Origin of the sequence: Streptomyces sp. Ag82_O1-12, assembly GCF_900182715.1 — a bacterium.
In the GTDB taxonomy this organism is placed as follows: domain Bacteria; phylum Actinomycetota; class Actinomycetes; order Streptomycetales; family Streptomycetaceae; genus Streptomyces; species Streptomyces massasporeus.
Genome location: NZ_FXUW01000001.1, coordinates 1 through 56050 on the forward strand (window position 1 = coordinate 1; position 56050 = coordinate 56050).

A 56050-nucleotide genomic window follows, 5' to 3' on the forward strand; every position below is an offset into this window, starting at 1 on the left:
GACAAACGCTGCCAGTGAACATGCACAAAGCCAGCGCCTTGATCGAAGGGCTCATCCGAGCCTTCGCCCTTGCCAACAGCCGCTCGGATCTCATGCGTCGTGACCCAGAGGGTCAGGAGCCCGGTTCCGTCTGATCAGAGTCTTGCAGCGCCTCGCCGTGGGCCATGCCGTCAGTCCTGCTGGGGTAGGTGGGAGGGGTCACTCGATTGCGCCGAGTTCGGTGCCGCATCCGCCCCCTGACGCGCAGTATGGGGTACGACGACGTGGTCACTCGCGGGGCGTTCAAGCATGGGAGTGGCGCTCGCGTCGTACGCCAGGGTGGAGATCACGTCGGCGTAGCCCCGGTCGATCGCCTGCCGTTTCGCGGAGGCGGCCGGCCAGCTGGAGAGCGAACTGGACTCGATCCCCGCCGGGCGCTGGGCGTCGACCCCATCCGGTCGGCCTCCAGGTAGAGAGCGGTCAACGGCGTGCGCAGCCGGTGCGAGAGGGCGGCGACCAGCTCGCGTTCCATGGCGAGCAGGTCGAGGACGCTTCGCGGGGACCGGTCCGCCCCATGGTTGCTAGGTTCGGCTCCATGCTGTGGCAGTGGTTGACGACGCCTGTTGCAGGAGGCCTGAGCACTGTGCGGTTCCTGCTCGGCGGATGGCCGGGTTCCCGGCTCTCGTAGGAGCAGCCGATGATTGAGGTGTGGCATGAACTGCTCGACACGTTCGTGTGGCCAGCCTGGTGGTGGTCCTGATCCCAGCGCCCGTCGGATTGATGACGGCCTTCGTTGCTGGTTTTGGCACGTGCAGCCAGGAAATGGACAGCATGGATATGAGCCCCCAAAGCGCTCCGCCCACCTGGCGTCTGAGCTGGTTAGTCCCTTGAAGCGAGCAGGCGACAGAGAAGGGACTGAGTCATGACAGGGGGTGCCGTCACGTGGATCGTTTTAGGTCTCATTGTCGGGATGTTGCTTCTATGGGAACTTTGGGCGTGGTTGTGTCGGGTATGTGACCCGGATGAGTCCACGGAGAGACCTCGAAGGGAAACCGTGACAGCGCCGCATCCTGCATATACGCTCTCCTGCGCTTACTGCGGCTACGCGTGGCCACTCACGGATCCAGCATCCGAAACGCTGAAATGCCCTAACCCTGCGTGCGGTCGAACGCATCAGGGAATCCGGCACCCCGACCCGTGGGGCCGGCCATACCGGTAGGACACACCATCCAGGCCCCGGCGCGTACACCGATCGAGAACAGGCACCGAGAGGGCGTTTACACCACTTTTAGTGCGTTTTTAGCTGGTGTGCGGTCTGGCAATTATGAGGCCAGCGAGCCTGTAGGTGCTGGCGGGTCCTGAGGCGTGATGGCCCCGTGGCCTTGCCCTCACTCCTCCTGTTCCGTCCCGGGATGCGCCGTCATACGCCGTTCGCCTCGCGCGCCTGGTGCCCACTCCTGGGCCAGGCCGACAGCTGGCCGGTACTCCAGAATCATGGCTGAGCGTCGTCGCTATCCGAGTGATCTGTCCGATGCCGCCGGGAGTTGGTCGAGTCAGTCCTGACCGCATGGCGGGCCGAACGCCGCGGCCGCGGGCTGGACATCGGCCGACCGCCCAACCATGACCTGTGCAGCCTCCTGGACGCAGTCGTCTACGTGAACCGCACCGGGATCCCCTGGCGCTACCTCCCCCACGACTACCCGCACTGGAATACGGTCTACGCCCACTTCGCCCGCTGGCAGGAAAAAGTCGTATTCGACCAGCTCAACAGCCTGCTGAGACGTCAAGTGCGCCATAGGAAGGCCGAGAGGAGGAACCGGGTGCGTGCGGCATCGACTCCCAGAGCATCAAGACCTCCACCAATGTCCCCGCCGCCGGCCAGGGCATCGACGTCGGCAAGATGATCGTGGGCCGCAAGCGGAGCATCGTGATCGACACGGTCGGCCTGCTCCTCGAGGTCCTGGTCACCGCAGCCGGCGTGCAGGACTCGATCGCCGGCCAGGCCCTCATCGAGAAGGTCGCCGCCAAGCACCCTGCCGTCCGCAAGACCTGGGTCGACGGCGGCTACCGCCAACACCTCGTTGAGCGCGCCGCGCCCCTCGGCATCGACATGCACGTCGTCCGACGCGACCCCGCCACCAGGGAATTTGCCGCCCTGCCTCTCCGTTGGACCATCGAGCGCACGCCCGGTTGGGCGCGGCACCTAGAACCCGACGAATTAGGACACCAAGGGACTAAACATTGAAAGGAAACGCCCTCTTATCCCCTGCTGGCGAGTAGCCCGTGGTGCGGCGGTTGAGGGTGTTGGCGGGGCCGTGGAGAGGGTCTGCGAGGGCTGTGGTGAATGGCCGCGGCCGGACGTCCGGCCGCGCGCGGTGTTCTGTTTGGCAGCGTGTCGTTCCAGGCAATGGCGGCTGCGGCGTCGTCTGGCGGCGGTCCGCGGTATCGAACTCGGAGATTCCTCTAGCTGCTTCCAATGATAGGCATTAATGACTAACGTCACGTCATGTCGATTTGGGTCAACTAGGCCCTGCCTTGCAGGAGTTCACATGTTACGCAAGATCGCCTTACTGGTCCTAACAAAGCCTTTGGACGTGTCGGTGGGTGATCAGGCAGACGGCAAGCCCGAGGAAGGCCTCGTGGATGTCGTCGCGTCGTTCCCAGCGGATGCGCAGGCGGCGGAAGCCGTGCAGCCAGGAGATCGTCCGCTCGACGACCCACCGGAAGGTCCCCAGGCCGGTGCCGTGAGGCTGGCCCCGTTCGGCGATCACCGGCCGGATGCCCCGCTCGCGAAGGAGCCGGCGGTACTTGTCGTGGTCGTAGCCGCGGTCGGCGAAGAGCATGTCCGGGCGGCGTCGGGGCCGGCCGACGACTCCCGCGACCGCTGGGATCTTGTCGAGCAGAGGCAGGAGCTGGGTGACGTCGTTGCGGTTGCCGCCGGTCAGCGACACCGCGAGCGGGATGCCCTGGCCGTCGGTGAGGATGTGGTGCTTGCTGCCCGGCCGTGCACGGTCGACCGGGCTGGGTCCGCTTTTGGGCCCCGCCGAGCCGCTCTGACATGCGAGGAGTCGATCACCGCCCGCGACCAGTCCAGCTGGTTCTTCGACCGCAGCTTGTTCAGCAGCAGCTGGTGCAGCTGGTCCCAGACACCGCCTCGTTCCAGGCCGCCAGGCGCCGCCAGCAGGTCATGCCCGAGCCGAAGCCCAGCTCCTGGGGCAAGTACTCCCACTGAATGCCGGTGTGCAGGACGAACAGGATGCCGCACAGTGCCTGCCGGTCAGGCACCCGCGGCCGTCCCTCGACCTGCTTCGGCGGTGGCTCGGGCAGCAACGGCTCGATCAACGACCACAGTTCGTCCGACACGATCCACGGCCGCGACTGACGCTTCCCCATGCCCGCATCAACGAGCGATCAGGCCGACAGTCACATGATCACGCCCTTTTGTTAGAGCCAGTTAGGCCGTTTCTGATGGCTCTTGGTGGGCTGGGTGGATCTCGTGGCCAGCCGGGCAGGACGCCTTTATGGTGCGGCGACACGAGCTCGCGGATGCGCAGTGGCGGAAGGTCGAGCCTCTCCTGCCTGGCAACGGCAGGCCGGGTGGGCAGTGGGCGGATCACCGCAGGGTGATCAACGGGGTGCTGTTCCGGGCCCGGACCGGGGTGCCATGGCCTGACCTGCCGGAACGGTACGGCCCCTGGCAGACCGTCTACGAGCGGCATCGCCGCTGGTCGGCCGACGGCACCTGGACGGCCATCCTCCGGGAGTTACAGATCGAGGCGGATGCCGGCGACCCGGACGGAACGCTCGCCCACCAGGCGGAGCGTCAGAAGGGGGCCGTGAACATCGACTCCACGTCCTGCCGTGCACATAAGCACGCGGCCGGGGCGCCCCGAAAGCCTCCCCCCGACCACCCGCAAAAGGGGCGGAACACGTGAGGAAGCAGTGGGGCGCGAGGCGTTGGGGCTCACGGGGCGGGCTGACCAGCAAGGTCCATCTGCTCTCCGACGACCGGGCCCGCCCGCTGCACTGGCTGACCTCGCCCGGTCAGCGGGGTGACAGCCCGATGTTCGCCCCGGTGCTGGACGGCTTACGCATCCGGCGCCGCGGTACGGGCCGCCCGCGCAGCCGGCCGGACCCGGTGCGCGGCGACAAGGCGTACTCCAGCCGGGACAACCGCGCCTACCCGCGGCGACGCGGGATCAAGGCCACCATCGCGCAGCCAGACGACCAGCGGGCCCACCGCAAGCGCCGGGGACAGGCTGGTGGCCGGCCCCCGGCCTTCGACAAGGCCCAGTACCGCCGTCGCAGCGCGGTCGAGCGGTGCGTGAACAAGTGGAAGCAGTTCCGCGCCGTGGCCACCCGTTACGACAAGCGCGACTACATCTTCAACGGCACCCTGAACGTCACCGTGATCGTCATCTGGCTCCGCGACACCGTCCAAGAGCCATCAGAAACGGCCTAGCCCCAGACCTCCTTGGCGAGGCGGGCCTGGGACATGGTGCCGTTGTCGAGCTCGAAGAGGCGCACCTCGCTGGTCTTCGTCGGCAGGGCCAGGACGGCGTCGGTGTTGAAGCTCAGGCCGGTCTCCTTGATGGCGTGGTTGACCTCCACCTGCCAGTCGGTCAGATGGTCCCGGCGCCGAAGGCGAGAATCACGTCCGTCACCGCGACGCCGTGCGGACCGACCCCGGCGCGAACGGCCTTCGCTCCGGTGCCGGCCTTCGGACGGCGAGGCAGCTCGTTGCCGTCGGCCAGAGCCTTCTGCCCCGCCGGGGTCAGGTTCCAGATCGGGTGCCGACCGGCCTTGCCGTTCGCGAGCTCGGCCGCGAAGGTGCTTTACGGCTCGGGTAGCGGATTGCCCGGGCCCTCCACGGGCGGCGATGGCCAACCGGGGCTTCCTGGGCGGCCGCGAGTTCGACTCGAGTGGGTTGGTCCATGTTCAGGGCATGCCGGGTGCGGCTCGGTGCGTGGTGGTCATTGGGTCGACTCACAAACCATGGAGGCATCATGGCGGCACCGGCGGGGCCCGCAGCGGCCAAGACATCGTTGTCCAGGCTGCCCTCCCTCACCGGGATGCGATTCATCGCCGCCTTCATGGTGCTGATCTGCCACATAGGAATCGTCCTGGTACCCAGCGTGCAGAAGCCCTGGCTCAACTGGACCGAGCCGTACGTGTATGCGTTGGGGCCCACCGGTGTGGTCTTCTTCTTCGTCCTCAGCGGGTTCGTGCTGACCTGGTCGGCGCGGCGAGGTGACACCAGCCGGCTCTTCTGGCGCCGACGCCTTGTGAAGGTCTATCCGAACCACCTGCTCACGCTGGCCGTCGCGGTGGTCCTGATGCTCGTCACGAACCACGCGGTGACTGCGGCCAACACTGTGCCCACCCTCTTCCTCGTGCAAAGCTGGATTCCCGACCAGGAAGTTGTGCTGAACTACACGTCCAACGCCCCCACCTGGTCGCTCGCTTGCGAGCTGTTGTTCTATCTGGCCTTCCCCGTGCTGCTCCCCCTGCTGCGCAAGATCCGTGTCGAGCGGTTGTGGCTGTGGCTCGGCGCCGTCGCACTACTGATCTGCACGTTGCCGTTCGTCGCGCTGTTGCTGCCGGATGAGCCGGTGATGACGAACACCGACGTGCCGTGGTGGCCGCTGTGGTTCACCTACTACTTTCCCGTCAGCAGGATGCTGGAATTCATGCTGGGAATGCTGACGGCGCAGATCGTGCTCAGCGGGCGCTGGATCGGGTTGCCGCTCGTCCCGGCGATGCTGCTGGCGGGAGCGAGTTTCGTCGTCACCGCCGGGTTTCTGCCGGAGATGTACAGTCAGGCATCCGCGATCGCGTTCTTCCTCGCTCTCCTCATCGCCGCGGGCGCCACGGCCGATGTGCGCGGCCGGCCTTCCTTCTTCCGCAGGCGCGCCATGATTTTCCTCGGAGAAATCTCCTTCGCTCTGTACATGGTGCACTGGCTGGTCATCTTGTACGGCCCGATGCAGATGGCCAAAGCCGGCGGCTGGTCGGGTCACTCGACGCTCTCCCAAGCTCTGCTCGAGGCAAGCCTGACCGTGGTGATCACCCTGCTCCTGGCGTGGTTGCTCTACCGGCTGGTCGAACGTCCCGCTGTGCGCCGCTGGAGTCGGCCGGCCATGCGCGGCAGGTCTTCTGTGGCAGCCGACGTGGGGGCAGGCCCCGCAGCGGAGGTGCACGGCGATCGCTGAGAGTCGCGATCCGGTTCGCCGGAAGCCCCAGTTGGTGTGAAGGGTGCTCTGACTGCCGCAGTCGCTGAGAGGTACATCCTCTGCCGGTCACGCCGGCGACGGCGCCGGCAGCACCGAGCTCGCATCAACCCATTACCGCCGCCGTGGCCACCGAGGACCGCTACTTAGCTGCACCATCGTCACTGCGCTGAAGGAGAGGCGGGGACGGAGATGACGGCCGCGTTCCCGGAGATCCGGGCGGCGGCCCTTGCTCAGTTGCCGGCGGACACCGCGCTGGACGGCGAGCTGGTGGTATGGGAGCGGAACCGGCTGGCGTTCGAGCGGCTCGCCCGCCGGGGGTGACGCCATGGTGGAGGCCATGGCGGGCACGGCCCGGCACGCGGTCGTCACGATCACCCGGCTCCGCAATACGTGAACCGAGTTCCCCGTCAGTCATCCTCGAGTCGGCATCCGCCTCCTCACTCCAGGGGACTTCGCCACCATCGCCGTCGACCGCCTGCCCGAAGGCTGACGGCGGATCGGGGGTCACCACTGGGTGGTGGCCGGCACCTACGTGGGTGTCGGCCATCATCGCGTTAGGCGACCAAGGAGAGCCAGTTCGTCGCCGGGGGCCAGCGGTGCGGCAGCATGCTCTGCGGGATGCCGATCAGGTCCGCGCACCGCTCCTCGACGGCGTTCAGGGCCTCGGTGGGCGTCAGGTCGTCCAGGTGCAAGGCCCGCACGCAGGCGAAGACGGCCCTCTTGGCCGGATCGCGATCGTGCCAGTCGAGACGCCCGGTCAGACCGTTGAGTGCTGCCCGATCCAGCCAGTGGCGGCCACCACCTCGCGCGCGATGTCTGCGACAGTCCGCCCGTCGGTCGTGACCCTCACCGCGTCCGCAGGAGTCCGCTGGTCCAGCAACCGCGCCTTACGGGTGCTGCTCTCCCCCTCCGTCTCCAGCTCCGAGCCGAGTTCCCGGCGTTCCAGCCGTGCACGCGTAGTGGCGTCGGTGGCCGTGAGCAGCACCCTCACGATCCGCGCCCGGCCGCCCATGGCCCGCTCGAACATGCCGGTCGCCTCGGGCACCACGCTCAGCGTGTTCGTGTAGATCAGACGCCGGTAGCCTCGCCGGGCGTAGTTCGGCCACACGGCAGTCAGGTTGCTCTCAGTGATCTCCGCACGGTGCGGATCTCCCTCCGGCGGTGCCACGCCTTCCGCGGGCCGGCAACACAGTCCGGATTCGGCAACCGCGGCAAGAACGTCTGGTGCGAACTGCTCGGTAGGGTCGGGGTGTGAGTCGAGACGCGCGTTGGCTGTGGTGCGGGTCGGCCGGGCTCGTGCTCGGGGTGCTCGGTACATCGGTGGTTGCCGTCGGCACGAGCAGCGGCGCGGGCCGGCGGTCGGCCGCGGCTGCGGTGCTGGTGGTCGCGCAGTGCGTTGCTCTGCGGTGGCTGCTGCGCGGGCCCCTCGCCGTCCTGGGCGTCGGCGTGGTGACGGGTGTCGCCGTGTGGGCGCTGTTTCCCGCCGTGACGTTGACGGGGGCGCTGCTCGCGGCGCAGGTCGCGTTGTGCGTGCTGTCGGCCACGCGGTCAAGGCGGGTGTCGGTGGCGGCGCTGGCGGGGATGTGCGCCCTGGCCCCGCTGGGGTTCTACGAAGGTGGGCCTGCGGTCGTCGCGGTCTGTCTGCTGGCGGTGCTGCTGGCGTGGACCGTGGGCCAGTGGCGCAGGGCACAGCGCGCGCGGACGGCGGCGGAGACGCGCCGTGCGGTGGCGGAAGAACGGGCCCGTATCGCGCGGGAGGTGCACGACGTGGTGGCTCACACCTTGTCGGTGATGGTCATTCAGGCGGGCGCCGCGGACGACGTGTTCGACGATCGTCCCGAGCAGGCCCGGCAGGCGTTGCGGGCGATCGACACTGCGGGGCGGTCGGCGCTGGACGAACTACGGTTGCTGCTACGGGCGTTCGGACCGGAGGAGGAGAATCCGGCGGAGGAGGATCCGGAGGAGGGGAATCCGGCGGAGGAGGATCCGGTCGCCGGGGAGCGGGCCCCGCGGCCCGGGCTGGCGCGGCTGGATGACCTTGCCGACGCCGTACGTGCGGCGGGCATGACGGTGCGTCTCGACCGCGAGGGCGTTCCGGCCGGTGGTCTGCCGGCGGCCGTGGACCTGGCGGCGTACCGCATCGCCCAGGAGGCCGTGACCAACGCGCTGCGGCACGCCGTCGGCGCCGACGAGGTGCGTGTGTCGGTGACGGCCGACGGGGAACGGATCCGGATCACCGTGGCCGACAACGGGCGTACACCGCCCGCCCGGTCCGCCAAGGCGGGCGCGGGGCGGGGGCTGATGGGGATGAGGGAACGGGCCCGCATGCTGGGCGGGAGCCTGCGGGCGGGTCCGGCCGCCGGGGGCGGGTTCGCGGTGGAGGCGGACCTGCCGATGGAGTACGCGTCGTGACCCTTCGTGTGGTGGTGGCCGACGACCAGGCCCTGGTGCGTACCGGCTTCCGGATGATCATCGACGCGCGGGACGACCTGGAGGTGGCCGGCGAGGGGGCCGACGGCCGGGAGGCCGTGCGGCTGACGCGTGAGCTGCGGCCGGACGTGGTGCTGATGGACGTACGGATGCCCGTGCTGGACGGCATCGAGGCGACCCGGGAGATCGTGGCCTGCGGCAGCCCGGCCCGCGTGCTCGTGCTGACCACCTGGGATCTGGACGCGCACGTGGTCGCGGCGCTGCGCGCCGGGGCCAGCGGGTTCCTGTTGAAGGACATCCGGCCCGCCGAACTCGTGGACGCGATCCGTCTCACGGCCCGCGGAGACTCCCTGCTGGCGCCCTCGGTGACACGCCGTGTCCTGGACCGTTTCCTGCGCACCGCACCCGACCTGCAACCGCCGCCGAGCCTGGAGCGCCTGTCCGGCCGCGAGCGGGAGGTGCTCACCCTGATCGGGCAGGCCCTGTCGAACGCGGAGATCGCCCAGCGGCTGGGCCTGTCGGAGTCCACCGTCAAGAACCACGTCACCGGTGTACTGCGCAAGCTCGGCCTGCGAGACCGGGTACAGGCCGTGGTGGCCGCCTACGATCACGGACTCGTCCGGCCGAGAAACCCTTGAGAGCGGCTTGAGGGACCGCGGGGACCGCTCCTCCTTGAGGAGGAGAAACCGTGCCGCTCCTCCTCTGTTCCCAGAGCGGATCCGTTCGCGCGGCCGATCAACGGCGCGCTGCCGGGCCGTAGCGTCATCGGTATGACCGAATCGCTCCACCACCGCATGTACTTGCTCGCCTACGACGAGGAGGCCCGGGGGCCCTACGACCGCTCCCGGACCGGGCTGCTGGTCCGAGCCGCCGCCCTGGTCGAACTCGCCCTGCGCGGACGGCTGGTGGAGACCGGCGGCGGCAGCGTGGCGGTGGCCGCAACGGGATCGACGGGGGATCCCGTTCTGGACGAGATGCTGCGGGAGGCTCCCGGGCACGGCTGGAAACAGCTGGTCCGACGGCACAGTGGGGGGACCCTGACGGCCGTGGAGGACCGGCTGGCCGCGCTGGGACTCCTCACCGTCGGGTCGTCCCGGCTCCGCCTGGGCGGCCGGCGCGTGACCGTGTCGGACCCGGCCACGCTCCGAGCGGTGCGCGAGCGGGTGTCGGCCGTCCTGCACGGCGACGCGCCCGTCCACGAGATCCCCGTCGCCGACGCCGCCCTGGCGGCACTGGCGGCGGCCGGCAAGGACCGGTCGGTCGTCTCGCGGCAGGACGCCCGAGAGCTGCGGGACCGCATCAACGCCTGCACCAGCCGCCTCGGCACCCTCGCCCCTGGCCTGGAGAAGGCCGTACGCGGACTGTCCATGACCATGATCGCCGCCCAGGGCGGGATGGGCGGCAGCTGACCGAGAACACGGGAAGCCGGGAGCCGGGAACCCGGGAGCCGGGGTCCGGGGGCTGGAGTCCGAGGGCCGGGGACCGGGGACCGAGAAGCGGGGACCGGAGTCCGAGAAGCGGGGGCTCCATGAAACGGGGGAAGGTAATGAAACGGGGGAAACACATGAACACGCGCCGTGTCCTGACCACCCTGGCCTGCGCGCTGACCGCCGTGCTCGCCACGGCCGCCAGGCCCGCACTGCCGACGCAGCAGGCCGATCGCGCCGGGCCCGCCCTCGGGACGGTGGTCCGCATCCACGACGGCGTGGTGCAGGGCGCCGCCCACGACGGCTACCGCACCTTCGAGGGCCTGCCCTACGCGGCGCCTCCGGACGGCCGCCTGCGCTGGGCGCCGCCCCATCCGGTGAGGCCCTGGACGGGGACCCGGGACGCGACCCGGCCCGCGAGCGCATGCCCGCAGGCGGCGGGCGAGGTGCCCGGCGGCAGCACCGACGAGAACTGCCTGTACCTGAACGTCACCACGCCGGCCGCCACCTCCCGGCACCCGCGGCCGGTGATCGTCTGGCTGCACGGCGGCGGCTTCACGACCGGCGCGGGCAGCTCCTACGACGTCCATCGCATGGCCACCCGCGGCGACGTCGTGGTCGTCACGGTCAACTACCGTCTCGGCGCCCTGGGTTTCCTCGCCCACGCCGGGCTGCCCGGCTCCGGCACCTTCGGCCTGGCCGACCAGCAGGCGGCACTTCGGTGGGTCAGGGCAGGCATCGGCGCCTTCGGCGGCGACCCGCGCGACGTGACGCTGGCCGGCGAGTCGGCCGGCGGCTACAGCGTCTGCGCCCAGCTCGCCTCGCCCGCCGCCGTGGGGCTCTTCCAGCGGGCGATCATCCAGAGCGGGCCGTGCACCGGCCGCCCGGACCGGCCGTTCGCCCCGTCCGCCGCCTCTCCGTCCACGGCACGGGAGACCGGCGCCCGGTTCGCGGCCAAGGTCGGCTGCTCCTCCGCCCGGCACGTCCTGGCCTGTCTGCGCGGGAAGAGCGTCTCCCGTCTGCTGGCCGCCCAGGACACCGACCAACAGCCCTCCTACGGAACCCCGTTGCTGCCCCAGGATCCCGCGTCCGCCGTCGCCGCCGTCCGCTTCCCGTACGTGCCCGTGCTCATCGGCAGCAACCACGACGAGGGCAACGGCTGGGCCGCCGGCATCATCCAGGCCGGCAATCCCGTCACCCCCGAGACCTGGCCCGACGTCGCGGCCACCTTCTTCCCCGGCTCGGACCGGGCCAGGGCGATCGTCCACGAGTACCCGGTGTCGCCGTCGAACGGCGGCCCGGTGTTCGGCGCAGTCATCGGTGACGCCGACTTCGCCTGCCCCACCCTGCGCACCGGCGACCTGCTCGGCACCCAAGTCCCCCTCTGGCGCTATGAGTTCGCCGACGAGCACGCCCCGCCGCTCACCTCGGGCACGCCACCGTTCCCCCTCGGCGCACCCCACGCCAGTGAGCTCCCCTACCTGTACGACCTCGGCGGCCGCCCACGCGCCATGACCCCGGCCCAGCACCGGCTGGCCGACACCATGATCGACTACTGGACCCGCTTCGCCCGCACCGGCGACCCCAACGCCCCCGGTTCGCCGCACTGGCCGAGTGACGCCGTCCAGTCCCTGGCCCCGGACCGCACGGGTCCCACCCGGACCGCCACCCGCCACCACTGCGCCTTCTGGAACGCCCTGCCCTGAGCGCCACCCGCGGCCCAGCGCGCCGAGCCCAGTGCCCAGTGCCCAGTGCCCAGTGCCCCAACAGGCAACGTTCACCGCCCCGGCAAGCATTGCCTGCCGCGGCGGCGCTAGCCGGGCGTCACCAACCGCACCTCGAACGCCAACACCGCCGCCTGTGCGCGGTCCCTGAAGCTCAGTTTCACCAGGATCCGGCTGACGTGGGTCTTGATCGTCGACCCGGCGACCACGAGGCGCCCGGCGGTCTCCGCGTTCGACAGGCCCTGCGCGCTCAGGACCAGGACCCCCGTCTCGCGCTCGGTCAGATCGCCCTACGCCGCCTGGACGGACTGCATGAGGCGGGGGGGGACGTGGACAGCTTCGAAAACTCCATGATCAGCCGCTTCGACACGGTCGGTGCGAGGAATGCCTCGCCGGAGGCCACCACCCTTCACCCGTCCGCGAGTTGGCGCGCCGAGGCATCCTCGAGGAGGAAACCGAAGGCTCCCGCGCGCAGCACCTGGTCCACGCACCCCCACCGGATCACCGCGAAGACGGTAGACGCCCTGTTCGTCACCGCTCCACACCCAGCGACGGGGAAACTCGCCCTGGCACCACGCCTCCGTGTCGATGCGCGGCCGAACCACCCTTCCGGGCGGGCACCGGCCGCCAGCCACGAGGAGTTCGCCGCGCTCCTTCGCGCCACGAGGACCGCCCGCGACCGCTGCATGGTCGCCTTACTCGGTGCAAGCGCACCGCGCGTCGGCCAGGTCGTCGGCCTGCTCCGCAAGGACACTCACCTCGTCCCGGCCGGCAGTACCGTCCCGGGCTGTCCTACAGCCTGGACCCCCACCCGCACCCGCACCCGCACCCGCACCCGCACCCGCACCTGGCCTGGCCTGGCCTGGCCTGGAGAAGCGTGATGGCCATCCGCGCGGGGCAGCGAAACACGAACCGCGGCACCCTCGTCGCTCCCGTGCCCGGACCCGTGGTGACGCTCTACGCCAACTGGATGCGCGAACGCCTCACCACCCCCGGGGCGGGCAACGCCGATTGGGCCTACGTGTCGTTCCCGGGTCCCACAGGAGAACCGGGCGGGCAGGTTCTCGGCACGCGGCGGGTTCAGGACCCCGTATCGGATCTCGCCCAAGACGCCGGCATTCGGCACATCCATCCGCACATGCTGCGGCACACCTTCGGCGAGACCGCAGCCGAGCTCGACGTCGCGTGCGACGTCCTCCAACGCCTGCTCGGCCACCGTGACCTGGCCGGCCAGAACGTGTACCGCAACCCTTCCGACGCCCAGATCGCCCACACCGCCCACACCGCCCACACCATGAACGACAAGATCTTCGGACCGGCATGACGACTTCTACGCCTCTGCCCGCCCCCCGCCCCCGCAGGCGGGCGGGAACCGGACTGGGACTACCTGACCCGGCACATCCTTAACCACTCCCCACTCCCCACCCCCCGCTCCAGTTGTGCTTCCCCCTGGGCGCCGACCGGCACCGCTTGGCTTTGCAAGTCAGTCTTGAAGCCACTGGTGGGTGGGTGCTCACTCCACTGGGGACCTTACGGCGGGAGTATCGGAGTGCATCAGCTAACCCCGGGTGGCTCAAGTGCCCCTTTCGAAGGTCGAGTTGTACGCGGCGATCCGCCATGACGCTCGGGTCGAAGGGCTGTCCGGCAGGGCTTTGTCGGCCAAGTACGGGGTGGGCCGCAGGACGGGTATTGATGAATTGTGGGATACGGAGCTTGATCGTCGTGGGGCGGAGCTGCTGTTCCAGGCATTGACGGAGCGTGAGGAAAAGAATTCTGTGGCGATAGCTTCCAATGAATCCTTCGGAGGGTGGACCAAGACGTTCACTGATCCAAGGCTCTTCGCGGCGATCGTGGACCGGTTGACGTTCGGCGGCAACATCATCGAGACCGGCACCGACTCCTACCGTCTGGCAGCCACCTGCGCCCGCGCCGAACAGAAGGCCGCCGCGGTCGCCGCCGGCTGAAGAAAACGGCGCCGTCCTACGGGGCCGGGCACGTCGGTGCCCTTCTCCAGTCCTCTACTTGCCGGGCAGTGCCGAGCGGTCAGGCGTCGAATCGCTTCTCCTCGTGGCGGTGGCGCTCACGGACCCGACCGGGTGGGGAGACCTGTTCACGCGCGATGTCGCCCGGTAGATGCCGGATAGGTCGGGGCCCCTCGCGACGGGTTGATCAGTCCTGCGCCACGTTCGCCGCGGTCACATTCTCGATGACGCGGCCGAGTTTGGTCATTGCCCGGGTCAGATCCTGGATGCGTGCGGCGATGCGGTCGCGTTCGACTATGAGCTGGTCGAGCATGGCGGGGGTCGCAACGCCGGTGCTCACGCACGGCAGGAGTTCGACGACGGTACGGCTGGAGAGGCCGGCCGCGAAGAGGTCCTGGATGAGCTGGACCCGCTCCAGGGCTTCGTCAGGATAGTCACGCTGCCCACCGGGCGTCCGCGCCGATTCCAGGAGCCGCTGTTCCTCGTAGTAACGCAGGGCCCGCACGCTGACCCCTGACCGCTTGGCGAGCTGTCCGATGCGCATGACGCAGGTTGCTTCCTTCCTCCTCGTACCTCACTTTGACGTCAGGTTCAGGCTACTGAACTTGATCGGGTGATGTCGGGGCGTTCTCCTGACGCCTCTGCGGTGGTCAGATAAGCGTGGGGTTGTGAGATATGCGCAGGGCGGCGGGCTGACCGACGCTGGGAGGGCAGCGCGGGAGCGGGTCCGGCTGGGGGCTGTGGAGCGATTCGAGCGTGGGGAGAAGAACCGGGAGGTCGCCGCCGCGCTGCGGGTGAGCGAGCGGTCCGTGGAGCGGTGGCGCCGGTCCTGGCGCGAACGCGGCGCGGCCGGTGTTGCGTCCAAGGGATCACCCGGACGACCTCAGCTCAGTGATGTGCAAGTGGCCCGGCTGGAACGCGAGTTGGAGCGTGGGCCGTTGACACACGGCTGGGCGGATCAGCGGTGGACGCTGGCCAGGGTGAAGACGCTGATCGGTCGCATATTCCGCGTTTCATACACGCTCCAAGGCACGTGGAGGCTGCTGAAGCGGCACGGCTGGTCGTGGCAGCAGCCCGCCCGCCGGGCCATCGAGCGCGACGACACGGCGGTCGAGTTGTGGAAGAAGGACGTCTGGCCGCGGGTAAAAGCACCGCGGCGGCGCTCGGTGCCTGGATCGTCTTTCGGGACGAGGCCGGGCAGTCGCTGACGCCGCCGCGCTCCAGGTCCTGGGGACGACGGGGCTGCACACCCCGTGGTGCGGGTACGCGGAAGAGGATCGGGCCGGGTGTCGATGGCGGGGATGGTCTGCTACCAGCCGGGCCGGCGCTCGCGTATGTTCTATGCAGTGCGCGAATACCGCGGCCGCCTGGGGCAGCCGAAGGGCTTCGGCTGGCGGGACCTGCGCGACCTGGTCGTGCGGGCCCGCATCCAGCTCGGCGGGCCCATCGTGCTTGTCTGGGACAACGTACGCCTTCATCTCACAGCCGGGATGCGGGAGTTCATCGCTGCGAACGTGGCCTGGCTCACCGTCTTCCAGCTGCCCGCCTACGCACCCGACCTGAACCCGCAGGAGGGCATTTGGTCGCTGGTCAAACGCGACCTCGGCAACCTCGCCGCAGCCGACCTGGCCCAGATCACCCGGGCTGTGAAGCGCAGACTCAAGCAGATCCAGTACCGGCCCGACCTGGTCGACGGCTGTCTGGCCGGCACAGGTCTGACCATGGGCGGCTGACCGGGCTCCGTGAGGTGAAGGGGTATTCGATGGAAGACCAAACCTCCCGGCTGCCAGGCTTTGACCATGAGCCTCCAGCCCAACGACGTATCCAACCCCTCCTGGCTGGGCAAGCCGATCGACGCCCGCCCGCTGTTCGGGCCAGAGCTCGCGTCGCTCCTCGACGTGCTACGCGGCCTGCGGCGCAATGAGTGGAGCAGGGCTGCGGTCCCGGGCTGGACCGTCCACGATCTTGCCGCCCACATCCTCGGCGACTACCACGGCCGTCTCGGCTGGAGCACAGAGAGTCACCAGCGCACCAAGGCGGCTGGAGAGACACTGGAAGCGTTCATCCACCGGGTCAACCAGGAATGGATCGACCTCCACGCCGATCACAGCCCCGCAGAGCTCATCGAGGCCCTGGAACTGGCCGGGACCCAGGTCGCCCGTCAATTGGAGGGCACCGACCTCGGCACCACGGGCCTGGGAGTGTCCTGGGCAGGGGCCAACCCGGCGCCCAAGTGGCTGGACATCGCCCGGGAGTTCACCGAGTACTGGACCCACCGCCAGCAGATCCGACATGCCACCGGCCAGGACACCGATCCGGAGCCCAACGCTCTGGCCATGGTCCTGGACACCTTCATGCGGGCCTTGCCCCACACACTGCGTCACACGCCCACACCCGCCGGGACACAACTCCAGGTGGTCATCGATGAGCCAGCCGTCGACACCTGGACCGTGACCGCCACCGCGGACCGCTGGTCACTGGCCGAAGCGCCCAGAGGCCAGCCGGCCGCATCAGTGCGGCTGGACTCAGAGACCGCCTGGCGACTCTGCACCCGCGGCATTGATCCCGATACTGCCCTTGCCCGGGCCCGCATCAGCGGAGAGAGCCAGATCGCCGAAGCCGCCTGCCAGATCGTGTCCATCGTCTACTGATGGACGCTGAGCGTCGAGGTCCACCTCCCAGGTGTGTCGCCAGCCGACACAGATGACAGGCCGACATCACGCATTCAAGTTCAGTAGCAATACCGGCTCCAGGGCAGCCCTGGGGGCCGATCGAACCGTTGCCGGCGCCGAGATTGATCATGACCCGGTGGCGGACCCGAGGGCGTTCACGCGTTCACGTACGCACGGCAGCCCCCGCGTCGTGCCGGGGTCGCCGAGCACGCCCGAGGGCACATGGGTGTCGACCGTGACGGGCGGCGTGATCCCTCGTAGTGGCGCAGGCCCCCACGCTCACTCCCGCCCGCTCGGCAGCCTTACCCATTTGCGCCTGCCCTCCTCCGGCCGGCCGGCAGTTGCGGCTTGCACCTCACGTCAATGTCAGGTTCTAGAGTGACGAGCGCCGGATGAACACGTCGTGCCGGCCCGTCAAAGTGAGGCAGACCATTATGCGCGCAGCCCGGTTCCACGAATACGGCGGAGCGGAGAGCCTGGTGATCGAGCAGGCCCCCGACCCCCACCCCGGACCCGGTGAGATTCGTGTCCGTGTCGCGGCGGCCAGCGTCAATCCCATCGACTGGAAGCTGCGCTCCGGCGCCCTGCACCAGATCTTCCCCCTGGATCTGCCCGACATTCCCGGGCGCGACGGCGCCGGTGTGGTCGACGAGATCGGCGACGGGGTGCAGGGGGTGAGCATCGGCGACCGGGTCTTCGGGCTGGGCGGCGTCACCGGCGCGACCGCGGAGCTGTTCATCCTTTCGGCCTGGGCGCACACCCCCGCCACGTGGAACGACGTGCGGGCCGCGGGCGCCGGTCTCGCGTCCGTGACCGCGATGCGTGGGCTCGGCGCGCTCGGCCCCCTCGCGGGGCGTACCCTCCTCGTCGAGGGCGCCGCCGGAGGCGTGGGCAGCGCGGCGGTCGAGATCGCCGTGGCACAAGGTGTCGGCACCGTGATCGGGACAGCCAGCGAACGCAACCACGAGTTCCTCACCTCTCTCGGCGCCGTTCCCACCACCTACGGCCCCGGCCTCGCACAGCGCCTCACCACCCTCGCTCCGCACGGCGTCGACATCGTGCTCGACACCGCGGCCTCCGGCTCCCTGGAAGACCTCGTCGCGATCGCGGGCGACCCGAAGCGCGTCGCGACGGTCGCCGACCACGCGGGCGGGCAGCGCCTGGGCACGCATGTGGCCCACGCGGTGAACGACTCCGCTCTCCTGTCCGCGGCGGCGGAACTGGGCGGGCAGGGCCGCTACACACCCCGTATCGAACAGGCCTACCCCCTGGAGCGGATCGCCGTCGCCCACGCGCACGCCGAGCGCGGACGCACCCGAGGAAAGATCGTGATCTGCATCTGAACAGGCCGATCTGCGAGCCTTTTCCAACCTCACATTGAGGGTGCGTGGCTCGTCCCACTACGACGTGGCGTCGGTCCAGCACTGGTGATCAGCTGCTGTCGGCGATCTCTCGGAACAGCTCGCGAGCCTGATCGCAGAACTGTTCGACATCCGCGACGTCCGGCTCGTGACCGTCCGCCAGCATCCGGGCCTGGAGCTGCTCGGAGCGCAGCCCGCCGTAGCGGGCCCGCACCTCCGCGGTCACCGGCTGGACCGCGATGTGCAGGTGCTTGCGCGCGTCGCGGCCATGCGACCACATGCAGACGTAGGTCTGCTCAGGTCGGCACAACGTCTCTACGACACGAGCGGTATCGCGCAGCAACGGGCCGAGTTCCGCCGCTGCCGTGTCGTCGAGCTCCGCGACAGCCACGACATGCTCCCGCGGGCCGACGATCAAGGTGCCGAGATTCATCGGACCGACAACGTGGTTCACCACCCAGGCAGTGGTTTCGTGCAGGACGCCTCCGGGCAACTCCCGGCGCCCGGCCAGAAGGTCGCAGCCAAGACACCCCGTCACATCCACGCGCACCAGCCTATACAGAGCTCACAGGATGAAATCGACTGCCAACCTGGTTGATGAGTCTGTCGGTTGGCCTGCGCACGTGATGAAGCTCCTGGTAGACGGTTCACGACCAAGATCACCCGTGCCGCCAGGAGCTTCACGTGCTTGTCCACCCGTCTGCCCTCGACCTGTCCACCCCGCACCTGCGGTTCCTGACCGCCCAGCTGGCCGCGCATCGGTCGGAACGCGGGACTCGGTGGCGCCGGCTTTGCGCCGACCGCCAGGCGCTGCTGGTGCTGGCGCACCTGCGTGTGGGGCACACCTACGCGCAGCTCGCGGGGCGCCGAACTCCTCTTACGAGTACTGACCGAGCGCGAGGAGAAGAGCAGCGTCGCCATCGCATCCAACGAGTCCTTCGGCGGCTGGACCAAAACCTTCACCGATCCCCGCCTCCGCGCGGCCATCGTCGACCGTCTCACCTTCAACGGCACGATCATCGAGACCGGCACCGACTCCTACCGCCTCGCCAGCACCCGGGCTCGAGCTGAGGAGCCGGCGAAGGCTGGCTGAGCTCAGGGCGACCAGACATACGGAGTTGTCGTGGTGACCGCTGTCCCGGCAACGCAGCCGGGCATCGGCACGATCAGGGTGGGCGGCGGCGCGTTCGACGACGAGATCGGCGTGTGCCAGAGGCCCGGGAGGGCTTGGCACTCGCACGTATCAGCTCCAGCCGCACGAGCGCGGGGTCGAGCGACCAGCCATGGTGGTCATCGCCTGGTGGGCCCCGGCGAGGTCAGCGGCGGCGCTCTCCCTGATCAGGGGAGCCATTGAGGGACGGAACTCCTCTGTGGTGATCTGGTCGAAGACCACGTCCCGTCCGAGCCGGACGCCGAACGCCTCGGTCAGCTCCGGCCCCGTGATCGCCGGGTACTGGCCGACGGAGACCGAGCCGGTGACGTCGGTGCGGTCGAACAGGGCGACGACTGCGTAGGCGGTGTCCAGGTGGGAAGCCCCGGAGACGGGGAAGTCGGCCCGGATCGGGTAGGGGCCGCACTCCGTGCTCGCGGACCGAGCCGATGACGTGCGGCATGAGCAGGTTCTTGAGGCAGACCGGTAGCCCGCCCCTGGCACATCACTAACCGACCCGCTGCATCGCCTTCCGGTGCCGTTCCGCCATCGCCGCCCCGGATTCGCGACGGGCCATCCTGCGCAGGACGGATGGCGCGAGGAGCAGCCCGGCGACTGCCCAAGCAGCCAGCACGCCCGCTGTTTCCAGGTGCCGCCAGGAATCGCCGATCTCGGCGCCGACCGCACCGGCCGGCAGCAGCGCCGAGCGGAGACCGAGGCCGAGCCAGTACACGGGGAAGATCTGACCGACGGTCTGCAGCCACTCGGGCAGCTCCGACAAGGGGAAGTAGATCCCGGAGATCACGACGAGTCCCATCACCGGGAGCATGAGCAAGCCGACGGTGCGCGGACTGCTCACCAGCGAACCGATGACGGCGCCGACCGGCAGGGTCGCCAGGAGCCCCAGCGGAACCACCCACACCAGCGTCAGCAACGCTCCGCCACCCTGCCGAGCCACCCCGTCAACCAGGAACACGCCGACGGCGAACGGGAGGGCCATGGAGACGAGAGCCGTACCCGACACCATGATGATCTTGCCGACCAGGTGGCCGACCATGCCGTGCGGCACGGCCTTGGCCCGCAGCAGGGTGCCGTCCTCACGCTCGGTCGCGAGCAGTTGCGCCGCGGTCATCATGCCGGTGAACGCGAGCGTCATGCCCAGCATGCTCGGCAGCATGAACGCGCCGGTCGATATGCCTGCGCCCTTCAGCGGATCGTCCTTGAGCAGGAACAGCGGCACGAGGAGCAGCACCGTCCAGAGTGCGTAACCGAAAACGTCCTGGCCGGTGGTGAAGGTCTGCCGGAGTTCCGTCCAGCCACGCCGCACCCCTGCTCCCGCCGCATACCACACCGGACTCATCGTGGTCCCTCCCCGATAGCGTGCATCGCCGGCCCATCGAGGACGCTCCCCGTCTCGAGCTCCCGCACCATCGTCAAGTAGGTGTCCTCCAGACTCGCCCGGCGCACCTCCAGTCCGCCGATCGCCTCGCCGTGCTCCTCGAACAGCCGACGGACGAACCGGGTGGGATCGGCCGTCGACTCCTCGAAAGGCTCCCCGTCCCGCGTCCAGCGCACTGTCGCCTCGGCTGATGCCTGCCGCGACAGCTCTTCGGCCGAGCCATCGGCCACGATCCGGCCATCGGCCAGAATCAGGATCCGGTCGGCGAGCCTCTCCGCCTCGGCAAGGTCGTGCGTAGTCAGCAGAACAGTGGTGTTCTCGTCCGCCAGCCCGCGGACCAGGCCGTGGAACTCCTTCCTCGCCTCCGGGTCCAGGCCCGCCGTGGGCTCGTCCAGGAACAACACCTCAGGCCTGCCTACGATGCCGACGGCCACGTCGAAACGTCTGCGCTGCCCGCCGGACAGAGTTCCGACCCGCTTGTCCGCCTGCTCGGTCAGCCCAACGGCGGCGAGGAGCTCGTCAACGTCCCACGGCCGGCCTACGAGGGCCGTGGAATACGGCGTGTAGTACGAGCCGAGATGGGCCAGCAGTTCACGCACCCGCCACTTGCCGTGGTCACGCCAGGACTGCAACACGATGCCCAGCCGCGCACGCCACCGCTCGTCCCCGCCGGCCGGATCAGAGCCGAGGACGGTCACGTCACCGGCCGAGCGCACCCGGAAGCCTTCCAGTACCTCGATCGTGGTCGTCTTGCCCGCGCCGTTCGGTCCGAGCAACACGACGACTTCGCCTCGCCGGGCCGTGAAGCCGACACCCTTCAACACGTCCTGGCTGCGGTAGCGCATCCGCAGATCCCGCACGTCGATGACCCTGTCGCTCTCCGGCGGTGGGCTGCCCCCGACCCCGGATAAGGCGTGAGCGATCGTCATGGGTGTTCCCCCGTCCGTCTCGTGGTCCGTCCTGTGGGATCCGAGGCCGAAGGCCGTGCCGACGTCCGTGGTCATAGGACGTGTCTACGGCAGTTGCTGCCGTTGCCACAGCAGCCGCTTGGGCCCTCCCGGACGAACACATTACCGAACGGCTCTGGTACCTCGTCCCGTTGCACCGACCCGGCGAACGTTCCCGATCAGAGCACCTCGCTCGTCATGGTCGTCGTGGCAGAACGGCGCTGGTGCGCGCCGTTCTCCCGTAAGTCGGTGCAGAAACGCCGTCGTCGTTTCCTCACCCCGCAACAGGCGGTGGCACGCGCGTCGGCCCGGTTCGACGGCCGCGTCGACTTTGCCGCACCTGGTGCCATCTCCTCGGTCGGTCGGGCTCCGACTGCCTGGGCCGTTCGACAAGACGACCGCGTTCGAAGCGTGCTCTCCTGGTCGAGCGGTCCGCGGTGGCCGCATGAAGGACATGTTCGATGCGTACGAAGCCCCGCGACGGCCGGACCAGGCCTACGCATGGTTCCGCAAGATGATCTTTCCCGTGTTCTTGCCGTGCAGCAAGCTCAGGAATGCGTCCACCATGTGCTCGAACCCGTCCAGCACTGTCTCGTCCAGCGCCAGCCGGCCGCTCTGCAGATGGGGGACAGCGAACTCGTACAGCTCGTCCTGCAGGTCACGGTAGTTACAGACCATAAAGCCCTCGATGCGGAGGCTCTTCTCCACGATGTCCGAGTAGTCGAAGTGCGGCGGAGGGGCGTCCGGGGTGTTGTAGCGGCTGATGATGCCGATCCGGACGATACGTCCGAATTCCCACAACGCGCCCACTGCGGCGGCTAGTTGTTCTCCGCCGACGTTGTCGACGAAGACGTCTATGCCCTCCGGTGCGGCCTTGGCGAGCAGTTCAGCGGCGCCGTCGTGGCAGTCGAACGCCGCGTCGTAGCCCACCTCCCAGGTCAGGTGATCGACCTTGGCAGCCGAGCCCGCGCTGCCAACGAGTCGACCGGCGCCCAGCAGCCGGGCGAGCCGACCGGTGGCCATGCCGACGCCGCCGGCTGCGACGGAGACGAAGAGGTCATCGCCCTCGCGGAGGCGGGCGATGCGGGTGAGGCCCACGTAGGCGGTCAGTCCGGTTCCGCCGAGGACGCTCAGGTAGGCCGTCAGGGGGGACCCCGTCGAAGCGAGGGAGTTTGCGGATCTCCTCGGGTCGGACGACCGAGTGCGTGCGCCAGCCCCGCCGGTGGAACACGACCTCCCCTCGGGCAGCCCCGGCGTCCGCGAGGCGACCACGCGCCCTAGGGTCCGGCCCTCGAGTGGTGTGGAGTGCGAAGCCTCCGGGCACGTCGTCCATCATCTCGCGGTGGTACGGGTCGACGGACCAGTAGAGGTTCTCCACGAGCGCGGTGCCGACCCCACGATCGGGGACCGCGGACTCGACGAAGGCGAAGTTCTCGGTGGTGGGGAAGCCGTTGGGGCGGGCGGTCTGCTGGACGGTGATCGCGTTCTCGGTCACGACGGGACCGTAGGACGGGACTGGAACCCGCGGGCAGGCGGTTCGGGGCAGCTCGCCTTCTCTGCGGGGCCCCGCCGATCGAAGGCCTGGTGGAGGTGAGATCATGCAACGCAGCAGGTCACAACCGTACGACGGGGAGTACACGCATGCCCAGGGCGAGGACCATAGTGGCGCTGATCGCGGCGGCCGCGCTGATGACCGCATGTGGCAGCGGCAACGACAAGACGCAGCGCGCCGAAAAGGGCACGCCCACGTCGTCGCCAACGCCGGCCGCCGGTGGCCAGGACAAGACGTACGAGGTCTCCCTCGAAGTCGGCGGCAAAGGCAAGTCCAGCGTCTCCTACAACCTCGACACGAACGGCTCCGAGCAGGTCACGCTGCCGTGGAAGAAGTCGGACAGACTCACATTGAACAGCACCGAACGCAAGGTCGGGATCACCGTGTCCGTCGTGCCGGGGCCGGTGATGCTGTCCAACGGCCAGTTCGGCGCTGCTCCTTGCACGATCACCGTCGACGGGAAGAAGGTAGTCGAGGATGCCGGTGGCGCCGACGGCAAGCACATGTGCGAGTACACCCTGAGGTGAACAGCACACCGGTCGGCGACGTCAAATCGCCGCAAGGACCGAGCATGTGCAGCGAAGGCTGGTCGGCGGGCGACGGCGGACATCCCAGCGGCCCGCTGACGTAGGACTTCGAGCGCCGGGATCAGGCTGCGGTCCCCGGCGGAGGTGGTTGTCGCCGGGGACCAGGGGGTAGCGGGGGCTCCCTGGATTCCCGTGGGCTCAGGGGAAGCTGAACGTTCGTCAGCTCGGTGGCTCCTTGGGAACCGCCCTCACCATGCGAGTTGAAGCAGCAAGGACTCGCCACGGCCTCGGCGGCGTCGGACGTGGCCACGCCAGCCCGCCAGGACCGCGATCAGTGTCCAGCCCGCCGCACCGGCGATCAGGCCACCCATCCGCCCCGCAGCATCCACGTCATCCGCCTGCTCCATCGGCACATCGCCCTTAGGATCACGAATGACGTCGAGCCGGTCCCCTACCTCGGGAACCCACACGTCACCGTCGTAGCCGAGCTTCTCCTGCAGCTCGTCTCCGTTCGTGGTGCGAAGTGTGAAGCGGTGATTATTACTCGACGTTCCCGCCGCACTGTCGGCCACGATGACGACGTTCTCCCGTACACCGCGCAACTCCAGCGCCGCCTCAGGCGCGTACTGCACAGCCCCGACGAGGACGAAGAGCGCCGGCACCGAAGACAGGACCGTCAACCACAAGGCCCGATGGAGCAAGATCAGCGCCACGGCGAATGCCAGGCACAACACCACCCCGACTGTGATAGGGATCCATTCCGACCCCAACGTCAGGTACGCGACGCCGCCGGTGCCCGCGGCGGCCGCCCACCCGAGGACCACCACCGCGAGGGTACGCCGCACCGACTTCCACGGTGCCACAGCCTCGACGGACGGCTCCTGCTCCCTGCACGCCGGTGTCATCATGCTGCCGTGTATGCCACCTGGCATTCCCGCTCCTGTCCCGCTTGTTGCTGCCTGTTTCCTTCAGCAAGCACGCTACAGCGACCCGGGCCGGAACCGGACTGGGGTGCCGTGGCGGGATCTGCCTGCGCGGTAGAGGCTTGATGACTGGTGGGCTGCGGAGCATCGGGTCAGCTTGGGCCGGGGTCCGCCATGCAAATGCTGCGCGGACGGACGCCGAGATCGAGTCCCAGTCCTCGTCCTTGAACATCGCCGGTCGGAACCCGAGTGCCTCTCGGATCTGCTTGCGGTGCCGTTTCGCGCCCGCCAGGTCGTACTTCTCGAGCTCGGCCGCAGGGACCTTCACCAACCCGGTAACGTACTCCACAGCAGGCTTCGGGAACTCCTCGATGAACTCCGGGAACCGGGCCTCGATCTCGAAGAACTTGAGAATGCCAAGAAAGCGCGCCCTTCCTCCGTAACGACCGCAGGGCCGTCCTTTCCTGCTGTGGCATCCGCACGACGGCAGACTGAGGGTTCACAGCCACGACTTGCCGGGCCGTCCGCGGGGCGCTGCGCCACAGGGCGATCATGCGATGGAGCACCTGCATGAAGGGCTCCCCCAGGTCGGATCGCGCTTCTTCCAGGGCCCAGGCTGCGGCGACCGTCAGCGCGATCCGGGTGTCTTCCGCCAGGATGCGGGGGACCGCCGAGGTGAAGCCGTAGGAGGTCCGGGCGATCCGGAGGAGCCGATACGCGGAAGCGATTCCAGCACTCCCTGAGGATCCTCCATCCCGTAGGACTTGGCCCTGTGCTCCACCCAGTCACATGGGCCACTGGCCGTCCGGATCCTTCGCCTGCTGGGTGCCGATCATGGCGGGTAGCGCAGATTGCTGCCGATCGAGTTGTACTTCGATCAGGTGGTGCATGCTGCTGCCTCTCCAGGCCGAGGGCCACTGAATCAGGCGAGAAGCAGCCCCCGGCGATGCCCCTTTGGCTACCCGGTCTCCACGTCCGGCGAGTCCTGCGGCATGAACGCCGCTGCACGGCCGCCTCCAGTTCCTGCCTCATCGATTCGGGCAGTGGCTGCCAGCTCCTCGTCGGATGCGATGGGGCGAGCTCCTTTCGTGCTCTCACCCTAGCTGCTTTACCAAACCATTTAACCTTCACCTTTAACCCTATCGGAGCGATTGGGCCCCGGGATGGACGGTAGGCGCAGGGCCTATGTCCGGTCTCGCTTGAGGCGGGGCAGCCCCGCGCAAGCCGAGGCATCTGCTCGGAGGGCCTCACCTCATCTGAGGTATGCAGGTCTGGGGTTCGTTGTGCCTCACCCTCCGCGAGACCGGACAAACGCACTCCGAACGGACCCGGTCGGTTGGTCGGTCCGTCGGCTCTGAGGTGCACTGAGATTCGCGGCCCCGATGTGCGGGCTGCGTGCCGCCCACCGGGCGGCCGACAATCAAGGAGACCCTCATGAAACGGCACATCAGGACGGCCACGCCGCTGGTCACCGCCTTGCTGGTCGCCGCCGCGGCGGCTGGGTGTTCGAACGGCGGTGACGAAGGCAGTGCAAGCGGTACGGAGACCGGCAACGCGGCGGACAGCCTCGACACCAACGTGGTGCCGGCGGCGACCTCGTCTGCCGGCCCCGCGGTCAACGTAAAGGCCGGCACCTACGGCAAGATGCTTGTCGACGAGAAGGGCCGGACCCTCTACCTCTTCGAGAAGGACACTAAGGACCAGTCGAAGTGCAATGACGACTGTGCCCAGGCGTGGCCGCCGTTCACCGTCAAGTCGACACTGACCGCGGGCAAGGGACTGAAGAAGGACCTGCTCAAGACCACGAAGCGGGACGACGGCTCCGAGCAGGTGACATACAACGGGCACCCGCTGTACCGGTTCGTCGACGACCAGAAGGCCGGCGACGCCAACGGGCAGGACGTCGACGCGTTCGGTGCCAAGTGGTTCGTCGTCGACCCCGACGGCAAGAAGATCACCACCAAGCCCAAGACCAACGACGGCGGCTACTGACCTTCAGCCGGTCCGGCCCGCCAGCGCTCGGAGATTCCATGCCGTTCTCGTTCCCAACCGGCGCAGCCTGGCTCTGTTCGCGAGAACGGACCGCAGATGTTCACCAGTTCATCGCCGACGCCGCCGCCGAGACGTAGACGCCGGCCTCCGCGGGGGAGTCGATCGTGCAGCGCTCCACGGTGGGGTCGGCGCCCTAGTGACGATCACGCCCGCACGTCGAGAAAAGCAGGCAGCGCAAGACGCTTAAGAGCTCGGTGCCGCAGCGAGAACAGGCCGACCTGCCTGCTCCTCCGCGAGCACCGGAGGTGGCCGGGCGGATCCGAACCGTCGGCGAGAGCGTCGAGGATCTTGTCGTAGGGCAGCCGGTGGGCTCACGATTGTCGGCAGTGGTGGCTGTGCCGAGGTGGTGGTCACCTCCGCGGACCTGGTCGCGCCGCTGGACGGCGTGGGCATCGAGATGGAGGTCGCCGCGGCCTGCCGTCCAACAGCAACACCGCGTTCCTCGCGCTCGACCGGGTGGCCCGGATCGAGCCCTGAGCAAGCGTGCTGCTCCATTTGGCGGCCGGCGGCGTGGGGAGCCAGCTCGGCCAGGCCGCCTGCCTGTTGGGTGCGGGCCGCGTGGTCGGCACGGTCGGCAGCGAAGCCAAGGTCGAAACCGCCCGGAGCTTCGGCTACGACGAGGTGATCCTTCGGGACCGGGTCGCCGACGCCGGCGAGTTCGACGTCGTGGTCGACGTGGTCGGCGGGCCGGCCCGCCGAGCCAGCCTGGACCGGCTGGCCCCGATGGGACGGCTGATGGTGATGGGCAACGCCTCGGACGCCGAGGACGTCGGCTTCCCGGCCAACGAACTGTGGTTCACCAACAAGACCCCGTCTCCGGTTTCAACCTGGCCGCCTTCTCCGCCGCATTCCCCCCGGGAGGCGGGCCAGGCACTGCGCCGCGCGGTGGCCGCCGCAGCGAAGGATGAACCTGCTGGTACGTGCCGAGCCCTGCCGTTGGAGCAGGCCGCCGAGGCCCACCGCCGTATCGAGTCGGGCACGACGAATGGCAAGCTCGTGCTCGAGGTCAGGCTCACCCCCTGCCGGCGCCGCCTGCGGAAGCGAGGAAGTCAGGTGCCGCCGGTCTTCTGCTCGGGGACGGCCTGATCGTGCTCTTGGTTCTCGGGCCGGGGACGGCGGCTTGGCGTTCGGGCCGGGGACGGGGCTTGGCGTTCGGTGATGATGCGCTGCCTGCATCACCTGCCCGAAGAGTTGCCGGTGAGAGCTCCGGCGCGGTGCGCTCCACGTCCCTGTTCGACGGATCGGCGCGCCGGACGGACGACCAGGTCAGACCCCTCGTCGGCGCCGCGAGCGGGCCGGCGAGGCTGCGCTACGCCGCGAGTTTGTCCAGGGCTTCTGCGAGGGAGGCCGGACCCAGAGGGCCCACGTGGGACGCGTCGGGAAAGTTGTGGACGCGGAAGCGGTTGCCGGGTGTCAGTGCGTCGGCCTCCGCCACCATCCTGTCCTGGAGCGCGGTGGCGATCGTACGGTCCTTGCCGAAGCGCAGGTAGGTGCGGGGAATGCGTCCCCAGCTGTCAGCTCGGCCGACCGCTCGGCCCGCATAAGCGGCGATGGGCTCGTCGGTCTGCATGCCGGCCAAGAGCCTGCGGAACTCGGCTTCGGGGTAGTCCGCACAGATCATCTCCTTGAGGAGGGCCAGTTCACGGCTGTCACCCGTGCGGAAGTTGAGCCGCAGCACCCCGAGCCGGTTCGGGTCACCGACCATGATCTCGACCGGGCTGACGGCATTGGCGTTCTCGGGTGCCGCCGTGCAGGCGTCTGCCGTGGGCAGGGCGCGGCTGGGGCAGAAAGCCGCCATGTAGCAGATGTGCTGAAGCAGATGCGGGACGGCATTGCCGACGCGGCTGACCGATACGCCGCCGAGGCTGTGCCCGACCAGCACCACCGAGCCGTACCGCGCCGCGCGCCGCACGACACCCGTGACGCGCGCCTCATAGTCGTCCAGCCCGAGGCCCTTCAGCGGGGAAGGCTCGACGGCCATCGCTGCGGGGTCCTGCCGCTGATACGAGTCCGGGACGAAAGCCTCCGCTCCGTGCCGCGGCTGGTCCACCATCACGGCGCGATGGCCGCGCAGCGTCAGCTCCCGCGCGATCGGCATCCAGAACGCGCCGGCACTGTGGGTACCGTGCACCAGCACGTAGGTGGTGGGCCCGTGACGAGGCTCAGCCGCCGCTCGGGAGGCTCCGAGACCGCCGGCCAGGGCCATGCCCCCCGCCGCGAGTCCCAGACCGCGCAGCGCCGTCCGCCTGGTGGTACCCGTTCGTTGTTCGCTCATGGCATCAGTCATGTTCCGAAGCTAGGGGCGGCCTTGCTGGACGCACCAGCGGCCCAACACCCCTGCTGGGGTGGGTCTGGCACCACCTTGTGACGGCCTTCTTCGGGTTGCTGTCCGAGCTGGTCTCCCCCGTCACCTGAGCATTCGCTTGACGGCTTCACGGTCGGTCTTGCCGTTCGGTGTGAGGGGGATGGCGGGAACCGCCGTCAGATGGGCGGGGATCATGTGAGGCGGCGGGGTTTTGCTGAGCGCGCGGCGGAGGTCGACTACGTGTACGTGTGGGCCGACGGCATCCACCTCAACGTCCGTCCGGAGGAGGCCAAAGCCTGCGTGCTCGTCCTGATCGGCGTACACGCCGACGGCTCGAAGGAACTCATCGCGCTCAAAGACGGCTACCGCGAGTCGGGCGAGTCCTGGGCCGACCTGCTGCGCGACTGCGCCCGCCGGGGCATGCGCGCCCCCGTCCGGGCAGTCGGCGATGGGGCCCTGGGTTTCTGGAAGGCCCTGGCCGAGGTGTTCCCGGAAACCCGCGAGCAGAGGTGCTGGGTTCACAAAACCGCTAATGTGCTCGATGCCATGCCGAAGTCCGCGCAGCCGGGGGCGAAGAAGGCTATCCAGGACATCCACAACACCGAGGACCGCGACCACGCCGAGGCGGCGATCAAGATGTTCGCTCAGCTCTACGCGAAGTTCCCCAAGGCCGTCAAGAAGATCACCGACGACGAGGTTGAGATGCCGGCGTTCTTCGACTTCCCCGCCGAGCACTGGATCCATCTGCGGACCACCAACCCGATCGAGTCCACGTTCTCCACCGTCCGGCTGCGGACCGAGGTCACTCGCGGGGCCGGCTCCCGCCCCGCCGCTCTGGCCATGGTCTTCAAACTCGTCGAGTCCGCCCAGCAGCGGTGGCGGGTGGTGAACGCGCCCCACGTGGTCGCCCTCGTCCGGGCAGGTGCCCGCTTCGAACGCGGTCAGCTCGTCGAACGCCCCGAGGCGGTCGCAGCGTGAGCCCCCTCGCGGCCCAGGCCATCAGCACCGAGCGGCTGGACCTGCTGCCGCTGGCCGTCGAGCACGCCGAGGAGATGGCCGCGGTGCTGTCCGACCCGGCTCTGCACACCTTCATCGGCGGCACTCCGGACACCCCCGGGGCCTTGCGCTCGCGCTACCAGCACATGACCGCAGGCTCTGCCGACCCGGCCGTGTCCTGGCTGAACTGGGTGATCCGGCTTCGCGACGAATCCTGCCTGACGGGCACCGTCCAGGCGACGGTCAGCTCCTGCGGCCACGGACTCATCGCCGAGATCGCCTGGGTGGTGGGGACTCCCTGGCAGGGCAGAGGCATCGCCAGCGAAGCGGCCCGAGGACTCGTCGCCTGGCTCGGCCAGCAGCCGGTGCAGACCGTCATCGCCCACATCCACCCCGAACATCGGGCATCCGTCGCCGTCGCCACTGCCGCCGGGCTCACACCCACCGACGAATGGCACGAAGGCGAGATCCGATGGCACCGGAGCATCAGACGATGACTTCAACGATCCACAGATCTTGACTACTACTCGCTCTCCGGCCGCTCGCCCCGGTAGGCCTCCCGCAGCTACCCCGCCGACAACATGGCGCACTTCTTGGGGCCAGGCTGCACACGCTCAATGGTCACGCCGTGATCATGCCAGGAGGACCTGAAGATCATTTACGGGACGGCCCTTCGCTTCGGACAGGGCGATGCGGGCCGTGATGCGTTTGCCGGCCGGCTCCTGCTCGGTGAACAGCTCCTCGGTGACGGCTTTGACGATCTCCGGGCCGTGCTCGCCGATCCGGCCGGGATCGGCAGGCCGGGCCGTGGGAACCGTGGGGTCTCTGGCCCACACGGCGATCTCCATGACGCGGGCGTTGATGCGCAGCTCCAACCAGGCAGACCTGTCCCGCAGTAGCCCGCTGTCGGTGCCGGCCTGAGCGCTGCGATAACGCAAGGCACCACCCAGGGTGCCGCTCGGTCCATCACGGCCCGACTGGTGGACACGTTCCTCACCCACCCGCCCGACTGGCTCAGAACCCTCTGGCACGCGCTACCGCGCCCCTGGGAGTAGCCACCGCAGCCGGGCAGGTCCGCCCTGCCCGGCTGCTGCCGCAGGGCGTCAGGCTGCGCTGAACTCGTGGGCGGGGCCGCCGCGTCACTCCACCCGATGCGGGTCGTCCAGGCCGGCCTCGGGTTCGGCGACGCCGTCGCCTTCGAGGAACACGACCACGTCGTGGTCGCCGTAGGCGGTGCCGAGGATCTCGTCCCTGCCGCGTGCACGGTGACTCTCCGGCCCGCCCGTGATGCGGTGCACGACGATCGGCGCGCTGGTCACGCCGTCCAGGGTGCCCGGGCCGGTTCGTGGGGCGGGTCGACGCGGGCGCCATGCGTCACCTGCGGAAGCGGGAGAGCCAGGTTCCGCCGGCCTTCTGGCTCAGGCGGCTCCTGAGCCTGTTTGATGCGGGCGCTCGTCCGGCCAGGATTGCTGGAGGTCGGTGACGTGGCGCCGGCCGCAGTCCCCGCACAGAGCCGGGTGGGGCTCTGGGGCCGCGCCCCAGCCGACGCGTTCGGTCGCCTCCCACCGTTCGCCGGTGAACGCGGCCCCGCACTGGTGCAGACGGGACGGTGAGGCGAGCGCTGAAAGCTCCTCTCCTCTGCCCCGAAGCCCAGGAGCGACCTGTACGCGCGCGTTCATTGCGCAGGCCCACAGGCCGGGAGCCGAGGCGGAGGTGGACTTCGGTTTCGTCCGAGCCACGCGGCCCGCTTCCAGGAAGCCGTCCACGGTCTTGAACCATCGCTGCCGCGCCCGCGGGTGGCATTGAGGGATGTGCTGGTATCGGGGCATGGACAACAAGCGGCGCGTGCTGATCGTCGGCTACGACGGTGCGCAGATCCTCGACATCGCCTGTCCCAGTGGTGCGTTGGACATCGCCAACCGGTACGGCGCCGAGCCGCCGTACTCCGTCGAGCTGGGGACCCTGGGCCGTCGGGCCGCCCGTAGCTCGGCGGGGATTGTGATGGGAGCGGGGCAGGGGCTGGAGACGGTCGCGGGGCATCTGGACACCTTGTTCGTGGTGGGCGGCATCGGCTGTGAGGACGCGGCGTCGGACGAGCGCCTACTGAGTCAGGTGCGCCGGCTGGCCGGACTCAGTCGACGGGTGGCCTCTGTCTGTACCGGTGCCTTTGTGCTCGCCGCCGCCGGACTGCTGGACCACCGGCGGGTGACGACCCATTGGGGGTGGGGGGAACGACTTGCCGAGCGTCACCCCGCCGTGGCCGTGGACGTCGCTCCTCTCTACATACGCGACGGCCACGTCTACACCTCGGCCGGGGTCACCAGCGCACTCGACCTGACCCTGGCGCTGATCGAGGACGACCACGGGCCGACGCTGGCCCGTGCCGTCGCCCGGGAACTCGTCACCCACCTGCACCGGCCGGCCGATCAGTCGCAGATCTCCATGTTCCTCGCCGCTCCTCCGCCGGAGGACCGGCTGGTGCGGGACCTGGTGGGCCATATCGCCGGTCATCTGGCCGAGGACCTCACACCCGCCGCGCTGGCAGGGCGGGCGGGAGTCAGCCCCCGGCACCTGACACGCCTGTTCACCGCGCACCTCGGTACGACTCCGGCACGGGCCGTGCGCGTGGCGCGCACCGAAGCAGCGGCACATCTGGTGCGGTCCAGTGGACTGTCCATGGCGGCGATCGCCCGTCGCTGCGGTTTCGGGTCGGCGGAGACGCTGCGGCAGGCGTTCCTGGACCACTACGGGTACACGGGGGACAGGATTCGCAGGATGCCGGACATGCCGGCTGCGCGCGTCGCGCCGAGGCAGAAGACTCCCGGGCCATGAGGCATTCGACAACACGCAGAAACGTCCTTAGGGGGACTGTGGCCACGGCCGCCCTCGCCGCCACGGCCGCGGCCCCGACGGGGGCACACGCCGTTCCGCGGGGAGGCGCGAGGCCGAACATCGGGATCCTGCTGTACGACGGCTACAGCCTGCTGGACCCGACCGGTCCGGCCGAGGTGCTGTCCCGGCTGCCGGACGCGACCGTGACGATGATCGCCGAGAAGCGCGGCGCGGTCCGCACGGACACAGCGGACGTGGCCGTGGTCGCTGAGCAGTCCATCGACGATGTGGACCGCCTCGACGTCCTCCTCGTGCCGGGCGCGGGCAACCGCGGCACCGTCGCGGCGATGAACAACGAGGCGCTCCTGCGCTGGATCCGCCAGATCCACCGGCACAGCCGATGGACGACCTCCGTGTGCACCGGCAGCATCATCCTCGCCGCGGCCGGGCTGCTGGACGGAAGGCGGGCGACGACGTACTGGGCTTCCGCCGAGTACCTCCAGTCCACGTTCGACGTGACGTACCTGCCGCAGCGCTACGTCCGCTCAGGGAAGATCATCACTGCGGCCGGGGTGTCGGCGGGAGTGGACATGGCCCTGTATCTCGCCTCCCTCATCACAGACGACGACACGGCCAAGGCGATTCAACTCGCCGTCGAATACGACCCCCAACCCCCTTTCGACTCCGGCAACGCCGCAAAGGCCAGTCCCCAACTGAAGCAAAAAGCACTGCAGTTGCTCGCCGCCTCGCAGGTGTAGCCGAAGCGCGAGCCGTTGAGCGGACAGGCACGCCCGCCACACCGCCCCCAGGCCCAGGGGGCCTGGATCGGTTACGGCTGCGGTGTTGTCACTTCTCATCGACACTTCCGATCCGAGTGATCGCTAAGAACTCCTGACAGAATGCGCCGTCTGTAACATGACCGGTTCCTTTCGCGGCCTGATACCGAGGTGTCCTAGAGTCGCCGCATGCGGCGAAGGACGGGACTGGCGATAGCTGGGGTTGCAGCCCTGGCCTGGGGCGAGTGGTTGAACTGGCGCTGGTCTCGAGCGCTCGTGGGGAGGAGCGGGGGCGCCTGCGCGGCCGTGGTGGTGTTGGGGTACCGGAATCCCCAAGCTACGGCGAACTTGATCAACCGATGGCGAGTCCGTGCTGGAACCCGATCCATCGCCGCTGACGATGTGCTTGGGACCTCGTGATCTTCAGCGGCGGTGCGACCAGCACAGGTGCCACGGAGGCCCAGCTGATGGCTGACCACGCGAAGTCAGTGCTTGAGTTCGACGGCACGGTGCTCCTCAAAGACCGAAGCGCGACGACGTGGGAGAACATCACGAACGTGATCCCCCTGCTCGAAGACGTAGATCGCATCAAAATCGCCTCCCAGCCGGTTCATGCGCTCAAGGCCCGTGCGTACTTGCGGCGTCAGCGCCCCGATCTTGCAGAGAGGCTGGTGCGCGCGGCTGACTACCGTCCTGGCGAGTGGATGGTCGTCAAGCCGTTGTTGGCTCTGTACGGACTCTGGACACTCCGCGGCCTCAGGGCCGAGGAGCGGAAGGTCTCGCTGTAGACAGCCGCTGTCGCTTGGCCTCACGCATGGTGGTTCTTCAGCCGGCCCCAGCAGATGATGCTGCACCCCAGAGTGAGGAGGGCTTCGTGGATGTCGTCGCGGATCTCCCAGCGGATCCGCAGGCGTCGGAACCAGTGCAGGTGGGCGAACGCGCGCTCCACACAGTTGCCGCCGGTCAGGGTGACGGCGAGTGGGATGCCGGTGGCGTCGGTGACCAGGTGGTGTCTGCTGCGTCCTACCCCGGTCGACGGGGCTTCGTCCGGTCTTGGAGCTCCCTTTTGACGCTCGGACATGAGAGCCGTGGACCGCCGCCCGGGAGAAGTCCAGGGCGTTCGCGCTGCGGAGCTTGGCCAGGAGCACCACGTGCAGTCGGCGCCATACCCCGGGCCTCGGTCCACTCGGCCAGGCGGCGCCGGCAGGTCATGCCCGAGCCGAAGCCGAGTTCTTGCGGCAGATGTTCCCAGGCGATCCCGGTGTGCAACACGAACGAGATGCCCTGGAACACCAGCCGGTCCGGATACCGCTTACGTCCGGGATGCCGAGCACGGTGGTATCCGCTCCCGGCCTGTGGACTCCACTCAGTCGAGTGGGTGCCGGACGTCGTCGGTGCGCACCACGGCATTGGGTGCGCGCCATCGGTGCACCCAGTGGCCGGCCTCCTGGCCACGGTGCGGCCCGGGCTCCTGCGGCCGGTGTGCCTGGTGGTCGTCCTGGCGCACCGGGCGGAGGAGGGGTCTCAGGCGGTGGTGCGGTTGCCTTGGCGTGCGCCGAGCGCGGCGTCGGTGCTGGAGTAGGCGGGCAGGAAGGTGTCCATCCCTGTGACGCTGAGCAGGCGGCTCAGCCGGTCGGGGATGGCCGCCAGGGTCAGGGAGCCGTCGGCGTCCTTGGCGCAGCGCCAGATGCCGACGAGGGCGCCCAGTCCTGAGGAGTCGCAGAAGGTGACGCCTGAGAGGTCGGCGACCAGGTCAGGGTAGCCGTTCGCGATGAGTTCCAGGGCGCGAGCCCGTACGGCGGGTGCGGCGGCGATGTCGAACTCGCCGGACAGGGCGATCACGGCCAGGGCACCGTCGGTGTGCGGGACGTCGATGTGGAATGCGTCGGTCATGGGCGTGGGTTCTCCTGCCCGACGGAGACGTCGGCGGTCGGTGCGGCGGCGCTGTGGGCGGTGGCGGTGATGCCGGCGGGAGCAGCGTCGGGGGTGGGGACGGACAGGGCCAGCAGGGCCACGTCGTCGCGTTCGGTGTCGGGGAGGGTCTCCAGGAGCGCGACGGTGTCGTCGATCAGGGCGCCGGCACTGACCGGCGCCGGCCGCCGGGCCAGGAAGTCGGTCAGGCCCGTGTCGGCGAGCATGCGGCCATCGGCGGTGCGGGCCTCGGTCAGCCCGTCGGTGTACAGCAGCAGTCCCTCGCCGGGGGCCAGGTGCAGGGTGCGTGAGGCGAAGGCGGCCTCGGCGAACGCGCCGACCAACATGCCGCCCTTGGCGCGGGCCGCCTCCACCCGCACGCCGCCGCCCTCGACGGGGCTCAGGTGGTAGGCGGGCGGGTGACCGCCGGTGGCCAGCGTGATGGTGAAACCGCCCTCCCGGGCCGGATCGAGCAGGCCGAAGACGGCGGTGCAAAAGCGGGTACCGACCGCCGCGTCCAGCAGCAGCGCGGTGTTCAGGGCCTTGAGCGCAGCCGTGGGGTCCGCGTCGACGAGAGCCGCGGCCCGCAGCGTGTAGCGGGTCAGTGAGGTGATCGAGGCGGCTTCGGCGCCCTTGCCGCACACATCGCCCAGGAAGAACGCCCACCGGCCCCCGCCCACGGGGAAGACGTCGTAGAAGTCACCGCCCACTTCCTGCGGGGAGGCGGTCTTGTAATGGCAGGCCAGCTCCAGGCCCGGTACCGCGGGAAGCGCCGGCGGCACCAGGGTGCGCTGCAGGGTAGAGGCGAACGCGGCGATAGCCGCCTTGTCCCGCTCCGCACGCTGGCGGGCCTCTTCCTCCGCCTGGCGCTTCTCCTGCTCGACCTTGCGGCGCTCCTGCTCGGCGCGTACCGCGTTCAGGGCCGACAGCCGCAGCTCAAGCTGGTCACGCACTACCGCGGCCAGGTCCCCGAGGGTGGAGGCATCGGCCTCGCTGATCTCGCGGGGGCGGGTGTCGAGGATGTTGACCGTGCCCAGCCGGTACCCGTCGGCGGTGATGATCGGAGCGGCGGCGTAGAACCGTACCCCCATCGGGCCCGCGACCAGCGGGTTGGAGCAGGCGACCGGGTCCAGCAGAGTGTCGGGGATGATGGTGGTGTCATCGGTGAGGACCGCCGAGGCACACAGGCCCGGATCGCGGCCGATCTCGCTGACGCCTTCCAGGCCGTGCGCGGCCTTGAACCAGATCCGGTCCTCGTCCACGATCGTCACCGTCGCCACCGGCACCTCGAACAACCGTGCCGCCAGCGCCGCGACTCTGTCGTAGGCGCCGTCCGGCGGAGTGTCGAGAATGTCGTAACGGCGCACCGCCGCCATCCGCGCCGCCTCGACCGGCGCGGCCAGAGGACCGCTCGGTGCTATCACAGGCGGGCTCGCTTGCTCCGGCATGTTCCTCGTCTCGTCATCCCCCCAGGAAGGCACCGGCCAGACAGCCAGCACCCCGCAACCCTACCGAACGCCCCCAGCGCTCAGGAGGCGCCGCCGAGCAGCCGGTGGCAAAGCTTGCGGAAGAAGCCCGTGCCCCCCCCCGGCACGTACGCGCTCGCGGTCAGCCAACGTGACAGTGCCCACGCACTCCCCCACGATGTCGTCCACTTCCGGCCGGTGAACCCCACTCGGTGGAGAGGGTGCCGGTGGCTGTGTTCACGACTTTCCGACACCGGTCGCTCAACTCGCCGGGAGACGGGACTTCCATGAAGGAAGTCGTTGTTCATGACCATGGGCAGCACCCGGTTGAGGTGGCGGCCGCCGGCCCTCGCGATCGAACCTCGATGGCCTGCCGCGACACAGCGCAGCCGCCATCGCCGGCACCCTCGACGGCGGCTGCGTTGTGGTTCAGTTCAGCCGGGTGGCGGCGTAGGCCACCATGGCATCGCGTTGGTACACGGCGAGCCCCGGCGTGATGGCCTCGTATGCGGCGCGCCAGGTCTCGTTGTCGACGATGGAGCGTGCGAGGGCCCGGTAGTCCCCGGCCGAAACAGCGCGCAGTTCGGTCAGGGCCTGGTACTGGGCGTCGATCTCGGCCTGGACGGGGGCGGCGTCGGCCGGGTGGCCCGCGGTCTTGAGTTCGGCCAGCCGGATCATCTGCGCCGTGCGCTCACGGTGCGCGGCGTCGGCGTCGACCTGGCTCATCGTGGCAGCGCGCTGTCCGACCTCGTGGGCGAGCTCGGGATAGTCGCGCATGTTGCCCTCGTAGTGAGCGGGCGTCACACCCCCGAAGAGGTTCTCCGGACGGTTGATAGTCATAGGACGGTCGTCCTTCCTGGACTGCTCCAGTGCGGCGATCGTGCGGGAGACGGTGCCGGCCAGGACCTCGATCCGGTCCCTCTCCGCAAGGAGGCGCCGGTGGTGACTACGCAGGGCGTCCACCTCGTCGACCTGCTCGGACAGGATCCGGCCGATCTCCGCCAACCCGACACCCAACGCCCGTAGTACGAGGATCTGTTGGAGCCTCAGCAGCTGGCGTTCCCCGTAGTAGCGGTGACCGTTCGTGCCGATCCGGACCGGCGGCAGCAGGCCGGTCTCGTCGTAGTGGCGCAGTGTCCGGGCAGTCACGCCCGACATCCGGGCCACCTCCGCGATCGACCAGTCCATCACCACTCCCGCACATATGTATCGCCGGGCCGGCCTCTCCGGCCCTGCTCCCGACGGTAGAAGCTGCCGCAACGGCAACTACAACCCCGAAACCCGCAGTCCTCGCAATCGAACGGACACGACGGTCTACCCCACGGCGGCACAGCTCCCGCCCGCTGCCGAAACGCGAGAACAGTCCGGCCCCCGCCCAGGACCTGGGCACCTCCCGAATCCGCGTAGAAACGCTGTCATCTCTCGAGAACAAAGCCAGCGGGGTGTGCTGGGTGAGTTCGGCCCCATCGGCCCGGCGGGCGGTGCTCTCCCACTGCCCTGTGCACCGCCCGGCGGGCAGTGCTCTCCAACTGCCCTGTGCCGGGCGAAGGTGTCGACATCGGGACCGTGGACTCCATAGCCCTGCCCGACCCCAAAGGGCCCGCCGCACAACATCGACCACGCTATCGGGCGGACAGCTAGTGGGCGGGCGGCTAATGGGCGGGGCGCTGCGGCAAAAGCCACGGCAGGGGAAACCGGCCTCGTGCGGGATCCGAGCAGTGATCCCGCAGCCGCGGACCAGGCCGCCGACCCCCGTGGACGCCTCGGCAGGAGTCCGCCTCGGTGCCGTCTTCATATGGTCAGCAAGGTGATCCGAGAGCGGCCTCGCGGGATCCGGGCGGACGTCGCCCTCACTTTGTGCTTGAGGGCGACGCATAGCCGGCTTCAGACGACCAGCACCCGGCGGCCGCGCGTGTGACCGGCCTGGCTGTCGATGTGCGCCGCCGCGGCCTGGGCGAGCGTGTACGACTTCTCGACTGGGATGTGGAGCTTGCCCCGCGAGATGAGGCCGACGGCCTCGGCGAGCGCTTCCGGCACGCTCCCGGCCACGCCTGAGAATCGGACACCGAACTCCGGCGCATCGAGATCGGCGATGGAGATCACTTTCTGCGCATCCCCGGTCAGCTCGACGAGCTCGCGGATCACGCCCGAGCCGGCCAGGTCGAGAGCCGCGTCGACATGGCCGACCGCCCGCACCCGCTCGGCCCAGCCCTCGCCGTACGTCGTGGCGAGGGCGCCCAAGCTCCGTAGGTAGTCCTGGTTCGCGGCCCCAGCAGTGCCGATCACCGTGATGCCGCGGTCACGGGCGATCTGCAGCACCGCCGATCCGACTCCCCCGGACGCACCGCTGACCAGCAGCGTCTGCCCGGGCTGCACGCCGACCTCGCGGATGACGCGCAGCGCGGTCTCCACCACGGAGGGATACCCGGCCGCCTCTTCGAACGTCAGCGCCTCGGGCATAGGGGCCCAGGCGGACAGCACGGCGAACTCGGCATAGGTGCTCGACCCTTCGCCGAACACGCGGTCGCCGACTTCGACCTCGTCGACGCCCTCACCGACCTCGTCCACCCCCCCCCGGAAGCGTCCAGGCCGACTCCGGAGGGCAATTCGATCGGGTGGGCCCCCAGGACCTGGCCCTCACGGATCCGCCAGTCGACGGGGTTCACGCCTGCCGCCCGCACGGCGATGCGTATCTGGCCGGGGCCCGCGTGGGGCTCCTGGGCATCTACGAGTTGCAGGACGTCCGGACCACCGAACTTGGCGAAGCTCACCTTTTTCATACGTCGACCGTAACACTAACGGATAGTGTTTTGAACCCGTTACGGATTTGCACGCTGGTAGCGTGAGGGCGTGACTGTGCCGACCGGACGCCGTGAGCGCAAGAAGGCCGTGACCCGCCAGAAGATCGCGGACGCCGCCCTGCGGCTCTTCCTGGAACGCGGGTACGACGCGGTAGGTATCCGTGACGTGGCTGCCGAGGCCGACGTGGCCGTCACCACGCTCTTCTCTCACTTCGCCTCGAAAGAGGCCCTGGTGTTCGAGCAGGACGAAGACTTCGAGCAGCGCCTCACGCGGGCGGTCACCGACCGGGCGCCGCACGAGCCGCTCATCCCCGCGTTGCGCCGCGAGATCCTGGCCTTGGTGCGCCACTGCACGGCGGACAGCGCCGCCCCGGTCTGGCGCATGATCGACGCATCACCCGCCCTGCGGAAGTACGAGGAGTCGATGAGACTGCGCCACGCGCAGTCGCTGGCCACGGCCATCGCCGCCGATCCCGACCGGTCACCGACCATGACGGCCTGCCGGGCGATCGCGAGGTTCGTGATCGACGCCCATTCGCTGGCCCGTGAGGCGGCCGACCCGAAGGCCGCGGTGGACGAGATCTTCCGGATGATCGAGGCGGCTTGGGAGGTCACCTGATCTTCCGGATCATCAAGGCGGGCCCGGGAGATCATCTGCCCCTCCGCAACTTCCACCGGAACGGCCGGACCGTAGCCACGACTCGCCCCCACCCGGCGCCGTCTCGCCGAACCTCAGCAACAGAGCGGATCAGTGCGCGAACCGACCTTGATCGTTCTGTACCGGTAACACGGCGTCGTACGACGACGTTCAGCACCACTTCGCCGACCACCTGACGGACCCGATCCCGGCGACGAACATCGGCAAGACCCCGACCAGCATCAAGGCGGTGCAGCGCCGCGTCGGTCCGGCCGGCGCGCACCAGCTGCTCCAGCGGGACCAGCGAGCACGGCTCTGTCGCATCGACCGGGGCCTGGTGGAAGGACTCCAGCGGGCCTTCGCCCTCGCCGACCTCCGGCTCGACCTGTTACGCCGTTGAGCGACCGACGCCGGGCCTGGTGGCGCGGGGCGCCCGGCCCGGTTCAGCACACCCGGTAGCGGTGGGAGGCGTGGCACGCGGTTCGAGTTTCTGCTGCCGGGTCCCGCTCCGCCCCGTACTCCCCGACGTCCGTGCGCCCGTGGTGTACGCCCGACGACCCGTCGGCGGTGTCGTCCACCGACCCGGCGCTGCCCGCCGCCGATACGGCTCTGTGTATCCATGCCTGACAGCCTGAACCGGACGAGGACGACGAAGTCCGCGGCCCCCACGGCGGCGGTCCGGGCCGCCCCAGTGCGGCGCCGCTGCAGTCGGCGCGAGGTAGTTCGACCGCGAAGCCAGATGCTCTACCAGTTGGTCAGGTCCACGAGGAGATCGCAGTGTGAGTCGCGGACTCCAGGTCGGACGGACGGTACCTGGCGATCAAGACGTTCCGAAGGCAATGGCCAGCTTGTCCGGCTTGATGGTGATGGCTGTCTCCGCACGGGGCGGGCGGGAGACGAGGCGGAGACGGGGCCAGGCCTCCAGCAGGGTTGCGAGGATGATGTGCATTTCGACCCAGGCGAAGTTCTCCCCGATGCACTTGCGGCGGCCGTCTCCGAAGGCGAAGAAGGAATCGCGGGTCGAGGGTGTACGACCGCAGGCCCAGCGGTCGGGGTCGAAGGTGGCCGGTTCGGGGAAGTGGGCGGGGTCGTTCTGGTGGAGGTAGGGGCTCCACACAATGTCGGCGCCCCGGGGGACCCGGTGTCCGCCGAGGTCGATGTCCCGGGTGGTCTTTCGGGTCACCATCCAGGCCGGCCCGTATTTGCGGACGGCTTCCTGGAGGACCTGCCGGGCGTAGGGGAGCTGGTCGAGGTCTTCCTGACACAAGGGCCGGCCGTCGCAGACGGCAGCGAGTTCGGCACGCAGACGCTGTTCGATATCGGGGTGTCGGGTGAGCTCGTACAAGGTCCAGGCGAGGGCGGTGGCGGTGGTCTCGATCGCCGCGTTCATCAAGGTGATGGCTTCGTCCTGGAGCTGTTGGCGGGTGAACTGGTCCTCGGCCGCCATCAGGGTTTCGAACAGTCCGGCCTGGTCATGCTCGGCGGCGGCCTGGTGGGGGCATCCCGCTGCTTCGGCCGGGTGGTGGACGTCAGCGGGGGGTGTGCTCGCCGACCGGCTGGAACGGTGGTCGATGGCCTGGTCGATGACGGTGCGCAGACGGGCGATCCGGCGATTGTGGGCTCGGTTCGCGGGCAGCGGGAGCCGGGTCACCCACGATGGCAGGACGGTCTGCCGGATCGCCTCCTTCATGAGCGGGGGCATGAGGGTGGTGAACTCCCCTTGCAGGTTCGCTGGGAAATCCGTGCCGAAGAGAGCGACGAGGAAGGCGGCGAGAGTGACGTCGTTCATGTTCGAGAACACGTCGAGGGGTTGATCCTCCTCCCATGCGCCGACCATGGACCTGGCCTGGTCGATCATGGCCGAACGGCGCGTGGCGATATGGGCCTTGTTGAACATGGGCTGCATCAGGCGGCGGTTACGCAGGTGAGTGTCGCCGTCGGCGACCGTGGCCAGACCGTCACCGAAGACGCCCCGCAGGACATCGAAGATCTTTCCGCCCTTGGCGAAGTGCGCTGCCTCGGTGACCAGTACGGTGCGGGTGAGCACAGGGTCGGTGACCACGTACGCGGGGGTCGGCCCCAGACGTATGCGCACCACGCTGCCGTGATCGCGCAGCGAGGTGATGAACGGCAGTGGAGTTCGGATCAGATGATGGGCATGCCCGATCAGAGGGAGCCCTCCAGGCGCGGTCGGGACAGGGGCAGGTGTGGTGGGTGAGGCGGTCACGGCCTTGAAGCTCCTCATGTCAGGGTTGCTACGGCCGAGTTATCTGCCCAACATCGCCCGGCAAAATGCCGCCTTCAATCTCGCGTCATCCCCACTCCGGGCAAGGTCTGCTTGAAGACGGGCCCTGGAACGGCGGGCCGTCGGGGGCGGCCGGCGCGGCGCCCTCGGGCCGGATGCGCAGCACCGGAGCGGGGGGTGGCACCGTCGCGTTCCCCGGGCGGGGACTCAGCAAGGAAGGGAACAGGAAGCCCACGGCACTTCCGGCCAAAGCACCGACCACAAGCGCCAGAAGAACATTCCAGCCGGCCCGGAGTCCAAGTACTCCAGCGGCCCCGCGACGATGCCACCGAAGGCCCCCAGGCGAGCGTGCCGCGCCAACGACACCGCACATTCGACCTATCTCGCTTCATGGCCCGCTCCCTTCTGATGCGTGGGGTCTCGTAAGTCGCCGCCCTACCCGAGGACACGTCCGAGCCAGGACCCAGCCGGGCTGGACCCGAGCATTCCCCACAGCGTTCCGTTCATAAAGGCATCAGCGCGATCCTCGTTGCTACCGCCGAGCAGGGCCGAACCGATAGACGCTCCGGACCCCGTACCAGGGCCTCCCAGCACCGCCCGAGGCGTGCATGCTGTTCGAAAAGGGCGGCGCCGACTGCGTACGTCCGCGGCTCTCCGTGTCCTCAACGCACCACCTGGCCGGAGGCACAGGACGCAAGCCGATCGCGTCGCGGAAGGCGGTACAACCATCGGTGATGGTGGGGCGTCTGTTCTTTGTTACGCGTCGTGTGATCGAGCGGGGAGCCCGCCGAACACCGGGTTGCGGACCACCATTCCGGTTCGCGGACGTCATCGGCGTCTGCGGTGAAACAGGAGGCTTTCGTGCGTCACTCAGTCCGTCTTGCCGTGGCAGCCACCCTCGCGGCTTGTCTGACCGGCTCTCTGGTGGCCGTCTCGGCCGACCAGGCTGTCGCCGCCGGGTCCAAGCTGGCCGACGACTTCAACGGTGACGGATACCGCGACCTGGCCATCGGCATGCCTGGAAAGACGATCAGCGGACAGCAGGACGCCGGCGCTGTCCTCCTCACCTTCGGCTCCGCCCACGGCCTGACGGCCAAGCACGTCTACATCACGCAGAACTCCACCGGCATCCCCGGCACACCCGGGTACCAGGACTTCTTCGGCAGCAGCCTGGCCAGCGGCGACCTCGACCGCGACGGGTACGCCGACCTGCTGGTCGGCAGCGAAGGAGATGCCTCAGGCAACGGCTCTGTGACCGTGCTGTGGGGCGGTTCCTCACCGTTTCGCAGTGCCCTCGCGCTGCCATCGGGACCGTCGTATCCCTCGCGCTTGTTCGGCACCGACATCGCCGTGGGCGACTTCACCGGTGACTCGCGCCCGGACGTCGCCGTCAGCGGGCAGACATCCCTGCGGCTGTACTCCGGCACGTTCACCCGCACCAAAGCCCCCGCCGGCCATGACGTCACCGGCCCCGATTCCACCAGCAGCGGGCACCTCGCAGCCGGCGACTTCACGGGCGACGGCAAGAGCGAACTGGCCGTCGTCCAGCAGAAGACCGCCCTCGTCTACAGCCAGGCCCCCGGCACCGCCGACACCGACTCCTTCACCGCCCAGGCCCGGCTCGCCGGCGGAGACCACGTGGCGGCCGGCGACCTCAACGGCGACGGCCGCGACGACCTCGCCATCGCCCTGTCCAACCCCCGCCTCAACCCCAATGGACTGGCCGACCCCAGCAACGGATCCGGCTACATCACCGTCCGCTACGGCGACCCCCGGATCGATGGCGGCCTCGCCCCCTCAGGCCGCATCTACCACCAGAACACCGCCGGCATCCCCGGCGCCAACGAGAAGGAAGACGAGTTCGGCGCGGCGATGTCCATCGACGACATCAACGGCGACCACCGCGCAGATCTCGCCGTCGGCATCCCCTACGAGACCCTCGGCCGGGCCATCAGGGCAGGCGACGTACTGGTACTGCGCGCAAACGCCAGCGGGCTCACCACCACCGGCGCGGCACGCTACTCACAGGACACCACAGGGATCCCCGGCAGCACCGAGAACAACGACGTCTTCGGCTCCCAGGTTCACCTCGCCGACTTCAACCGCGACGGCAAGGCAGACCTCGCCGTCTCCGCCCCTTACGAAGACCGCGGCAACGGCGCCCTCTGGCACCTGCGGGGCGCCAGCAGCGGCCTGAACACCAGCAACGTCAGCGTCTACGGCCCCAAGCAATACGGCCTCTCCTCCGCCTCCGGCATCGGCGAAACCCTCCTCGGCTGAAGCGGAAGAACCCCGAAGCCCACTTCGCAACTGGAGTACGCACGGTTCGTAGATGATCTGTGCGTGCGATCTGTTGGCTGTGGGAGGTGCTGCGGTTGCTGGGCCACTGGTGGAGTACGACCACGGTGCTGTACCTCCTGACCGCGCAGGGGATCCGGAGCAGGCGGACGCGGCGGGCTCCGGCCGAGCGGGCCGGGCAGCGGCTGGTGGCGGACACAGGGCGCCTTCGGTGAAGTGGTATCTGCGCTGGGGGCGGCGCGGCAGGACAACTGGCGGCCGACGGTCTTGCCGGCGGCGTTCCGGCGGGTGGGCTTCAATCCGTCGTTGAGCAAGGTGTCCGCTTTGTGGGGCGGCCCACCGGTGACTGTGCGGCTGGAGGACCTGGACCTTATCTGCCAGGCGCTGCGATGCACCGTGGCCCGTACGCGCAGCGCGGGATGGGCCCCCGGTGCCGGTACCAGCAGCACCTGGGCGACGATGGGGTGTGCCGCGGATGCGTGCCGGCGTTGCGCACCGAACGGGCGACGGACACCGTGCCCGGCTTTCCGGCTTCGACGCAGCTCCGGCTGCTGTTTCCCGGCATGGCGGATCAGGCCCGGCGCCTTGGCCGGCCGCTCGCTGCTCGGCCCGCAGAGTCCCGACGATGTGTGCTGCATGCGGCGATGCCCGGCCAACAGGTCCTGTTCCCGGTGCTACGCCGGCTCGGAGCGCTGGACCTTGTCGGCAGCGGGGTGACCTTGAGGGGTGCGCCGGTATCCGGTGCCCCACCTGGACCCGGTGAGGCCAAGGCCACGCCCGCAAGGGAGCCGAGCGCTCAGCCAGTCTTCAGCGGTGCTTGAAGCCATGGCTTCTCATCGCACGAGGAGCCAAAGGAGGCGTCGTCCGCACGGCCGCCGGGGTAGTCCTCCCAAGCCGTTACCGACGTCCGCCTTGCCCTCGTCATCCCCCGCCCGGGCCGGGCGCGCGAAACTCAGTGACCGTACATCCAGCTGCCGTACTCGGCGCCGTCCACGAGGAAGTCCAGGCCGAAAGCGCCGGGGAACAGCACCAGGGCCAGCACCCCGACCCGAAGCAGGACCGGGGCCGCGACCGTGACGGGCCCGGCCTGGCCCGTGACGGTGTGCCAGTCGCGGCAGCGCCGGATGTCTCCCCCGCAGGTCCACCAGAAAAAGAGCCCGAGGAGAATCCCGGCCACGGCCATGAAGGCAGCGCCCAATCCGACGACGCCGAGGAGCGTTCTGCGTTCGTGGTGATCGCCGACGAACAGGGAAGCCACCCCGAGCAGGGCCACAGCGGCCAGCCCGTACAGAGTCCCGCGGGCCGCCACCTCCCGGACACGGAGCAAGGGCCGGATGATCGCGTCCTCGGTGCGCATACGTGGCACCATAATCCAGCCCCGCCACCGGGATCACACCGCCTCCGGCCGCCTCGGCTCAAGCTTGGAGTTGTGCACAGCCCTGCAGTGAAGGGCCCGTACTGGCAGTGTCGTTCAGGCCTCGGTCGGCCTCGGTACTTGGCGTCTCATCCAGGCCCTCGCCGACCCCGGAGTCGACTGGGCATCGGCGTGAACCTGCCGTGGGGTCCGCCGAAACACGGTCATCGCCATGGCATTTGCACCGCGGTGGCGATGTCATGGCAGCGAACCGCCGCCGGAGACTGGGCCGCCTGCACAGCAGAGATCAGCCAACGAGCCACCCGCCGCCTCCAATAAGAAGACGTACATGCCCCTCGATGACAAGAGCACCTGGGCACTGCAACTTCGGGAATCTGGCCGTGGTGACCTTGGGCAATCCCGGGAGCTACAACGAGGAAGAGGAGCGTGAGCCCTGCCACTCCACCGACCGACTCCGCGTCGTGGAAGAACTCGAAGCCCTCGGCCACACCGTCGTCTCAGAACACCTGCTCCGGACGAGATACGACGGGGTCAGCGACCTCGTCTCCTACTACCCGCCCGAGCACCCCCGACGTGGTGGATCCGCTTCTTCGACTACCTGTGATCCCGCCACAAATACCAGAGGCAGGAGACAGCCAGCGGTGGGGGGCCCTCTGCGTTTGAGGACTGCTTGTCGGCACGTTCGGGCACAACGCAACGTCGTCGGCAACAGGAACCAAAGGGGTCGCCGCCTGTAATCCCCTCTGGTGCACGCACTCGTGGTGCTACTTCCTCCGGGTCGCCTCAATCGCGAACGTGACTATCAGGCATGCCGCGGCCGCGGTCATCGAGCCGAAGAAGGCTCCCTCGAGGATCAGGCCGTTCGCGCCTTCAACCGTGCCATCGCCATGGATGCAGGAATTCTCGAAAGGGAAACTGGTCTCATGGAAAGCCTCGCAGCGGCTTCGCAAACCCTTGTTGAGCACGTTCGCTTTGACGAAGGACACAGCCCATACGAAGAAGAAGATGCCGGCGAAAGCGCACGCAGCTCCCCACAGCCGGTTCAGCTGAGCCTGACGCGTGCCGGTTCTCCTCATACGGCGGAGCCTACTGGTGGCCGCTCTCAAGAGCAGCGCTCGATGAGCCGTTCTCAACCACGGGCCCCTGCCAAGAGTCTGGCAGGGGCCCGTGTTGTAGAGAGCCGAGGACGGCCGGGACCTGTCCCTGGACGAGCAGGCTCCTGGCCAACCCGGCTACCGTCTGCTGATGGTCTGACGGCCCGGTGTCACTTCAGGTGTCGGGTGAAGAACTGTGCCGCGGCGTCCCCCGCGAACTGCGGGACGCCGGTGTGCCCACCCATGTTGGCGTGCAGCGCCTTCTCCTGGGAGCCGAAGGCGTCAAACAGGTCCAGGGCCGCCTGCCGGTCGTTGCCTTCGTCGTCCCACTGCAGCAGGACGTGCAGAGGAATGGTGACCTGACGGGCCTCCTCGAGCATGGCGCGAGGGACGAAACTCCCGGCGAACAGAACAGCGGCCGAGATGCGCGGCTCGACCACCGCCAGGCGGGTCCCGATGGAGATCACTCCCCCCGAGTACCCGACCGGGCCGCCGAGCTCAGGCAGCGACAGGAGGGCGTCCAGGGCGGTCTGCCATTCCGGGACCGCCTTGTCGACCAGGGGGAGGATGAGGGCGTCGATGATCTCGTCGCTGACCGGCTCACCGGCCTCCACAGCCCGGCGCAGGTCGGCGAGGGCCTGCTCGGCGGCGGGCCAACGGGGCCGGTCGCCCCTCCCAGGGAGCTCGATGCTGGCTGTGGCGAAGCCCTCCGCCGCAGAGTGCCGCGCTCGGGCCACCAGCCGGGGGTACGACTTGCGCAGCCCGACAGGAGGGGGGCTGAGCAGGATCAGCGGCGCCGGTGCGGATGCGGATTCGGGCGTCCACAAAATGCCGGGAATCTCACCGAGGATGAATTCGCGCTCGAGGACAGCGTCGTGGAGACGCTGTTCAGAAGTGAACTGCACGGTCGTGCCTTTCGGGAGTGCCACGGAACGGCGCTCCCGGACGACCTATCGCCCGACCGTGACCCCGGAGGGGAGCACCCATGTCGATACGTTCACGGGTACCACCTCCTCGCTCGCTTGCACGGCCTGTCGGAAACGTAGCAGTGGCCGCAGTGGTTCCGCCAACGGGTTTTTGCGGAAGCTCTGTGGCCGGAGACCAGGTGGAGCCCGACGTCGTGATGGAAGTCGCCATCGACGTCGCCCCGGACAGTGCCGGGCGGTGGCCACACCCCGCCCGGCCCCACCGCGTCCGCTCAACATCGACGTCGCCCTCGTACCGCTCTTCGGCGAGTGCCCCCTTCCCCCCGTCAGACGACCAACGCCGAGAGTCCCACTTCAGCGCCTCACAACGGCCGGGTGATCTTCCCCCAGTGACTCCGGCCCTCCGAAGCCGTGCTGCTCCGCCGATCTGATCGGCTGCAGCGTCATGAGTTTTCTCGTCACTCCACGGCGTGGCCGATGAGTTTGTGGCTCCCGACCGGTCCAAGCTCGTATACACCCCAGGAAAGGACACCGCCATGTCGGAGCTTCTCGTCGACTTCATCACCTCCCTGGACGGCCACGCATCGGGAGAGGGATGGCCCGGGTTCTGGGGACTCGAGGGCCCTGAGTACCTCGCATGGCTCGGCGAGCAGCCCGAGGCCACCTACCTGATGGGAGCGAACACCTACCGCCTGATGTCGGGCTTCGCCGCAGGCGAGGTCCCGAGTGGCCAAGACGAGTTCAGGCCCGAAGAAGAGGCGTCCGTCGACGAGCTCACGCAAGCGTCCAAGGTGGTGTTCTCCTCCTCACTCGAGGAGCCACTGACGTGGGCCAACTCCACACTCGTCCGCGACGACGCCGTCGAGACGGTCCGCGCCATGAAGTCGAGTGGCTCGGGGCTCCTCAGCACGATCGGCAGCCTCAGCCTGTGCCGGTCCCTGCTACGAGCCGGACTCGTCGACCGCTTCCGGGTCGTGATGTTCCCGGTGATCACCGGGGCCACGGGCGAGGAACGCATCTACGACGGCTATCCGGATGTTGCCCTCGAGATGATCGAGCACCGCACCTTCGACGGCCGCATCCAGCTGGTGGAGTACAAGCCCCGCGTGCTCGAGCACCCGCCGCTTGGCGGCCCTGCGTGACGTCGCCGCGTCCGCCGGCCTGGACGACCGCCAGGCCGGAGCTGGCGGGCGCCGGAGCAAGACCAGGTTGAGCGGTCGGGTTCGACGACGAAGAAGACAGCGCCCGTCGCGGGGGTGGACGGTGACGGGCTCGGCGATGGTGACCAGGGTGCCGCCGGGGCGGACCAGAGCGGTGGAGCGTGCGAGGATTTCGCCGCCGATCACATCGAACACCGCGTCGACGTCGCCGATGTCCCGGTCGAGGATGAGCCGCGACGAACTCGTCGACGCTCTCGCCCGCGCCGGTCGCCGCCGCGAGAAGAGCGCCGCCGAACCCCGCGCTCATGACAGGGGATTCGGCGTCATAACCGCAAAGCGCGCGTGGACGGTCCATCGGCTGCCAGGTCCCAGCGGAGCTTGGTCGCTGCCCACTCCGCGGCGTAGCGGCAGTGTGCGCGGCGGCAGGTGGGAGCCATTGGGCCTGATCTTGGCCGGCTTTGCTCCGGTTCGAGCGGGCGATGACCGCGACGAGCGACGCGAGGCACGGCGACTTCGCACTCGTGGAGTACGACTACCCGGCTACCGAGGTGCCCAGCGAGGTCACCCCGGCCCTCGCGGTCGCGGCGTTCCGGCACCTCGACAACCGGGACGGCTTCCCGCTCCTGCATGCCCACTGCCCGGTCCTCACCCGCCTGCTGCGCTTGGACGACGACTGCGAGCCGGTGTGGGGGCGTCCTTGACACGTGCGGGCGCTCGATGATCCACCGCGTCCTGGCGTCTTCCAGCGCCGACAGCACCGTCAGGGACGCCTGCGGCCGGTAGGTGAAGTCGAACGCGGCAGCGGAGTTTGCGTGCGCACCTCGATTTCCCCGATCGGCTGCCCGATCACCGTGGCCAGCCGTGCCGTGCCCGGGTCGGCACCGTCGTCCAGGCTGCCGAGCTCAATGCGGTCGGGGGCCGGGGCAGGCCCTGCCCGAACAGCGGCGAACGGGTGGGCACCGACCCCCTGACCGCGCGTGCGTCGTTCCGCTCACCGCGCGTCCTCCCAGCCGTACTCCGGGAACGGCAAGGGGTCTGTGACCCAGCCCGCGGTCAGCACGAGCCGCGTGTGGCGATGCACGGCGAGGAAGCCGAAGGGCCGGTCGAAAGCGGCACTGATCTGGGTGGTGACGTAGCGGAGGTCGGGTAGGCCCCCGGCGACCGCGCCGAACGCCGTCACCGCGGCGGCCTCGAAACCCAGCGCGCCGAACTTCGCCATGGTGTTCTGCTCGGCCGACCCGATGGCGAGCGGAAAGTCGGTGATGCCGGGGAAGTGTCCGCGCGAGATGTCCCGTGCCGTCGTGAGCCCGAACAACCGGTGCAGTTTCAGCAGATCATGGCTCGCGTTCACGTGGTACGCCACGGTCGTCACCTCCAGCGACGGTGGTTCAGGCCGCGTGCAGCGCACCTTCTCCACCCGCAGGCCGGGGCCCACGTTCCCGTACGGCAGCCGCGGCCCCGGCACGACCGCATACCGGCCGGCGAGGATGTCGACCCCGGCGCCCAGCACCTGCCCCGGCTTCATGCCCTTCTCGCCGAGCAGCAGGTGCACGTCCAGGGCAGTGTTCCCCAGCACCTTCAACTCGGTGACGTATCCGCCGCGTGTGTCCGCCACCCCGACCCGGTCCAGCACGGCACTGGAGCGCCGCAGGCCCAACCGCGGCTTGGTGGCCCAGGGCTCGTACGCCGTCTCAAATTCCACCTCGTGGAAGGGGCTCAGCCACTGCGTGCGCATGGTCAGCGCGCTCGCCAGCACCATCTGCGTGTCCTCGGTCAGGGTGACCGGCATACGGTCGATCAGCCCGCCGGTCCGCTTCACCGTCCAGGCGTCCAGCGCCCGGTGGTCGGCCACAGGGTCACCGGTAAGCACCCCATGGGCGTCGGCCGGCAGGCCCGCCTCCCACTCGTGCCTCAGCTCCAGCGTTCGCTTCGTCCACAGCCCCAGAGCTGTGTCCAGTCCCCGCATGGCGCCCATCGCCGCGAGCAATTCGTGTGCGGCGTCGCTCGCTTGCCCGGCGGGGAGCCCGAGAGCCTCCGCCAGCTCGGCTCTCGCCGGGCCCTCGGCCCCGTCGGCCAAGTGGGCCAGCAGCGGCCATACCCCCGCCGCCGAGAACACCGTGCCGTCCTCCGAAACACCCGCCCACCGCGCGGTCAAACCGTTCACCGCGAGAACCGTGGTCGGCGCGACTCCCATCCCACTCCCCCATCGTCAGGGCGCCTCGGAAGCGCCCAGTCGTCCGTCAGATTCAATGTCGCCGCCATCCGGCCCAGAAGCACGGTATCTGTGCCCCTACCTCGGCCTCCGGCCCAGGACTGGCGCCGACCAACTCGTCCGGCCCCTCTGTACAAGGTCATGAGGGCCGGAGGCTTGGAAGCACGCTCACCGGCCGGGGGCTCAGGCTCCATGCCCGGGTTGGTCTGGGGGTGAGTGCTGCTGGTCGGCGGGACCGATCGCGTCGGACCGGCCGCTCTGTCTGCCGCCCGTCGAAGATGACTCGGCGGCGGGAGTCGGCCTCTTGGTGCGGACGGCAGACGGGGCCGCTTCCACCCGTTCCTCAGCGGACTTTGGCGGCTCTCTTAAGGCTTCTTGAAGATGACCTTCGAACAGGGGTCCGCGCCCCGGCCGGGTCCTAGGCTCTCGAACACCCCCCACAGGTCCGGTGGCCGCGATCGCGGCCACCGGACACGGGGCCGAGTCATCCGACCGAATAACCGAGGTGTCCTGCATGGGTTCCCGCCGAGCCGCTCGCCCGTCCCGCTTCCACGCCCGCACCCGCAGTGGGTCGAAGTCGCGCGGTCCCGCGCTGGCCGTCGGAGTCGTCGCTGCGATCGCGGGCGTCGGGATCACCCTGGCCGTCGTCAGCGGCGAGGAAGCCGACACGTCAAATCGGGTGGTCGCGAACAGCACGGACGGGACGCCGGGCGCCGGGGACGCCGTCGGCAGTACGGCGCCGCTCGCCTCTGTTTCGGCGAGCCCGAGCACCGCGGCGAGCAGCTCGCCGAGCGCGAAGCCGAAGCAGAAGCGGAAGCAGTCGGCAAGTCCCACCCCCCGTGCGCGGAAGACGGCCCTCCCCGCGTCGAAGGCATCGGCGGGGACGTCGGCGAAGAGCAGCGGCGGCGGGTCGGCAAGCGGTTCCGGTGGCATCCGGCCGGGCGGCACCGGATCGGGCTCCGGGTCGGGTTCCCAGTCCGGTGACGGACCCGAGGCCCAGGTGCTCGCGCTGGTCAACAAGGAGCGGGTTGGGGCCGGCTGCTCGCCGGTCACGGCGAACGACCGGCTCACCCGGGCCGCCGACGACTACAGCGACGTCATGGCGAGCAGCGGCGTGATGTCCCACACCGGTCCCGACGGCTCGACGATGACGACCCGGGTCGAGGCCGCGGGGTACCAGTGGTCGACCCTGGGCGAGAACATAGCCCGGGGCCAGGCGGACGCCGCCTCGGTGATGAAGTCCTGGATGAACAGCCCCGGACACCGCGCGAACATACTCAACTGCTCCTTCAAGGAGTTGGGCGTGGGCGTCCACTTCGGCGACGGCGGCCCCTGGTGGACGCAGGACTTCGGCGCCGGTCGCTGACCCCGCTCACCACGCCCCGGCCGCCGGCACCGGAGGCGGTCCCTGCCGCCGCCCGCGGCGAGCACGGCCTGCCGGGCGCGCGGCCGGCGCCGGTAACGTAACCGACCCCGGTCACCTCACCCCGCCGCCGGCCCCTCCCCCGTCCGTCAGTACGAACGACACTCGTACCCGGGCGCCGCCCAACGGCGCCCGGGTGATCGTCAGTTCGCCGTCCGCCGCGCGGGCCGCCCGGGCCACGATGTCCAGGCCCAGCCCCGTCGAACCGCCGACGCTCACACCCCGCGTGAGCGCTGCGTCAGGGTCCGCCACGCCCGGTCCCGCGTCGTCGACCGTGAGGACCACGTGCCGATCCGCCCGCTCCACGCGCACGGCGAAGGCGGTGCCCTCCGGGGTGTGCCGGAAGACATTGCCGATCAGGGCATCGACGACGGCCGCCAGGTCGTCCTCGGGGAAGGCGACGGGCACCAGGCGCGGTGTGAGGGAACGCTCGTAGGGCCGGCCTTGCTTGGCAGCGAGGACCGACCAGAAGTCCAGCCGCATGGCGACCACCTCGGCGACATCGCACGCCTTCGCCGCGCCGGCCGCCGCACGGGCCGGCTGCGCCGACGCCAGCGGTGTACGGGCCGCGGCGATGATCGAGTCCAGTTCGCTCTCCAGTTGGCCGGCCGCCTCCGCGACCCGCCGGGCGCTGGGCGTCGACCCCATCCGGTCGGCCTCCAGGTAGAGAGCGGTCAACGGCGTGCGCAGCCGGTGCGAGAGGTCGGCGACCAGCTCGCGTTCCATGGCGAGCAGGTCGAGGACGCGGTCGGCCATGGTGTTGAACGCCGCACCGGCCTCCTGCAGTTCGGGCGGGCCGTCGGGTTCGACACGCACGTCCAGGTCGCCGGAGCCGAGAGCCAGTGAGGCGCGCTTGAGACTGCGCGAGGAGCGGACGACGCGGGCGCCGAGCCGGTCGGCCACGAGTACCGAACCGCCGACCAGACCCAGCGCGAGCAGCGCCATGACGCCCCAGGAGGCGGCCACGCCCCGGGTGAGATCTGCGGACGGCACGAAGGCTTCCACGACCGCGACCCGGTCGCCCTGCAGGACGACGGGCTGCACGTAGACCCAGCCGCCGGCGGTGTCCACGGCCAGCGTCTCGCGCCCGCGCACGGCCCGGTCGAGCGCGTCCCCGGGCGCGTGCGGTGTGCCGACGAAGCTGCCGTCGGGCAGACGTACGACGAGCTGGTCGGAGGAACCGAGCTCGGCGACGGCCTGCTGCACGTCGGTGCGCCGGGTGGTGAGGGCGAGCACCGGAGACAAGGCGGACGCCCGCTGCTCGGCAGCCGTGGTGGCCCGGTCGCGTACCTGTTCGCGCACGAGGAGGGCGAGGGGGATGAGGAAGGACAGGGCCACCATCGAGGTGACGGCCAGGGCGATCCCGGCGAGGGCACGTCTCATGGCGAGCTGACCAGCTTGATGCCCAGTCCGCGAACGGTGCGCAGATAGCGGGGCTTTCGCGCCTTCTCGCCCATCTTGCGGCGGAGCGCGGAGAGGTGGACGTCGACCGTCTGGTCCTCGACGTACGGCTGCTGCCACACCTCGGCGAGTATGCGCTGCCGGGTGACGACCTGGTCGGCGTGGGCGGCGAGGTAGGCGAGCAGATCGAACTCGCGGCGGGTGAGGGGCAGTTCCCGGCCGGCCAGGTGCGCGGTGCGCGCCGTCGGGTCGATGCGCAGGTCTGCCACCTGCAGGACGGGCCGCCGGGCCGCAGAGACGTCGGCGGGCACGGACCGGCGCAGCACGGCGGCGAGCCGGGCGGCGAGCTGGCCGCCGGAGAACGGCTTGACCAGGTAGTCGTCGGCCCCCGCGTTGAGCAGCCGGATGATCTCGCTCTCGTCGTCACGGGCGGTGGCGACCAGGACCGGCACGCGGGAAATGCCCCGGATCATGCGCAGCACGTCCAGGCCGTCGAGATCGGGCAGCCCCAGGTCCAGCACCACGATGTCCGGCGGGCTCTGGGTGATCTCGCGCAGCGCCTCGAAACCCTGAGGGGTGGTCCTGACCGCGTAGCCGTGCCCGGTCAGGACCTCGATCAGCGCGGCCCGTATGACGGGGTCGTCCTCGACGACAAGTACGGAGGCCATGAGCAGGCACGTTAGCCGGTCCGTCACTATGGTGTCGTGTCCCGCCTCCTGCGCTACCTGATCATATGGCTGGCCTGCACGGCGGCCAGTGTCACCGCTGTCATCCTCACGATTCACTTCGTGGTGGGGTCGACCCGGCCGACCGCGCCGGTCGCGCAGTCGGCGCCGAGTAAGCCCCTGAAGCCCCCGCGGCCCAGCCCCACCACCGCGAAACCCTCCCCGAGTCCGTCGGCGAGCAGCCGCAGGCCCAGCCCGCAGCCCCGGAGCAGCGAGCCGGCGTCCGAACCCAGCCCGACGCCCACGCCCACACCCACCGGCCGCACCAGTACCCCGGGGGCGCCGACCGGAGCGGACGACTCGGGGTGCCAGGAGGGCGGCGCCGGCGTCTTCACGGTGCCGTCCGAAGGCGGCAAGGTCACCGTGCGGTTCGGCGACGACGCGGTCTGCCTGATCTCGGCGGTGCCGAACCAGGGGTTCACGGTGAGCACGAGCCGGACCCAGGCGCAGACACTCACGGTGACGTTCTCGGCCAGCCGCCACCGGTCGGAAGTCACCGCCACAACCCAGCCACAGAGCCGAGCCAACGTCCGCGAGGTGTCGTGGTGACACCCCCACACCTCCTTGCACGGCGGCACCGAGCTCCTGGACCAGTGGCTGCAACTGCACCGGCAGGGGGCGGAATGTGATGAGCGCAGCTGTGAATTTCCCAGCAAGCAATACATGAGCGATGAGTTTGGGCAGCCGACCGGGTCTGTCCTGGTATGACTCGCATCATCGCTGACATCTCGGTTTCTCTGGACGGCTTCGTCACCGGCCCCGACCCCGGCCCGCGCAACGGTCTGGGCACTGGCGGCGAAGCCCTGCACACCTGGGCCTTCTCCGACGACCCCGACGACCGTCGGGTCCTGCGCGAGGCGACCGTCCGCTCAGGCGCCGTCATCCTCGGTCGCCGGCTTTTCGATGTGGTCGACGGGCCAGAAGGCTGGGACGACTCGTCCGGCTATGGTGCCGACGAGGTCGGCAAGCCCGCATTCGTCGTCGTGACGACTACGCCACCGACGTCGGTGCGGCTCACCGACCTCGACTGGACATTCGTCACCACCGGTCTGGCCGACGCCGTCGCCACCGCGCGCGAGCGAGCCGAGGCGGCGTCGTCGGCCGGCGGC

At 69.3% G+C, this 56050-nt stretch carries 47 protein-coding genes and 17 pseudogenes (1 of these 64 cut by a window edge); 32 read left to right on the forward strand and 32 right to left on the reverse strand.

Going from position 1 to position 56050, the window contains the following annotated elements; translation table 11 throughout:
• Positions 1–406 precede the first annotated feature (406 nt).
• Positions 407–559 (reverse strand): annotated as a pseudogene (locus tag QOL88_RS00005) (histidine kinase dimerization/phospho-acceptor domain-containing protein); the annotation flags it as partial.
• 914 nt (positions 560–1473) lie between these two features.
• Between QOL88_RS00005 and QOL88_RS00010 the strand changes: the two are divergent.
• Positions 1474–2173, forward strand: a pseudogene (locus QOL88_RS00010) (IS5 family transposase); the annotation flags it as partial.
• A gap of 382 nt (positions 2174–2555) precedes the next feature.
• On the opposite strand, the pseudogene QOL88_RS00015 reads toward QOL88_RS00010, so the two are convergent.
• Positions 2556–3372, reverse strand: a pseudogene (locus tag QOL88_RS00015) (IS5 family transposase).
• Between the two features lie 128 nt (positions 3373–3500).
• On the opposite strand from QOL88_RS00015, the gene QOL88_RS00020 reads away from it, so the two are divergent.
• Positions 3501–4441 (forward strand): IS5 family transposase gene (locus tag QOL88_RS00020; RefSeq protein WP_502961611.1). Its coding sequence is split into 2 segments (ribosomal slippage): positions 3501–3899 and positions 3902–4441, totalling 939 coding nucleotides; the frame shifts between segments, so codons are not numbered across the junction.
• Here QOL88_RS00020 and QOL88_RS38725 read toward each other — a convergent pair.
• Positions 4438–4590 (reverse strand): hypothetical protein, encoded by a 153-nt coding sequence (locus QOL88_RS38725; protein WP_502961612.1) that lies wholly within the window; start codon positions 4588–4590, stop codon positions 4438–4440. The two genes, QOL88_RS00020 and QOL88_RS38725, sit on opposite strands and share 4 nt — an antisense overlap.
• A gap of 11 nt (positions 4591–4601) precedes the next feature.
• A complete protein-coding gene (locus tag QOL88_RS38730; RefSeq protein WP_502961623.1) occupies positions 4602–4766 on the reverse strand; it encodes a replication-relaxation family protein in 165 nt (54 codons plus the stop codon).
• Positions 4767–4985: 219 nt separating this feature from the next.
• Here QOL88_RS38730 and QOL88_RS00035 point away from each other — a divergent pair, with 219 nt between their 5' ends.
• A complete protein-coding gene (locus tag QOL88_RS00035) occupies positions 4986–6191 on the forward strand; it encodes an acyltransferase family protein (RefSeq protein WP_283445861.1) in 1206 nt (401 codons plus the stop codon).
• A gap of 210 nt (positions 6192–6401) precedes the next feature.
• On the forward strand, positions 6402–6533 hold the full coding sequence (locus QOL88_RS00040) for a DNA ligase-like domain-containing protein (protein ID WP_283445862.1): 132 nt from the start codon (positions 6402–6404) through the stop codon (positions 6531–6533).
• A gap of 233 nt (positions 6534–6766) precedes the next feature.
• Here the strand turns inward: QOL88_RS00040 and QOL88_RS00045 are convergent, their stop codons facing one another.
• Entirely contained in the window at positions 6767–6913 is a 147-nt protein-coding gene (locus tag QOL88_RS00045; protein WP_283445863.1) for a hypothetical protein, read from the reverse strand.
• 56 nt (positions 6914–6969) lie between these two features.
• Positions 6970–7371 (reverse strand): annotated as a pseudogene (locus tag QOL88_RS00050) (hypothetical protein); the annotation flags it as partial.
• 92 nt (positions 7372–7463) lie between these two features.
• Between QOL88_RS00050 and QOL88_RS00055 the strand changes: the two are divergent.
• The 4 genes from QOL88_RS00055 (at position 7464) to QOL88_RS00070 (ending at position 11775) form a co-directional block, all read left to right on the forward strand.
• Positions 7464–8624, forward strand: coding sequence for a sensor histidine kinase (locus QOL88_RS00055; protein WP_283445864.1), 1161 nt, complete (start codon positions 7464–7466; stop codon positions 8622–8624).
• Complete coding sequence (locus tag QOL88_RS00060; RefSeq protein ID WP_283445865.1) at positions 8621–9280, forward strand: response regulator; 660 nt, start codon at positions 8621–8623, stop codon at positions 9278–9280. Before QOL88_RS00055 ends, QOL88_RS00060 begins: the two co-directional genes overlap by 4 nt.
• Before the next feature lie 132 nt (positions 9281–9412).
• A complete protein-coding gene (locus tag QOL88_RS00065; RefSeq protein WP_097222772.1) occupies positions 9413–10051 on the forward strand; it encodes a GOLPH3/VPS74 family protein in 639 nt (212 codons plus the stop codon).
• Positions 10052–10206: 155 nt separating this feature from the next.
• The gene (locus tag QOL88_RS00070) at positions 10207–11775 is read left to right on the forward strand and encodes a carboxylesterase/lipase family protein (protein WP_097214489.1); all 1569 of its coding nucleotides are present in this window, start codon (positions 10207–10209) and stop codon (positions 11773–11775) included.
• 107 nt (positions 11776–11882) lie between these two features.
• On the opposite strand, the pseudogene QOL88_RS00075 reads toward QOL88_RS00070, so the two are convergent.
• Positions 11883–12280, reverse strand: a pseudogene (locus QOL88_RS00075) (LuxR C-terminal-related transcriptional regulator); the annotation flags it as partial.
• A 393-nt stretch (positions 12281–12673) separates the two neighbouring features.
• Here QOL88_RS00075 and QOL88_RS00080 point away from each other — a divergent pair.
• Positions 12674–13117: a tyrosine-type recombinase/integrase gene (locus QOL88_RS00080; RefSeq protein ID WP_097214490.1), complete on the forward strand. Its 444-nt coding sequence runs from the start codon at positions 12674–12676 to the stop codon at positions 13115–13117.
• Between the two features lie 361 nt (positions 13118–13478).
• A pseudogene (locus QOL88_RS00085) lies at positions 13479–13757 on the forward strand (ATP-binding protein); the annotation flags it as partial.
• Positions 13758–13962: 205 nt separating this feature from the next.
• On the opposite strand, the gene QOL88_RS00090 reads toward QOL88_RS00085, so the two are convergent.
• Positions 13963–14319, reverse strand: a complete 357-nt coding sequence (locus QOL88_RS00090; protein WP_097214491.1) for a MerR family transcriptional regulator — start codon at positions 14317–14319, stop codon at positions 13963–13965.
• Between the two features lie 124 nt (positions 14320–14443).
• On the opposite strand from QOL88_RS00090, the gene QOL88_RS00095 reads away from it, so the two are divergent.
• The 4 genes and pseudogenes from QOL88_RS00095 (at position 14444) to QOL88_RS00110 (ending at position 17790) form a co-directional block, all read left to right on the forward strand.
• Positions 14444–14983, forward strand: coding sequence for a winged helix-turn-helix domain-containing protein (locus QOL88_RS00095; protein WP_097214492.1), 540 nt, complete (start codon positions 14444–14446; stop codon positions 14981–14983).
• 24 nt (positions 14984–15007) lie between these two features.
• Positions 15008–15508: pseudogene (locus tag QOL88_RS00100) on the forward strand (transposase); the annotation flags it as partial.
• 66 nt (positions 15509–15574) lie between these two features.
• The gene (locus QOL88_RS00105; protein ID WP_097214493.1) at positions 15575–16426 is read left to right on the forward strand and encodes a maleylpyruvate isomerase family mycothiol-dependent enzyme; all 852 of its coding nucleotides are present in this window, start codon (positions 15575–15577) and stop codon (positions 16424–16426) included.
• A gap of 455 nt (positions 16427–16881) precedes the next feature.
• Positions 16882–17790, forward strand: coding sequence for an NADP-dependent oxidoreductase (locus QOL88_RS00110; protein ID WP_097214494.1), 909 nt, complete (start codon positions 16882–16884; stop codon positions 17788–17790).
• An 88-nt stretch (positions 17791–17878) separates the two neighbouring features.
• Here the strand turns inward: QOL88_RS00110 and QOL88_RS00115 are convergent, their stop codons facing one another.
• Positions 17879–18352, reverse strand: coding sequence for an HIT family protein (locus QOL88_RS00115; protein ID WP_257027306.1), 474 nt, complete (start codon positions 18350–18352; stop codon positions 17879–17881).
• A gap of 140 nt (positions 18353–18492) precedes the next feature.
• On the opposite strand from QOL88_RS00115, the pseudogene QOL88_RS00120 reads away from it, so the two are divergent.
• Both QOL88_RS00120 and QOL88_RS00125 read left to right on the forward strand, forming a co-directional pair.
• Positions 18493–18669, forward strand: a pseudogene (locus QOL88_RS00120) (IS5/IS1182 family transposase); the annotation flags it as partial.
• Positions 18668–18901 (forward strand): annotated as a pseudogene (locus QOL88_RS00125) (ATP-binding protein); the annotation flags it as partial. The pseudogenes QOL88_RS00120 and QOL88_RS00125, both read left to right, overlap by 2 nt.
• A 150-nt stretch (positions 18902–19051) precedes the next feature.
• Here QOL88_RS00125 and QOL88_RS00130 read toward each other — a convergent pair.
• The 4 genes and pseudogenes from QOL88_RS00130 to QOL88_RS00145 all read right to left on the reverse strand — a co-directional run bounded on the left by QOL88_RS00130 (position 19052) and on the right by QOL88_RS00145 (position 22799).
• Entirely contained in the window at positions 19052–19462 is a 411-nt protein-coding gene (locus tag QOL88_RS00130; RefSeq protein ID WP_097214495.1) for a hypothetical protein, read from the reverse strand.
• A 4-nt stretch (positions 19463–19466) separates the two neighbouring features.
• Positions 19467–20318, reverse strand: a complete 852-nt coding sequence (locus QOL88_RS00135) for an ABC transporter permease (protein ID WP_179878717.1) — start codon at positions 20316–20318, stop codon at positions 19467–19469.
• Positions 20315–21286: an ABC transporter ATP-binding protein gene (locus QOL88_RS00140; RefSeq protein WP_097222774.1), complete on the reverse strand. Its 972-nt coding sequence runs from the start codon at positions 21284–21286 to the stop codon at positions 20315–20317. Before QOL88_RS00140 ends, QOL88_RS00135 begins: the two co-directional genes overlap by 4 nt.
• Positions 21287–21799: 513 nt before the next feature.
• Positions 21800–22799, reverse strand: a pseudogene (locus QOL88_RS00145) (zinc-binding dehydrogenase).
• Between the two features lie 167 nt (positions 22800–22966).
• Between QOL88_RS00145 and QOL88_RS00150 the strand changes: the two are divergent.
• Complete coding sequence (locus tag QOL88_RS00150; RefSeq protein ID WP_097214497.1) at positions 22967–23383, forward strand: hypothetical protein; 417 nt, start codon at positions 22967–22969, stop codon at positions 23381–23383.
• 248 nt (positions 23384–23631) lie between these two features.
• On the opposite strand, the gene QOL88_RS00155 is transcribed toward QOL88_RS00150, so the two are convergent.
• Positions 23632–24291, reverse strand: coding sequence for a hypothetical protein (locus QOL88_RS00155; RefSeq protein WP_257027311.1), 660 nt, complete (start codon positions 24289–24291; stop codon positions 23632–23634).
• 1449 nt (positions 24292–25740) lie between these two features.
• Here QOL88_RS00155 and QOL88_RS00160 point away from each other — a divergent pair.
• Positions 25741–26298: a COG4315 family predicted lipoprotein gene (locus tag QOL88_RS00160; protein WP_097214498.1), complete on the forward strand. Its 558-nt coding sequence runs from the start codon at positions 25741–25743 to the stop codon at positions 26296–26298.
• 543 nt (positions 26299–26841) lie between these two features.
• Positions 26842–27444, forward strand: coding sequence for a zinc-binding dehydrogenase (locus tag QOL88_RS00165; protein ID WP_257027312.1), 603 nt, complete (start codon positions 26842–26844; stop codon positions 27442–27444).
• A 223-nt stretch (positions 27445–27667) separates the two neighbouring features.
• On the opposite strand, the gene QOL88_RS00170 is transcribed toward QOL88_RS00165, so the two are convergent.
• The gene (locus QOL88_RS00170) at positions 27668–28564 is read right to left on the reverse strand and encodes an alpha/beta hydrolase (protein WP_257028022.1); all 897 of its coding nucleotides are present in this window, start codon (positions 28562–28564) and stop codon (positions 27668–27670) included.
• Positions 28565–28894: 330 nt separating this feature from the next.
• On the opposite strand from QOL88_RS00170, the pseudogene QOL88_RS00175 reads away from it, so the two are divergent.
• Both QOL88_RS00175 and QOL88_RS00180 read left to right on the forward strand, forming a co-directional pair.
• A pseudogene (locus QOL88_RS00175) lies at positions 28895–29641 on the forward strand (IS256 family transposase); the annotation flags it as partial.
• Positions 29638–30156: a GNAT family N-acetyltransferase gene (locus QOL88_RS00180; protein ID WP_097214500.1), complete on the forward strand. Its 519-nt coding sequence runs from the start codon at positions 29638–29640 to the stop codon at positions 30154–30156. The pseudogene QOL88_RS00175 and the gene QOL88_RS00180, both read left to right, overlap by 4 nt.
• A gap of 135 nt (positions 30157–30291) precedes the next feature.
• Here the strand turns inward: QOL88_RS00180 and QOL88_RS00185 are convergent, their stop codons facing one another.
• Positions 30292–30597, reverse strand: a complete 306-nt coding sequence (locus tag QOL88_RS00185; RefSeq protein WP_179878718.1) for an ATP-binding protein — start codon at positions 30595–30597, stop codon at positions 30292–30294.
• A 201-nt stretch (positions 30598–30798) separates the two neighbouring features.
• Positions 30799–30978 carry a hypothetical protein gene (locus QOL88_RS00190; protein ID WP_097214501.1) on the reverse strand — a complete coding sequence of 60 codons (180 nt, stop codon included), beginning with the start codon at positions 30976–30978 and terminating at the stop codon, positions 30799–30801.
• Positions 30979–31504: 526 nt separating this feature from the next.
• Between QOL88_RS00190 and QOL88_RS00195 the strand changes: the two genes are divergently transcribed.
• The 3 genes and pseudogenes from QOL88_RS00195 to QOL88_RS00205 all read left to right on the forward strand — a co-directional run bounded on the left by QOL88_RS00195 (position 31505) and on the right by QOL88_RS00205 (position 34055).
• On the forward strand, positions 31505–32491 hold the full coding sequence (locus QOL88_RS00195) for a GlxA family transcriptional regulator (protein WP_097222776.1): 987 nt from the start codon (positions 31505–31507) through the stop codon (positions 32489–32491).
• The gene (locus tag QOL88_RS00200; protein WP_097214502.1) at positions 32488–33249 is read left to right on the forward strand and encodes a DJ-1/PfpI family protein; all 762 of its coding nucleotides are present in this window, start codon (positions 32488–32490) and stop codon (positions 33247–33249) included. Before QOL88_RS00195 ends, QOL88_RS00200 begins: the two co-directional genes overlap by 4 nt.
• A 207-nt stretch (positions 33250–33456) precedes the next feature.
• Positions 33457–34055, forward strand: a pseudogene (locus QOL88_RS00205) (YdcF family protein).
• A gap of 20 nt (positions 34056–34075) precedes the next feature.
• On the opposite strand, the pseudogene QOL88_RS00210 reads toward QOL88_RS00205, so the two are convergent.
• The 5 genes and pseudogenes from QOL88_RS00210 to QOL88_RS00230 all read right to left on the reverse strand — a co-directional run.
• A pseudogene (locus tag QOL88_RS00210) lies at positions 34076–34602 on the reverse strand (transposase); the annotation flags it as partial.
• A gap of 189 nt (positions 34603–34791) precedes the next feature.
• Positions 34792–35160, reverse strand: coding sequence for an STAS domain-containing protein (locus QOL88_RS00215; RefSeq protein WP_097214504.1), 369 nt, complete (start codon positions 35158–35160; stop codon positions 34792–34794).
• Complete coding sequence (locus tag QOL88_RS00220) at positions 35157–36602, reverse strand: PP2C family protein-serine/threonine phosphatase (RefSeq protein WP_257027315.1); 1446 nt, start codon at positions 36600–36602, stop codon at positions 35157–35159. The genes QOL88_RS00215 and QOL88_RS00220 overlap by 4 nt, the downstream gene beginning before the upstream one ends.
• 471 nt (positions 36603–37073) lie before the next feature.
• On the reverse strand, positions 37074–37832 hold the full coding sequence (locus tag QOL88_RS00225; protein ID WP_097214506.1) for a MerR family transcriptional regulator: 759 nt from the start codon (positions 37830–37832) through the stop codon (positions 37074–37076).
• A 696-nt stretch (positions 37833–38528) separates the two neighbouring features.
• Positions 38529–39424 (reverse strand): annotated as a pseudogene (locus tag QOL88_RS00230) (NADP-dependent oxidoreductase).
• A gap of 70 nt (positions 39425–39494) precedes the next feature.
• Here QOL88_RS00230 and QOL88_RS00235 point away from each other — a divergent pair.
• Both QOL88_RS00235 and QOL88_RS00240 read left to right on the forward strand, forming a co-directional pair.
• Positions 39495–40064 carry a TetR/AcrR family transcriptional regulator gene (locus tag QOL88_RS00235; RefSeq protein WP_097214507.1) on the forward strand — a complete coding sequence of 190 codons (570 nt, stop codon included), beginning with the start codon at positions 39495–39497 and terminating at the stop codon, positions 40062–40064.
• A 268-nt stretch (positions 40065–40332) separates the two neighbouring features.
• A complete protein-coding gene (locus QOL88_RS00240; RefSeq protein WP_257027318.1) occupies positions 40333–40482 on the forward strand; it encodes a hypothetical protein in 150 nt (49 codons plus the stop codon).
• A 420-nt stretch (positions 40483–40902) separates the two neighbouring features.
• On the opposite strand, the gene QOL88_RS00245 is transcribed toward QOL88_RS00240, so the two are convergent.
• A complete protein-coding gene (locus QOL88_RS00245) occupies positions 40903–42327 on the reverse strand; it encodes a cytochrome P450 (RefSeq protein WP_097214509.1) in 1425 nt (474 codons plus the stop codon).
• A gap of 861 nt (positions 42328–43188) precedes the next feature.
• On the opposite strand from QOL88_RS00245, the gene QOL88_RS00250 reads away from it, so the two are divergent.
• Positions 43189–44607 carry an FG-GAP-like repeat-containing protein gene (locus QOL88_RS00250; RefSeq protein WP_283445866.1) on the forward strand — a complete coding sequence of 473 codons (1419 nt, stop codon included), beginning with the start codon at positions 43189–43191 and terminating at the stop codon, positions 44605–44607.
• 229 nt (positions 44608–44836) lie between these two features.
• A pseudogene (locus QOL88_RS00255) lies at positions 44837–45034 on the forward strand (helix-turn-helix domain-containing protein); the annotation flags it as partial.
• Between the two features lie 543 nt (positions 45035–45577).
• On the opposite strand, the gene QOL88_RS00260 reads toward QOL88_RS00255, so the two are convergent.
• The 3 genes from QOL88_RS00260 to QOL88_RS00270 all read right to left on the reverse strand — a co-directional run bounded on the left by QOL88_RS00260 (position 45578) and on the right by QOL88_RS00270 (position 47999).
• The gene (locus QOL88_RS00260) at positions 45578–45982 is read right to left on the reverse strand and encodes a DUF6336 family protein (protein WP_257027321.1); all 405 of its coding nucleotides are present in this window, start codon (positions 45980–45982) and stop codon (positions 45578–45580) included.
• Positions 45983–46764: 782 nt separating this feature from the next.
• On the reverse strand, positions 46765–47076 hold the full coding sequence (locus tag QOL88_RS00265) for a hypothetical protein (RefSeq protein ID WP_097214510.1): 312 nt from the start codon (positions 47074–47076) through the stop codon (positions 46765–46767).
• 188 nt (positions 47077–47264) lie between these two features.
• On the reverse strand, positions 47265–47999 hold the full coding sequence (locus tag QOL88_RS00270; protein ID WP_283445922.1) for a dienelactone hydrolase family protein: 735 nt from the start codon (positions 47997–47999) through the stop codon (positions 47265–47267).
• 557 nt (positions 48000–48556) lie between these two features.
• On the opposite strand from QOL88_RS00270, the gene QOL88_RS00275 reads away from it, so the two are divergent.
• Positions 48557–49162 carry a dihydrofolate reductase family protein gene (locus QOL88_RS00275; RefSeq protein ID WP_097214511.1) on the forward strand — a complete coding sequence of 202 codons (606 nt, stop codon included), beginning with the start codon at positions 48557–48559 and terminating at the stop codon, positions 49160–49162.
• A 71-nt stretch (positions 49163–49233) separates the two neighbouring features.
• Here QOL88_RS00275 and QOL88_RS00280 read toward each other — a convergent pair.
• Both QOL88_RS00280 and QOL88_RS00285 read right to left on the reverse strand, forming a co-directional pair.
• Positions 49234–49396: pseudogene (locus QOL88_RS00280) on the reverse strand (NADP-dependent oxidoreductase); the annotation flags it as partial.
• 107 nt (positions 49397–49503) lie between these two features.
• Positions 49504–49679, reverse strand: a pseudogene (locus QOL88_RS00285) (HNH endonuclease); the annotation flags it as partial.
• Between QOL88_RS00285 and QOL88_RS00290 the strand changes: the two are divergent.
• On the forward strand, positions 49660–49881 hold the full coding sequence (locus QOL88_RS00290) for a hypothetical protein (protein ID WP_143668828.1): 222 nt from the start codon (positions 49660–49662) through the stop codon (positions 49879–49881). The pseudogene QOL88_RS00285 and the gene QOL88_RS00290 overlap by 20 nt on opposite strands.
• 290 nt (positions 49882–50171) lie before the next feature.
• On the opposite strand, the gene QOL88_RS00295 is transcribed toward QOL88_RS00290, so the two are convergent.
• Positions 50172–51374 (reverse strand): serpin family protein, encoded by a 1203-nt coding sequence (locus QOL88_RS00295; RefSeq protein WP_097214513.1) that lies wholly within the window; start codon positions 51372–51374, stop codon positions 50172–50174.
• A gap of 532 nt (positions 51375–51906) precedes the next feature.
• On the opposite strand from QOL88_RS00295, the gene QOL88_RS00300 reads away from it, so the two are divergent.
• A complete protein-coding gene (locus QOL88_RS00300; protein WP_097214514.1) occupies positions 51907–52758 on the forward strand; it encodes a CAP domain-containing protein in 852 nt (283 codons plus the stop codon).
• A gap of 111 nt (positions 52759–52869) precedes the next feature.
• Here QOL88_RS00300 and QOL88_RS00305 read toward each other — a convergent pair whose 3' ends face one another.
• The 3 genes from QOL88_RS00305 to QOL88_RS00315 all read right to left on the reverse strand — a co-directional run bounded on the left by QOL88_RS00305 (position 52870) and on the right by QOL88_RS00315 (position 55438).
• The gene (locus QOL88_RS00305) at positions 52870–54198 is read right to left on the reverse strand and encodes a sensor histidine kinase (RefSeq protein WP_097214515.1); all 1329 of its coding nucleotides are present in this window, start codon (positions 54196–54198) and stop codon (positions 52870–52872) included.
• Positions 54195–54884 carry a response regulator transcription factor gene (locus QOL88_RS00310; RefSeq protein ID WP_179878722.1) on the reverse strand — a complete coding sequence of 230 codons (690 nt, stop codon included), beginning with the start codon at positions 54882–54884 and terminating at the stop codon, positions 54195–54197. The genes QOL88_RS00305 and QOL88_RS00310 overlap by 4 nt, the downstream gene beginning before the upstream one ends.
• A gap of 113 nt (positions 54885–54997) precedes the next feature.
• Entirely contained in the window at positions 54998–55438 is a 441-nt protein-coding gene (locus QOL88_RS00315; RefSeq protein WP_257027324.1) for a hypothetical protein, read from the reverse strand.
• Between the two features lie 207 nt (positions 55439–55645).
• Here QOL88_RS00315 and QOL88_RS00320 point away from each other — a divergent pair, with 207 nt between their 5' ends.
• Positions 55646–56050, forward strand: partial view of a dihydrofolate reductase family protein gene (locus tag QOL88_RS00320; RefSeq protein ID WP_097214519.1) — the 5' portion only. Its footprint extends 213 nt past the window's final position; the window shows 405 of its 618 coding nt (coding positions 1–405); its start codon is at positions 55646–55648; its stop codon lies off the right edge, out of view.

Excerpts from the sequence above, each read along its gene's own strand:
- QOL88_RS00080 (WP_097214490.1), top strand. The coding sequence starts at position 12,674 with ATGGCCATCCGCGCGGGGCAGCGAAACACGAACCGCGGCACCCTCGTC.
- QOL88_RS00035 (WP_283445861.1), top strand. The coding sequence starts at position 4,986 with ATGGCGGCACCGGCGGGGCCCGCAGCGGCCAAGACATCGTTGTCCAGG.
- QOL88_RS00140 (WP_097222774.1), bottom strand. The coding sequence starts at position 21,286 with ATGACGATCGCTCACGCCTTATCCGGGGTCGGGGGCAGCCCACCGCCG.
- QOL88_RS00275 (WP_097214511.1), top strand. The coding sequence starts at position 48,557 with ATGTCGGAGCTTCTCGTCGACTTCATCACCTCCCTGGACGGCCACGCA.
- QOL88_RS00160 (WP_097214498.1), top strand. The coding sequence starts at position 25,741 with ATGAAACGGCACATCAGGACGGCCACGCCGCTGGTCACCGCCTTGCTG.
- QOL88_RS00265 (WP_097214510.1), bottom strand. The coding sequence starts at position 47,076 with ATGAGGAGAACCGGCACGCGTCAGGCTCAGCTGAACCGGCTGTGGGGA.
- QOL88_RS00170 (WP_257028022.1), bottom strand. The coding sequence starts at position 28,564 with ATGGCCCTGGCCGGCGGTCTCGGAGCCTCCCGAGCGGCGGCTGAGCCT.
- QOL88_RS00065 (WP_097222772.1), top strand. The coding sequence starts at position 9,413 with ATGACCGAATCGCTCCACCACCGCATGTACTTGCTCGCCTACGACGAG.
- QOL88_RS00155 (WP_257027311.1), bottom strand. The coding sequence starts at position 24,291 with ATGATGACACCGGCGTGCAGGGAGCAGGAGCCGTCCGTCGAGGCTGTG.
- QOL88_RS00090 (WP_097214491.1), bottom strand. The coding sequence starts at position 14,319 with ATGCGCATCGGACAGCTCGCCAAGCGGTCAGGGGTCAGCGTGCGGGCC.
- QOL88_RS00105 (WP_097214493.1), top strand. The coding sequence starts at position 15,575 with ATGAGCCTCCAGCCCAACGACGTATCCAACCCCTCCTGGCTGGGCAAG.
- QOL88_RS00260 (WP_257027321.1), bottom strand. The coding sequence starts at position 45,982 with ATGCGCACCGAGGACGCGATCATCCGGCCCTTGCTCCGTGTCCGGGAG.
- QOL88_RS00310 (WP_179878722.1), bottom strand. The coding sequence starts at position 54,884 with ATGGCCTCCGTACTTGTCGTCGAGGACGACCCCGTCATACGGGCCGCG.
- QOL88_RS00040 (WP_283445862.1), top strand. The coding sequence starts at position 6,402 with ATGACGGCCGCGTTCCCGGAGATCCGGGCGGCGGCCCTTGCTCAGTTG.
- QOL88_RS00135 (WP_179878717.1), bottom strand. The coding sequence starts at position 20,318 with ATGAGTCCGGTGTGGTATGCGGCGGGAGCAGGGGTGCGGCGTGGCTGG.
- QOL88_RS00070 (WP_097214489.1), top strand. The coding sequence starts at position 10,207 with ATGAACACGCGCCGTGTCCTGACCACCCTGGCCTGCGCGCTGACCGCC.
- QOL88_RS00215 (WP_097214504.1), bottom strand. The coding sequence starts at position 35,160 with ATGACCGACGCATTCCACATCGACGTCCCGCACACCGACGGTGCCCTG.
- QOL88_RS00305 (WP_097214515.1), bottom strand. The coding sequence starts at position 54,198 with ATGAGACGTGCCCTCGCCGGGATCGCCCTGGCCGTCACCTCGATGGTG.
- QOL88_RS00200 (WP_097214502.1), top strand. The coding sequence starts at position 32,488 with ATGAGGCATTCGACAACACGCAGAAACGTCCTTAGGGGGACTGTGGCC.
- QOL88_RS00245 (WP_097214509.1), bottom strand. The coding sequence starts at position 42,327 with ATGAGGAGCTTCAAGGCCGTGACCGCCTCACCCACCACACCTGCCCCT.
- QOL88_RS00300 (WP_097214514.1), top strand. The coding sequence starts at position 51,907 with ATGGGTTCCCGCCGAGCCGCTCGCCCGTCCCGCTTCCACGCCCGCACC.
- QOL88_RS00290 (WP_143668828.1), top strand. The coding sequence starts at position 49,660 with ATGACCGCGACGAGCGACGCGAGGCACGGCGACTTCGCACTCGTGGAG.
- QOL88_RS00110 (WP_097214494.1), top strand. The coding sequence starts at position 16,882 with ATGCGCGCAGCCCGGTTCCACGAATACGGCGGAGCGGAGAGCCTGGTG.
- QOL88_RS00225 (WP_097214506.1), bottom strand. The coding sequence starts at position 37,832 with ATGGACTGGTCGATCGCGGAGGTGGCCCGGATGTCGGGCGTGACTGCC.
- QOL88_RS00295 (WP_097214513.1), bottom strand. The coding sequence starts at position 51,374 with ATGGGAGTCGCGCCGACCACGGTTCTCGCGGTGAACGGTTTGACCGCG.